Origin of the sequence: Leuconostoc mesenteroides subsp. mesenteroides ATCC 8293, assembly GCF_000014445.1 — a bacterium.
Taxonomy (GTDB): Bacteria; Bacillota; Bacilli; order Lactobacillales; family Lactobacillaceae; genus Leuconostoc; species Leuconostoc mesenteroides.
The window spans coordinates 1805001-1862671 of record NC_008531.1; the positions used below are offsets into that span (position 1 = coordinate 1805001).

General features: G+C 38.7%; 50 protein-coding genes, 4 tRNA genes, 2 rRNA genes and 1 riboswitch (2 of these 57 cut by a window edge). Of the genes, 15 read left to right on the plus strand and 41 right to left on the minus strand.

Features of this window, described 5'->3' with window-relative positions; translation table 11 throughout:
* The 7 genes from LEUM_RS08935 to LEUM_RS08965 all read right to left on the minus strand — a co-directional run.
* A 23S ribosomal RNA gene (locus LEUM_RS08935) occupies positions 1–753 on the minus strand (it extends 2163 nt beyond the left edge of the window).
* Between the two features lie 188 nt (positions 754–941).
* Positions 942–1014, minus strand: a tRNA-Ala gene (locus LEUM_RS08940).
* Positions 1015–1128: 114 nt separating this feature from the next.
* A 16S ribosomal RNA gene (locus tag LEUM_RS08945) occupies positions 1129–2679 on the minus strand.
* The 16S and 23S rRNA genes sit together here with 1 tRNA gene alongside, the layout of an rRNA operon.
* Positions 2680–3183: 504 nt before the next feature.
* Positions 3184–4242: a PTS sugar transporter subunit IIC gene (locus LEUM_RS08950; protein ID WP_011680409.1), complete on the minus strand. Its 1059-nt coding sequence runs from the start codon at positions 4240–4242 to the stop codon at positions 3184–3186.
* A gap of 34 nt (positions 4243–4276) precedes the next feature.
* Complete coding sequence (locus tag LEUM_RS08955; RefSeq protein ID WP_010282212.1) at positions 4277–5266, minus strand: D-2-hydroxyacid dehydrogenase; 990 nt, start codon at positions 5264–5266, stop codon at positions 4277–4279.
* Complete coding sequence (locus tag LEUM_RS08960) at positions 5263–6456, minus strand: aminotransferase class I/II-fold pyridoxal phosphate-dependent enzyme (RefSeq protein WP_010282209.1); 1194 nt, start codon at positions 6454–6456, stop codon at positions 5263–5265. The genes LEUM_RS08955 and LEUM_RS08960 overlap by 4 nt, the downstream gene beginning before the upstream one ends.
* A 275-nt stretch (positions 6457–6731) precedes the next feature.
* On the minus strand, positions 6732–7322 hold the full coding sequence (locus LEUM_RS08965; protein WP_011680410.1) for a nucleoside/nucleotide kinase family protein: 591 nt from the start codon (positions 7320–7322) through the stop codon (positions 6732–6734).
* A 116-nt stretch (positions 7323–7438) separates the two neighbouring features.
* On the opposite strand from LEUM_RS08965, the gene LEUM_RS08970 reads away from it, so the two are divergent.
* The gene (locus LEUM_RS08970; protein ID WP_011680411.1) at positions 7439–8839 is read left to right on the plus strand and encodes an APC family permease; all 1401 of its coding nucleotides are present in this window, start codon (positions 7439–7441) and stop codon (positions 8837–8839) included.
* Positions 8840–8890: 51 nt separating this feature from the next.
* Here the strand turns inward: LEUM_RS08970 and ezrA are convergent, their stop codons facing one another.
* On the minus strand, positions 8891–10606 hold the full coding sequence (gene ezrA / locus LEUM_RS08975) for a septation ring formation regulator EzrA (protein ID WP_011680412.1): 1716 nt from the start codon (positions 10604–10606) through the stop codon (positions 8891–8893).
* Between the two features lie 305 nt (positions 10607–10911).
* Between ezrA and rpsD the strand changes: the two genes are divergently transcribed.
* Positions 10912–11523 (plus strand): 30S ribosomal protein S4, encoded by a 612-nt coding sequence (gene rpsD, locus LEUM_RS08980; RefSeq protein ID WP_011680413.1) that lies wholly within the window; start codon positions 10912–10914, stop codon positions 11521–11523.
* A gap of 124 nt (positions 11524–11647) precedes the next feature.
* Here the strand turns inward: rpsD and LEUM_RS08985 are convergent, their stop codons facing one another.
* Positions 11648–13357, minus strand: coding sequence for an ABC transporter substrate-binding protein (locus tag LEUM_RS08985; protein WP_011680414.1), 1710 nt, complete (start codon positions 13355–13357; stop codon positions 11648–11650).
* Positions 13358–13467: 110 nt separating this feature from the next.
* Between LEUM_RS08985 and LEUM_RS08990 the strand changes: the two genes are divergently transcribed.
* The 4 genes from LEUM_RS08990 (at position 13468) to LEUM_RS09005 (ending at position 17294) form a co-directional block, all read left to right on the plus strand.
* Positions 13468–14697: an MDR family MFS transporter gene (locus LEUM_RS08990; protein WP_011680415.1), complete on the plus strand. Its 1230-nt coding sequence runs from the start codon at positions 13468–13470 to the stop codon at positions 14695–14697.
* A gap of 94 nt (positions 14698–14791) precedes the next feature.
* Complete coding sequence (locus LEUM_RS08995) at positions 14792–15166, plus strand: DUF1694 domain-containing protein (protein WP_011680416.1); 375 nt, start codon at positions 14792–14794, stop codon at positions 15164–15166.
* A gap of 6 nt (positions 15167–15172) precedes the next feature.
* Positions 15173–16459: a replication-associated recombination protein A gene (locus tag LEUM_RS09000; RefSeq protein ID WP_011680417.1), complete on the plus strand. Its 1287-nt coding sequence runs from the start codon at positions 15173–15175 to the stop codon at positions 16457–16459.
* A gap of 391 nt (positions 16460–16850) precedes the next feature.
* Positions 16851–17294, plus strand: coding sequence for a universal stress protein (locus tag LEUM_RS09005; RefSeq protein WP_011680419.1), 444 nt, complete (start codon positions 16851–16853; stop codon positions 17292–17294).
* 56 nt (positions 17295–17350) lie between these two features.
* Here LEUM_RS09005 and LEUM_RS09010 read toward each other — a convergent pair whose 3' ends face one another.
* Positions 17351–18790: an amino acid permease gene (locus LEUM_RS09010; RefSeq protein ID WP_011680420.1), complete on the minus strand. Its 1440-nt coding sequence runs from the start codon at positions 18788–18790 to the stop codon at positions 17351–17353.
* A 73-nt stretch (positions 18791–18863) separates the two neighbouring features.
* Positions 18864–19031, minus strand: a riboswitch (Lysine riboswitch).
* 17 nt (positions 19032–19048) lie between these two features.
* A complete protein-coding gene (locus tag LEUM_RS09015; RefSeq protein ID WP_011680421.1) occupies positions 19049–19702 on the minus strand; it encodes a hypothetical protein in 654 nt (217 codons plus the stop codon).
* Positions 19703–20201: 499 nt separating this feature from the next.
* Between LEUM_RS09015 and LEUM_RS09020 the strand changes: the two genes are divergently transcribed.
* Positions 20202–21380: an LCP family protein gene (locus LEUM_RS09020; RefSeq protein ID WP_011680422.1), complete on the plus strand. Its 1179-nt coding sequence runs from the start codon at positions 20202–20204 to the stop codon at positions 21378–21380.
* A 46-nt stretch (positions 21381–21426) separates the two neighbouring features.
* On the opposite strand, the gene LEUM_RS09025 is transcribed toward LEUM_RS09020, so the two are convergent.
* From LEUM_RS09025 to trpS, 4 genes are all read right to left on the minus strand, one after another.
* A complete protein-coding gene (locus LEUM_RS09025; protein ID WP_011680423.1) occupies positions 21427–22659 on the minus strand; it encodes a metal-dependent hydrolase family protein in 1233 nt (410 codons plus the stop codon).
* Between the two features lie 27 nt (positions 22660–22686).
* Entirely contained in the window at positions 22687–24303 is a 1617-nt protein-coding gene (locus LEUM_RS09030; protein WP_011680424.1) for a peptide ABC transporter substrate-binding protein, read from the minus strand.
* A 1201-nt stretch (positions 24304–25504) separates the two neighbouring features.
* Positions 25505–26836: an APC family permease gene (locus tag LEUM_RS09035; protein ID WP_011680426.1), complete on the minus strand. Its 1332-nt coding sequence runs from the start codon at positions 26834–26836 to the stop codon at positions 25505–25507.
* A gap of 85 nt (positions 26837–26921) precedes the next feature.
* A complete protein-coding gene (gene trpS, locus LEUM_RS09040) occupies positions 26922–27941 on the minus strand; it encodes a tryptophan--tRNA ligase (RefSeq protein WP_002815607.1) in 1020 nt (339 codons plus the stop codon).
* Positions 27942–28234: 293 nt separating this feature from the next.
* On the opposite strand from trpS, the gene hflX reads away from it, so the two are divergent.
* Complete coding sequence (gene hflX / locus LEUM_RS09045; RefSeq protein ID WP_010280121.1) at positions 28235–29536, plus strand: GTPase HflX; 1302 nt, start codon at positions 28235–28237, stop codon at positions 29534–29536.
* Positions 29537–29565: 29 nt separating this feature from the next.
* Here the strand turns inward: hflX and LEUM_RS09050 are convergent.
* From LEUM_RS09050 to mutY, 4 genes are all read right to left on the minus strand, one after another.
* Positions 29566–29638 (minus strand) — tRNA-Thr (locus tag LEUM_RS09050).
* 75 nt (positions 29639–29713) lie between these two features.
* A tRNA-Leu gene (locus LEUM_RS09055) sits at positions 29714–29795 on the minus strand.
* A gap of 90 nt (positions 29796–29885) precedes the next feature.
* On the minus strand, positions 29886–30995 hold the full coding sequence (locus LEUM_RS09060) for an AI-2E family transporter (protein WP_011680427.1): 1110 nt from the start codon (positions 30993–30995) through the stop codon (positions 29886–29888).
* Positions 30979–32007, minus strand: coding sequence for an A/G-specific adenine glycosylase (gene mutY / locus LEUM_RS09065; RefSeq protein ID WP_011680428.1), 1029 nt, complete (start codon positions 32005–32007; stop codon positions 30979–30981). Before mutY ends, LEUM_RS09060 begins: the two co-directional genes overlap by 17 nt.
* An 88-nt stretch (positions 32008–32095) precedes the next feature.
* On the opposite strand from mutY, the gene LEUM_RS10760 reads away from it, so the two are divergent.
* The 3 genes from LEUM_RS10760 to proC all read left to right on the plus strand — a co-directional run bounded on the left by LEUM_RS10760 (position 32096) and on the right by proC (position 34545).
* On the plus strand, positions 32096–32239 hold the full coding sequence (locus tag LEUM_RS10760; protein ID WP_002815612.1) for a hypothetical protein: 144 nt from the start codon (positions 32096–32098) through the stop codon (positions 32237–32239).
* 84 nt (positions 32240–32323) lie between these two features.
* On the plus strand, positions 32324–33721 hold the full coding sequence (locus LEUM_RS09070; protein WP_011680429.1) for an MDR family MFS transporter: 1398 nt from the start codon (positions 32324–32326) through the stop codon (positions 33719–33721).
* A gap of 56 nt (positions 33722–33777) precedes the next feature.
* Positions 33778–34545 (plus strand): pyrroline-5-carboxylate reductase, encoded by a 768-nt coding sequence (gene proC, locus LEUM_RS09075; protein ID WP_011680430.1) that lies wholly within the window; start codon positions 33778–33780, stop codon positions 34543–34545.
* A 72-nt stretch (positions 34546–34617) separates the two neighbouring features.
* Here the strand turns inward: proC and LEUM_RS09080 are convergent.
* The 18 genes from LEUM_RS09080 to helD all read right to left on the minus strand — a co-directional run bounded on the left by LEUM_RS09080 (position 34618) and on the right by helD (position 52059).
* Positions 34618–34689 (minus strand) — tRNA-Glu (locus tag LEUM_RS09080).
* A 55-nt stretch (positions 34690–34744) separates the two neighbouring features.
* The gene (locus tag LEUM_RS09085; protein WP_041775254.1) at positions 34745–35989 is read right to left on the minus strand and encodes an NADH-dependent flavin oxidoreductase; all 1245 of its coding nucleotides are present in this window, start codon (positions 35987–35989) and stop codon (positions 34745–34747) included.
* 60 nt (positions 35990–36049) lie between these two features.
* On the minus strand, positions 36050–36688 hold the full coding sequence (locus LEUM_RS09090; RefSeq protein WP_011680432.1) for a LysM peptidoglycan-binding domain-containing protein: 639 nt from the start codon (positions 36686–36688) through the stop codon (positions 36050–36052).
* A gap of 370 nt (positions 36689–37058) precedes the next feature.
* The gene (locus LEUM_RS09095) at positions 37059–37505 is read right to left on the minus strand and encodes a F0F1 ATP synthase subunit epsilon (RefSeq protein WP_011680433.1); all 447 of its coding nucleotides are present in this window, start codon (positions 37503–37505) and stop codon (positions 37059–37061) included.
* Between the two features lie 14 nt (positions 37506–37519).
* On the minus strand, positions 37520–38920 hold the full coding sequence (gene atpD / locus LEUM_RS09100) for a F0F1 ATP synthase subunit beta (RefSeq protein WP_002815624.1): 1401 nt from the start codon (positions 38918–38920) through the stop codon (positions 37520–37522).
* Between the two features lie 162 nt (positions 38921–39082).
* A complete protein-coding gene (locus tag LEUM_RS09105) occupies positions 39083–39991 on the minus strand; it encodes a F0F1 ATP synthase subunit gamma (protein ID WP_011680434.1) in 909 nt (302 codons plus the stop codon).
* A 14-nt stretch (positions 39992–40005) separates the two neighbouring features.
* Positions 40006–41523 (minus strand): F0F1 ATP synthase subunit alpha, encoded by a 1518-nt coding sequence (gene atpA / locus LEUM_RS09110; RefSeq protein WP_002815626.1) that lies wholly within the window; start codon positions 41521–41523, stop codon positions 40006–40008.
* Positions 41524–41535: 12 nt separating this feature from the next.
* The gene (gene atpH / locus LEUM_RS09115; protein ID WP_011680435.1) at positions 41536–42078 is read right to left on the minus strand and encodes an ATP synthase F1 subunit delta; all 543 of its coding nucleotides are present in this window, start codon (positions 42076–42078) and stop codon (positions 41536–41538) included.
* Positions 42079–42089: 11 nt separating this feature from the next.
* Positions 42090–42593 carry a F0F1 ATP synthase subunit B gene (gene atpF, locus LEUM_RS09120; RefSeq protein WP_011680436.1) on the minus strand — a complete coding sequence of 168 codons (504 nt, stop codon included), beginning with the start codon at positions 42591–42593 and terminating at the stop codon, positions 42090–42092.
* A 26-nt stretch (positions 42594–42619) separates the two neighbouring features.
* Positions 42620–42847 (minus strand): F0F1 ATP synthase subunit C, encoded by a 228-nt coding sequence (gene atpE / locus LEUM_RS09125; RefSeq protein WP_002815630.1) that lies wholly within the window; start codon positions 42845–42847, stop codon positions 42620–42622.
* A 172-nt stretch (positions 42848–43019) separates the two neighbouring features.
* The gene (gene atpB / locus LEUM_RS09130; RefSeq protein WP_002815631.1) at positions 43020–43745 is read right to left on the minus strand and encodes a F0F1 ATP synthase subunit A; all 726 of its coding nucleotides are present in this window, start codon (positions 43743–43745) and stop codon (positions 43020–43022) included.
* Positions 43746–44102: 357 nt separating this feature from the next.
* Positions 44103–45374, minus strand: coding sequence for a uracil-xanthine permease family protein (locus LEUM_RS09135; protein WP_011680437.1), 1272 nt, complete (start codon positions 45372–45374; stop codon positions 44103–44105).
* Between the two features lie 126 nt (positions 45375–45500).
* Positions 45501–46214 (minus strand): 2,3-diphosphoglycerate-dependent phosphoglycerate mutase, encoded by a 714-nt coding sequence (gene gpmA / locus LEUM_RS09140; RefSeq protein WP_011680438.1) that lies wholly within the window; start codon positions 46212–46214, stop codon positions 45501–45503.
* 107 nt (positions 46215–46321) lie between these two features.
* A complete protein-coding gene (locus LEUM_RS09145) occupies positions 46322–46522 on the minus strand; it encodes a cold-shock protein (protein ID WP_002815634.1) in 201 nt (66 codons plus the stop codon).
* Positions 46523–46700: 178 nt separating this feature from the next.
* The gene (locus LEUM_RS09150; RefSeq protein WP_011680439.1) at positions 46701–47378 is read right to left on the minus strand and encodes a DUF4811 domain-containing protein; all 678 of its coding nucleotides are present in this window, start codon (positions 47376–47378) and stop codon (positions 46701–46703) included.
* Positions 47375–48886, minus strand: coding sequence for an MDR family MFS transporter (locus tag LEUM_RS09155; protein WP_011680440.1), 1512 nt, complete (start codon positions 48884–48886; stop codon positions 47375–47377). The genes LEUM_RS09150 and LEUM_RS09155 overlap by 4 nt, the downstream gene beginning before the upstream one ends.
* 120 nt (positions 48887–49006) lie before the next feature.
* Entirely contained in the window at positions 49007–49696 is a 690-nt protein-coding gene (locus tag LEUM_RS09160) for a nucleoside/nucleotide kinase family protein (RefSeq protein WP_010284953.1), read from the minus strand.
* The gene (gene helD, locus LEUM_RS09165; protein WP_011680441.1) at positions 49696–52059 is read right to left on the minus strand and encodes an RNA polymerase recycling motor HelD; all 2364 of its coding nucleotides are present in this window, start codon (positions 52057–52059) and stop codon (positions 49696–49698) included. The genes LEUM_RS09160 and helD overlap by 1 nt, the downstream gene beginning before the upstream one ends.
* Before the next feature lie 233 nt (positions 52060–52292).
* On the opposite strand from helD, the gene LEUM_RS09170 reads away from it, so the two are divergent.
* The 3 genes from LEUM_RS09170 to LEUM_RS09180 all read left to right on the plus strand — a co-directional run bounded on the left by LEUM_RS09170 (position 52293) and on the right by LEUM_RS09180 (position 54746).
* Positions 52293–52712 carry a MarR family winged helix-turn-helix transcriptional regulator gene (locus LEUM_RS09170; protein WP_011680442.1) on the plus strand — a complete coding sequence of 140 codons (420 nt, stop codon included), beginning with the start codon at positions 52293–52295 and terminating at the stop codon, positions 52710–52712.
* Complete coding sequence (locus tag LEUM_RS09175; protein ID WP_011680443.1) at positions 52709–53632, plus strand: cation transporter; 924 nt, start codon at positions 52709–52711, stop codon at positions 53630–53632. The genes LEUM_RS09170 and LEUM_RS09175 overlap by 4 nt, the downstream gene beginning before the upstream one ends.
* Before the next feature lie 124 nt (positions 53633–53756).
* A complete protein-coding gene (locus LEUM_RS09180; RefSeq protein WP_010285341.1) occupies positions 53757–54746 on the plus strand; it encodes a phosphatase PAP2 family protein in 990 nt (329 codons plus the stop codon).
* Positions 54747–54820: 74 nt separating this feature from the next.
* Here the strand turns inward: LEUM_RS09180 and LEUM_RS09185 are convergent, their stop codons facing one another.
* Positions 54821–55441 (minus strand): GNAT family N-acetyltransferase, encoded by a 621-nt coding sequence (locus LEUM_RS09185; RefSeq protein WP_011680444.1) that lies wholly within the window; start codon positions 55439–55441, stop codon positions 54821–54823.
* 157 nt (positions 55442–55598) lie between these two features.
* Between LEUM_RS09185 and LEUM_RS09190 the strand changes: the two genes are divergently transcribed.
* Complete coding sequence (locus tag LEUM_RS09190; RefSeq protein WP_011680445.1) at positions 55599–55901, plus strand: bacteriocin immunity protein; 303 nt, start codon at positions 55599–55601, stop codon at positions 55899–55901.
* 203 nt (positions 55902–56104) lie between these two features.
* Here the strand turns inward: LEUM_RS09190 and LEUM_RS09195 are convergent, their stop codons facing one another.
* The 3 genes from LEUM_RS09195 to LEUM_RS09205 form a co-directional block, all read right to left on the minus strand.
* On the minus strand, positions 56105–56545 hold the full coding sequence (locus LEUM_RS09195; RefSeq protein ID WP_011680446.1) for a hypothetical protein: 441 nt from the start codon (positions 56543–56545) through the stop codon (positions 56105–56107).
* Positions 56546–56811: 266 nt separating this feature from the next.
* Positions 56812–57423 carry a helix-turn-helix domain-containing protein gene (locus tag LEUM_RS09200; protein ID WP_010277712.1) on the minus strand — a complete coding sequence of 204 codons (612 nt, stop codon included), beginning with the start codon at positions 57421–57423 and terminating at the stop codon, positions 56812–56814.
* Between the two features lie 150 nt (positions 57424–57573).
* Positions 57574–57671: the 3' portion of a M24 family metallopeptidase gene (locus LEUM_RS09205; protein WP_011680447.1), read on the minus strand. Its footprint extends 1027 nt past the window's final position; 98 of the gene's 1125 nt are visible here — the last part of the coding sequence; its start codon lies off the right edge, out of view — the gene reads right to left on this strand; its stop codon occupies positions 57574–57576.

Below are 57671 nucleotides of genomic sequence, written 5' to 3' on the forward strand. Positions count from 1 at the left end.
CTCACCTTCATCCTGACCATGGGTAGGTCACTTGGTTTCGGGTCTACAGCATCGTACTATTCGCGCTATTCACACTCGCTTTCGCTGCGGCTCCGGTCTTTCCACCTTAACCTCGCACGATACCGTAACTCGCCGGTTCATTCTACAAAAGGCACGCCATCACCCATTAACGGGCTCTGACTTCTTGTAGGCGTCGTGGTTTCAGGAACTATTTCACTCCCCTTCCGGGGTGCTTTTCACCTTTCCCTCACGGTACTGGTTCACTATCGGTCACTAGGGAGTATTTAGCCTTACGGGATGGTCCCCGCAGATTCCGACCGGATTTCACGTGTCCGGCCGTACTCAGGATCCTGAAAAGAGTGTGCTTCATTTCGCTTACGGGGCTATCACCCTCTATAGCCAAGTTTCCCAACTTGTTCTGCTATAAAACACTTTTGTAACTCTTATATATCAGTCCTACAACCCCAACATGCAAGCACGTTGGTTTGGGCTCTTCCCCGTTCGCTCGCCGCTACTTAGGGAATCGATTTTTCTTTCTGCTCCTGCTGCTAATGAGATGTTTCAGTTCACAGCGTATTCCGTCAAATATCCTATGTATTCAGATACAGACAACTCTTACGAGTTGGGTTTCCCCATTCGGAAATCTTTGGGTCATAGCGTACTTACCGCTCACCAAAGCTTATCGTAGTTAGTCACGTCCTTCATCGGCTCCTAGTGCCAAGGCATTCACCACGCGCCCTTATTAACTTAACCTATACAACCGAAGTTGTGGTTTAAGTTTATGAGTTGGTCATTTTTCAGACCTGCGATTAAACCGTTCTTTTTAAAGAACTTTTTGTGTTGTTTCTCGGTTCATTTTAGTGCAATCTTACGATTGCTTTTAAAAGAATTTGTTACTATTCAGTTTTCAATGTACAACATGCTAGCCTTTCGACTAGCTATGGAGAATAGCGGGATCGAACCGCTGACCCCCTGCTTGCAAAGCAGGTGCTCTCCCAGCTGAGCTAATTCCCCATAGGATCACTTTGAGACCATGATACCTATTAAAGTATCACACTCAAAACTAAACAAAACTTTGAAACAAACAAATTGACACTTAAGTCCCTGTCGCTTTCCGATTATCCTTAGAAAGGAGGTGATCCAGCCGCAGGTTCTCCTACGGCTACCTTGTTACGACTTCACCCCAGTCATCTGTCCTGCCTTAGACGGCTCCTTCCTAAAAGGTTAGGCCACCGGCTTTGGGCATTACAAACTCCCATGGTGTGACGGGCGGTGTGTACAAGACCCGGGAACGTATTCACCGCGGCGTGCTGATCCGCGATTACTAGCGATTCCGACTTCATGTAGTCGAGTTGCAGACTACAATCCGAACTGAGACGTACTTTAAGAGATTAGCTCACCCTCGCGGGTTGGCAACTCGTTGTATACGCCATTGTAGCACGTGTGTAGCCCAGGTCATAAGGGGCATGATGATCTGACGTCGTCCCCGCCTTCCTCCGGTTTGTCACCGGCAGTCTCGCTAGAGTGCCCATCTGAATGCTGGCAACTAACAATAAGGGTTGCGCTCGTTGCGGGACTTAACCCAACATCTCACGACACGAGCTGACGACGACCATGCACCACCTGTCACTTTGTCTCCGAAGAGAACACTTCTATCTCTAAAAGCTTCAAAGGATGTCAAGACCTGGTAAGGTTCTTCGCGTTGCTTCGAATTAAACCACATGCTCCACCGCTTGTGCGGGTCCCCGTCAATTCCTTTGAGTTTCAACCTTGCGGTCGTACTCCCCAGGCGGAACACTTAATGCGTTAGCTTCGGCACTAAGAGGCGGAAACCTCCTAACACCTAGTGTTCATCGTTTACGGTGTGGACTACCAGGGTATCTAATCCTGTTTGCTACCCACACTTTCGAGCCTCAACGTCAGTTGCAGTCCAGTAAGCCGCCTTCGCCACTGGTGTTCTTCCATATATCTACGCATTCCACCGCTACACATGGAGTTCCACTTACCTCTACTGCACTCAAGTTAACCAGTTTCCAATGCCATTCCGGAGTTGAGCTCCGGGCTTTCACATCAGACTTAATAAACCGTCTGCGCTCGCTTTACGCCCAATAAATCCGGATAACGCTCGGGACATACGTATTACCGCGGCTGCTGGCACGTATTTAGCCGTCCCTTTCTGGTATGGTACCGTCAAACTAAAATCATTTCCTATTCTAGCTGTTCTTCCCATACAACAGTGCTTTACGACCCGAAAGCCTTCATCACACACGCGGCGTTGCTCCATCAGGCTTTCGCCCATTGTGGAAGATTCCCTACTGCAGCCTCCCGTAGGAGTTTGGGCCGTGTCTCAGTCCCAATGTGGCCGATCAGTCTCTCAACTCGGCTATGCATCATTGTCTTGGTAGGCCTTTACCCCACCAACTAACTAATGCACCGCGGATCCATCTCTAGGTGACGCCGAAGCGCCTTTTAACTTTGTGTCATGCGACACTAAGTTTTATTCGGTATTAGCATCTGTTTCCAAATGTTATCCCCAGCCTTGAGGCAGGTTGTCCACGTGTTACTCACCCGTTCGCCACTCACTTGAAAGGTGCAAGCACCTTTCGCTGTGCGTTCGACTTGCATGTATTAGGCACGCCGCCAGCGTTCATCCTGAGCCAGGATCAAACTCTCAATTTGAAAATTTGAAGATTGCTCTTCGATTAAACTGACTATATTTCGCTATATCTCTATAACGTAATCCGTTTATTGTTTGTTACGAATTGACTTCGCAAATTTGTTTTTGTTACTTTACGTAACAGCTACAGATTCGTTTGTTCAAAGTTTTGTTCAGTTTTCAATGTGCTACTCGTTGTCGCTGAGACAACTATATTATCTTACCACGCTCGTTTCGCTTTGTCAACTACTTCTTTTAAGAAGTTTTCGTCGACCTCACTGCCCTTACGCTCTCGCTCCCCCTTGCCTCGCAACGCTTTGCGTCGCTTCGCTCCGTCGGAACATATACTAATATACCAACTTTATTCCCCCTCGTCAACTACTTTTTTTACTTGTTTTTTATCTCTTTCCTTCGTTCGCTTTTTATCCCTTTTTATCCCCTTACTTTACCTCCTCATTCGCTTTATCCGCCCCTTTTTTACCCCTTCCCTCCTTTTCGTTCTTTTGCCTTTACCTTTACTTAAGTAATTACTGCAACGTTAGCTTGAGATCTTCTGCTTTAATCATTTTTAACTTAGTCATGAATAACCATTTTAAAACTGTGGCGATAATAACAGGAAGTATGACAAATACCAGCAGAATGCTGAATATAGATACAAGACTTTTGTCTGATTCCGACCAAGCAGTCAACGGACCGACTAATCCAGAAAATCCAAATCCTGCGGAAAATGGCGTCCCTTTGATATTCAACATAGTTGCTACCGCCCCCATTATTGCCGCACCAATACTTGTTGGTATAAATAATTTGGGTTTCACTAACATATTTGCCATTTGAATTTTTGGCGAGCCAACAAAATGCGCCAACGTACCACCAATGGGATTCACACTAGCGCCCATTAACGCTAATGTAAAACTTGCCACTGTAATTCCTGCATTAGCAGCGCCTGATCCAACTCCTGCCAGGCTAATAGCCATCGCAATACCTACCGAAGATAACGGGGAAACAATAAGAAAAGCAAAAATCACCCCCAAGGCCGCGCCCATTACTAGTGGTGTTAATTCAGTAGCATAAGCGACGCCATCCCCTATCCATGTTTGCAAGACACTGATCGGCTGTAAAGTCATCAGCCCAATACCGCCGGCAATAACCGCTACAAATAATGGCTGTAATAATATTTTAAAATGTCCAAAAGATTTCTCAGTGAACTTCACCAATATAGATGCCAAAAACGCTACGAGCAAAATATTGAGCATCACACCGCTACCAGAAATGATTGCGCCATTGGCTGTGCTTTTCACAACACCAGCAGAAACAAACATCGAAAGCGCGATGGCCCCTGAATCAATTACTGTCAATTTTAAAATTTGACCCACAGCAAATCCTGCTACTAATGGCAATGTACTTTGAATCAGTGTCGTCATAAACGCAATCTGGGTAGCAATTTCGTTACCAGAAAACAATAGCAGTAATTGACTGACCAATGCACTAGGAATTAAAGTCAAAACTATACCCAAGCTCGTACCATTCAATATATCAATAATGAATTTTTTTATTGTTGCCGCGGAACTATGTTTAACTGATTTCATATTTCTTTCCTATGTATGCGCCGAAGCGCTTAATTTAAACTTCGTGTGGTGAAGATTGTCCGTTTAGTATCATTAAAGTATCATCTAACGAAATATCAACCATGTTCTTGACGGCTATGTTAGTAAAGAAGCCAACATGTGGCGTAATAATTACGTTTGACATTGATAATAGTTTTTGGATGCGTGCATCTTGCACCCCCTGACCATGTAAATCGTGATTGAAAACACCGGACTCATTTTCCACCGTATCCAGTGCCACGGCACCCACTTGACCATTCCCTAAAAAAGTAATTAAATCACTTGTGTTGATAACTGGGCCACGCGAAGCATTTATTAACAACACACCCTTTTTCATTTTTAGGAAATCCGCCTCAGAAAGCAAATGAATTGAAGTTTCATTTAAATCGACATGTAAACTGATTACGTCACTTTGTGCCAATAGCTCATCTTTTGTAACGTAGGTAATCACATCACAAAGTGAAGCATCGCGGTCTGTATCGTAACCTAAGACATTGACACCAATACTATTTAGTAGTTTTGCCAATGTCCCACCAATTCGTCCTACACCGACAATGCCGATAGTAACAGAGTGAATTTCTCTCGCTTGAAGACCTGTCCAGCGAAAATCATTGTTAGCAATCCGTTTGTCAAATTCTGGCGTATGACGCAATAATCTCAGGATCTGCATAAGCGCCATTTCGGCTACTGATCTTGGTGAATAGGCTGGTACATTTGTTATTTTCAAACCAGCTTTTTTAGCCAGATCAACTTCAATCATGTCATAACCAGCAGTCCGTGTCGCTATTTGAGTTATTTGTTTAGCAATATGATGATAAAATTGTTGATCCCCACCAATTTTTGCAGTTTGTTGTATGACTAATCCGTCAATTTCTGTTAAGTCAGGTAGTGTTTCAGGATGGAAATCATCACGAGAAATCACTATTTCCACATTATTCTTTTCAGCGTAGTGACGAATAGCCTGCTCTTCGTCACTACGCACACTTGTCATCAATATTTTATTCATTTACCATTTTCTTCCATATAAGCAGTCAAACGGTGCATAGCTTTTTGCAATGTTTCAATGGATGCCGCATAGCTTAGTCGAACATATCCTTCTCCTCCAGGACCAAATGACGAACCTGGAATCAAAGCTAGACCATTATTTTGAGCTAAATCACGAGCAAAAGCAAAATCATCCTGAATATAGCCAGCCGGTATTTTAGCAAATATATAGAATGCCCCATCTGGTTTAGCAACTTTAAAACCAAGTTGTGTCATTGTGTCATAAACATAATCACGTCGTTGAAGATACTCAGCCTTCATGACTAACGTATCTTGCCGCCCTGCCTCTGTCCCTAACGCCTCTGCAGCTGCAGCCATAGCTGGATTAGAGGCAGTTGTTGTTGCAAATTGGTGAATCATCGCTATTTTTTGAACCAATTGTGCTGGACCAGCCAAAATACCAATGCGATAACCCGTCATTGCATGTGATTTTGAAACACCATTCAGCAAAATTGTTTGTTCAGGCAAATATTTAGCCATTGATACATGACTATTTTCATATGATAGTTCAGAGTAAATTTCATCGGAAATAACAATAATGTCAGTACCACGCAAAACATCTGCAATCGCTTTTATTTGTTCATCATTGTAAGTAACCCCAGTTGGATTAGATGGAAAGTTTAATACAACAGCTTTGATATCATCCCCATGCTTGGCAATTGCAGCCTTGAGCATCTCTGGACTTAACACAAAATCATTTGAAGAAGTGTCGATAAATACTGGTTCAGCACCATCTACTAATCCCACTGCTATATATAATGGAAAAATCGGTGTAGGGAGTATTATTTTATCCCCCGGATTTAATATAGTTGTGAGCGTATCATAAATAGCTTCAGTTGCCCCTATAGTTACAATAATTTCGTTAGTAGGATCGTAATCGATATCATAACGGTCTGCCAAAAATCCAGCCGCAGCCTCACGTAAATGGATCGTACCATTTGATGCAGCATAGTGTGAATCATTTGCTTCAATCGACCGAATTGCCGCTTGTTTGATGTGATCGGGTACATTAAAATCCGGTTCCCCTAACGTCAGCTTAATAATATCTGGAATCTCACTCACCTCAATATCAAATGCTCGAATAGCAGATGGACCAACAAGTTTCAAATGTTGATTGAGATTATTCAATAACGAGGGTTTTACTTCTGGCATAATTTTCTCCCTAATTTAACACAAAACGCACATCCAGAAAAAATTCTGAATGTGCGTTTGCTCAAATGTAGATGAACTCACTAGGCATTCAGAGGGTTAATCCGAATACCTACGCAAAATGCCTTAAGTACTTGGATAGTTAGCCAAAATACTTAAAGTAAAAATTTGCTGTAGTTTTGTTCATTAAATGTGACATTGTGTTAAAACCTTTTTTATTTTTATGAGATTAATTTTAATATTAATTCCATCATTTGTCAAGTTTCTTATTAACAAAATCACATTTTACCTTTTTTGGGTAGACTACGGCCGCTCATAATATCATTGACAAGTAGATCGAGACGTACTTTAGTTTTTGCCCAATCATCGTTCGCTAGTTCGTAGGCAACATTCTTCAGTTCTTTTGGCAAAGTTACGTCGCGTAAAAATTCCGGCGAGGCTATTCGTTGTTCAACCACTAATGGATCATCTCCTCGAACTTGCACGCGGTCAATTAACATATCAGGATGCGTGACTGTAACGAAAATGATTACAGCTTGTTCACCTAGTTCCTGAGAATACGTAATAGCCCCCGCAGTGTCCAAGACAATTGTTGCATATGGATTTTTTCCCCAAGCGCGCTCTAATGCCTCGTATGATGAGCCGTACTTATACCCAGCATACTGCACCCGTTCCAAATAATGATTCTTTTCAAAACTATTATCAGTTTCAAAATAATAGGCTATGCCGTCCTCTTCCCGCTCCCGCGGGGGGCGCGTTGTATGCGTTAAAACTCGTGGCATCCGATATGTATCTTGCAAATAGCGGGCAATTGTTGTCTTACCGACACCTGTGGCACCAGTAATTACAAAAACTTTGTTATTTTTCATCATTCAAATTCCTTAGTTATTATTGTATCGTAAAACTATTTATAAAGTTCGACAAGTATACTTGAAATTGATAAAATAGCTGGTGTACAAAAACTATTAAAAATGGGAGAACTATTATGTCACTTCTTGCGCGAGCTTTTAAGCGGGAATCTGTTGATAATTACCTGAGTGCAGATTCACATATGTCGCGTGTTTTAACAACGCGCGACTTGATTAGTCTAGGAGTAGGCACAGTCATTGGTACAGGAATATTTATTTTACCCGGCCACGAAGCCGCTGATCATGCAGGTCCAGCAGTCGCTATTGCATTTCTAATTGCTGCAATTTTCTCTGGATTATCAGGTATGGCTTTTGCTGAGTTCTCAGCAGCCATGCCAGTTGCTGGCTCAGCTTACTCATACGGGGGTGCTATTTACGGAGAAATCATTGGTTGGCTATTGGGTTGGTCATTAATTGTTGAATATTTCTTAGCAGTATCAGCAATTGCAACCGGATTTTCAGCCTACCTTGGTAATTTATTAGCTATATTTGGCATTCACATCCCTAAATATCTATCTGCCGGTCCAATGGAGGGCGGAATTGTCAATTTATTTGCAGTATTAATTATTTTATTCGTCGCTGCTATACTATCACGAGGATTAAACACCTCAAAGAAAGTTGAAAATGGCGCAGTCGTTATCAAAATTGCCATTTTAATCTTGTTCATTGTTGGCGGATCATTTTTTATTAAAACAAGCAATTATGTACCATTTTACCCTAAAGAATTTCACAGTGGATTGGGCGGTTTGAACGGAATTTGGGCCGCAACCGCCAGCATTATTTTTGCTTTTCTAGGCTTTGATACCATCGCCGCCCACGCTGCTGAAGTTAAGAACCCACAAAAGACAATGGCCAAGGGTATTGTTGGTACGGTTATTATTTCAGCCCTATTATATACACTCTTCTCTATAGTGTTAACGGGAATTGTCAATTATAAAAAACTTGGTGTTGATGACCCAGCAGCATTTGCTCTGCAAGTTGTCCATCAAACACAGTTCTCTATCGTCATTACTATTGGTGCGTTAATCGGTATGTTCACAGCTGTATTAGCCTTGATCTATGCTTCATCCCGTTTAACTTATTCCTTCGGGCGTGACGGTTTGCTCCCCCGCAGCCTAGGTAAAATATCCCCAGGATCGCATTTACCAGTAAATGCACTAATTTTGGCAGTTGCCGTTGAGGTTATTTTTGCGGGCCTTATCCCCCTCAGCACATTGGCTAGTTTAATTAATGCAGGTACTTTAACAGCATTCGCCTTTATCAATTTTGGTATCTTAATCCTTCGTCGTCGTAAAGATTTAGCTCACGATGGTTTCAAAGTACCTGGCTATCCAATTGTACCGTTTATTGCGGGTATGATAAGTTTGTTCTTTATTACACAGCTATCTGCCGAGACACTCAAAATGTTTGGCCTCTGGTTACTACTTGGTGTTATCTGGTACTTCTCCTATGGCATTAAGCATTCTAAATTATCATAACCTAACATAAAAGGAGCCACCGCTCAATAGCGGTGGCTCCTTTTATTTTTACTATACTAATGGTGTTTTTCGACGCATGTATGAATCAACTAATCTTTCATAAACACCTGGTTCAGCACTGTCAAGAGCTGAGCCGAGGATATCCATTGCCTGCTTGAAATTATAATCCCTCTCGTAAAACATCCGTGCTTGCTCGCTTGCAGCAGCAACACGCTCATTCGAAGCACGATAACGATTAGCATATTGTAATAGCTGTTCCGTCAGTGCAGCCTGATCAACAATTTCTTCTGTCTTTTCTTTTAATGTATCAATGTCAGCTGATACAATGTTCAATTGACGTTGTACCTCATCCATATCAATCAAATTTGTATTTAATGACTTAGCGAGACGCTTTAATTCGTTTGATACAGCGTAAAAATATTCTAAATAAGCGACTGGTAAGCCAGGCAAATTCATCCGTTCAACAGCATGCTTAATGGCTTCAACTTCTTTTTGGTATTGCCCACCCAGCTGTCTAGCTGATCGGTCAGCTTTTTCTAGGCCAGAAATTTTATCCCAAATGTCTACCTGTTGTGTCTCAATTTCTTCAAACTGCTTCAGCAATTTTTCTTGCTGAATTTGCAATTCACTGTATGATATTTCTTTGGCCTCAAGCAAATCATCATTATGATTAATTTGCTCCTCTGCCATGTTGATTTGTTCAAGTAAAGTACGTCGTGTTTCCAACTCTTTATGATTAAATTGGAAGCTTTGACCTAATCTATCCAGCTCGATCGATAGTGTCTGATTCTGCTCACGCAGACGTAACAAATCAGAAGATAGACGATCGGCATTTTTAGTGACGTGCTTGCGCGCCGTTACTTCCGTTTCCATCGTTTCGTACATTGCATCAATGCGCTGTTCGATATATCCAGTTTGTTCCGTTACTTCCTTTAGCTTCAAATCTGCTAATAAATTCAAAACTTGCTGACGTTGTGAGTCAATTGCTTGAAGTTCTTGCTCCACGCTATCGTTTGGAAAAACATAACCGGCTTCTACAAGCTTAGTGTGCCCTTGGGCTAGTTCATTTAATTGATCAACATACTTAATGTTTAATTGATCAAACAAATCTGGAATATCAGCCATCATTTTTTCCATTTGAGTTGTTTCCATCGCTAATTGCTCATAAATATCAGAGGCCGTAGCGTGGTCACCATTCTCTGTTAACTCTGTAAACTCATCGTAGTCTGCTTCTAATTGACTCAAAAACTTATCTAGAGCAGGGTTAGCTGGTCCAAACTTAAAGTTTTCAGCAAGCAAACGCTTACGCAATCCTTCATACTTCTTCTTAAGATCGTTGATTGCCTCGCGATGCTCTTCATCAGTTTTCTTTAAATCAAGCAGACCAGCCCGCACATCTTTAATGGTAGTTTCCGTATCATCCACCATACCTTGCAAACGTTCTAATTCATTACGCGTTTTAATAAAGTTGATGCCTCGAGCCTCAAAAAGTACTAAATTAGCTTGTTGATCAATTTTCAAAAACTTATTATTTTGAACATCATTAAAAGAACTCTCAAATTTCTGATAGTTCTTTAAAGACTGACCTGTTAAAGGTAATTTTCGTCCCTCGACAAGCTCTTCGCGAACTTTCAAAGATTCAAGCTGATCTTTTCTTGCTCTGAGGTCACTAACTTTTTTGACCGTAGTTCTTTGCATCACAAATATTGCTAAATAAGCGATGACAACCAAAAGTAATATAATTGCTAAGACTGTAAAGTTAAACATATGGATAGTTTCCAACCTTTTAATTTTCACTTTCCATCTTAGCACTTATACGATTCAATTAAAGGAGATTTGCTAAATCTCAAATCGTTTACAATTTTCTTAACAATTTGCTATTCCTTAATGGTTCTGATATTATGTAATAAGTTGTTAAATTGAGTAGCAGTAAGTAAGGAAGCGCGTCAACAACGCCCCAAATCGTTAGTAAGGCCATAGCTACTGGCTCTGAGAAACGTCAAGATAGGCGCTGCACGCATCTGGTACTTACCCTCAAATGTACAGCATAATACATTTTGGAGGACATATACATGTCACGTTATACAGGTCCAAAGTGGCGTATCTCACGTCGCTTAGGTGTTTCATTGTCTGGTACTGGTAAAGAATTGTCACGCCGTGCTTACGCACCTGGTGATCACGGTGCCGGCCGTCGTGCTAAAATTTCTGAATACGGAATGCAATTGCGCGAAAAGCAAAAGTTGCGTTTTACTTACGGTTTGACTGAACGTCAATTCAAAGCTTTGTTTAACAAGGCTGGTAAGATTCGTAAGGGTACTCATGGTACTAACTTCATGATCTCATTGGAACAACGTTTAGATTCAGTTGTTTATCGTCTCGGTTTGGCAACAACACGCCAACAAGCACGTCAACTTGTTAATCATGGTCATATCTTAGTAGATGGTAAGCGCGTTGATATTCCTTCATACAGCGTTCAACCTGGACAAGTTGTATCAGTTCGCGAAAAGTCAAAGAACATCTTGCCTATTCAAGCTGCTATCGAATCAGTTGTGGCTCGCCCACAATTCGTATCATTAGACACTGAAAAGCTTGAAGGTTCACTCGTTCGTTTGCCAGAACGTGAAGAGCTAGATGCTGACATCAACGAAGCGTTGATCGTCGAATATTACAACCACTTGGGTTAATATTTTAATTCTTAGTTGGTTGAAACGTCACCATATTTGGGTGACGTTTTTTAATTTTTATTAGTAACGAGCAAAAAGGCAGCCTGATTTTGGGCTGCCTTTTTGTGCGAACTTTTTTATTCGTTTAATTATTTATTTCTGGCATTTTCCAAGCATTTTTATAATCATATTGATACCCTTCATTTACTAAAAACTGATGGACATATATTTCTCGAACAGCATGAGTCGTGTAAAATAAGATGTTTTGTTTTATTAGCCAATTATCAATTTTCAAATAAATAAGATGTCGGTCTTTTTCATTTTCAGTTTGTTTGAAAAGAAAAATTAAATACTGAAGTTGTTCTAATAACGACGGCGTTAGCATTCTTTGTACAAGCAATGTCGGACTACTAACAAATTCAATGTACGCAAATTCATCGAGGTTCATGGGAATGTCAGCCAACATGACTAAGTCTGCATTTTTTTCTAAAAATTCAGTATAGTAATCTGTAGCAAAATTATAGTAAATTATTTCCATGTTCAATCCGATTTTCTTAGCACGCCTTTGAATCCATTTTGAAAGTTCTTCAGCTTCTTTTGAATGTGATAACGTAGCTAGAACGATAGGCTCCCCTTGATAGTTCGCTTGATTTAATTTTTTTTGAGCCTGCGCTAATGTTTTATCCCTTCGTACTGCTGAATCACGAGAATCATAATGACTGGCAGGAATTCCGCCAATGCCATCGTAAACTCGTGTATCAATAACATGATATAAAGCTGATCGAACGAATGGTTGTTGAATTATTGTTGGGCGTTTTAAGTTGGAAATGATAAACTCTGCACCAGGAAATGTATGCTTCTTTTTCACATAATCATGATTGCCGTAATCCGCCGGATTAAGGAGACCTGACACAACTTTCCAGTCATCTACTAAATAATAAACTACTTCATCTATCATCGGACGCAACCCGTAATAATCATCAAAAGCCGCCAGTTTGAACGTCGTATCAGTACTTTCCGTCACCTGAAATGCACCTGTCCCCACCCAATGAATTTCATCAAATTCAACATCACAATCAACAATAACATATTTTGCATCAACAACATATCTCACGAATAAGGGTTCAGGTGCTGAAAATTTGAACTGGACAATATCATCTGCTAGCAAGATGATATCCACTAAATTAACAAGTTGCCAGTACGATTCCCCCACTTCATTTCGAACTCGTTCAAACGTGCGTTTCACATCAACCGCTGTCATCGTTTTCCCATTATGAAATCGTACCCCTTTGCGCAAATAAAACGTCCAAACGGTGGCATCGTTATTTGACTGCCAATGGTGAGCCAATCCAGCTTTCAATCCTTCATCGAATTGAACTAATGTATCTCCCAACTGCAAAACTAATTGATACTCACGTCGAATGGCCACTTGAACAGGATCTAAGGTAGTAATAGGACGTGTCGCCAGCTGTCTTAAAACACGCTTATTTTCACTATACGTTTGTATGCCTAAAAAATTAGTGAGATTTCCCCGAAAAGATGCCAGCCAGCTGGCAGGTACTGATAATTTTAGCAAGTAGAAAATCGTTATTGTGTCCTCAGTAACAATTGCTTGCTTCATCTCCATAATCACCTCATCTCTGAAGCTACTTTGAAAAATGATTTGCGTTAGATGTCCACGCCCCTGTCCAGGGTAATAATGCAAAAGTTTTTGCTCTTCATAAGCGCGTAAACGACGTTTAACCTGCTTTGTTGATATCGACCAAAACTTAGCTAATTCAGAAATACTGATAGTTAGTTTTTGCCCAATTTGTTGATATGTCATTCGTAAATCAAAGTATGTCTGGTCAATCATTAATTTCACTCACCTTTTAAAGTGGACATTTTTCTATATAGATGTCCATTTTAATATCTAGATGTCTATTTTATAATCTTAACATATCGTTTGAAAGTAGGATAAACAATATGTGGAAAAATTTACATCCAAACATCAGAAAAAGAATCCAAATTGAATTTTTAAGTCGCCTCGGAAGTTCTCTCATATTTCCTTTTATGTCGATTTACCTTTTTCATGCTTACAATGCACAAATCACCGGTGTGTTAATGATGATAAATATCATCATTTCTTTTCTAGCTGGCATTTATGGTGGATACTTAACGGATGTATTTGGGAGACGACGTTTACTTCTTTTTGGGGAGTTCATTAAGTTATTGGCTTCTATTGGTATTGTCTGTGCTAATCTACCCGTTTATCATTTTCCTTGGCTTACCTTCGTGATGATGTTTCTTGGAAATATTGCTAGTGGCTTGATTAGCCCAGCTAGTGAAGCAATGCTCATCGACGTCTCAACTGAAAAAACACGTGCCTTTATGTATGCCATCAATTATTGGGCGAATAACCTGGCATTGATGGTTGGGATGATCATTGGTGGCTGGTTATTTGAACGGCATTTCTTATTACTTACTACTATTCTAGTCATCATAAATATTAGTTCGTTACTTTTGACCAAATATTTAATTACTGAAACCCATGAACAAATGGTTAATATAAAATGTCACGTTGGGTTTCAGTCTGTATTTCATAGTTACCAGATTGTATTATGCGATGTTCGTTTTGTTATCTTCACATTAGGTGGCATCTTATTACTTAGTGTTGAGTTTCAACGCACTAACTTTATCGCCATTCATTTGGTACAAAGTTTTATCCATACAAAATGGTTAGGTATATCATTTGATGGTGTAAAAATGTTAAGTCTATTGACAAGCATTAATACAGCTATTATTGTTTTGTTTACTGCACCAATATCTCGTTGGATAACTAATCGCAACACGAAAAAAATATTTGTAATGGGTACTACATTATTTACGTTAGGCTACGCTCTGCAAGCATACGTCAACACGCTACCCTTATTAATTTTTTCAAGCTTCATATTATCTTTTGGTGAATTGATGTATGTCCCAACACGTCAATCAAAATTAGCCGATTTAATGCCAGAAAATAAACGTGGTGCCTACCTTGCTTTTAATGGTTCAATTTTTCAATTAGGAAAAGTCATTGCATCATCAATGCTGATTGGCGCACCATTTCTTGGTTCGTTTGGTATAGCTACCGCGATTATTTTTCTGGGATTAGGAGCGATTATCTTAACTCTTTGGGCATTACGTTTAATACCAGATAACCAAAGCAACATGTAGGTTTAGCATTGCGCCTCATTGACTGAGAGTTTAGGTACAAATTAACGACTAAGATAACGTATAATAGAAGTATCAAATATTAATGGAGAAAATCATGGACGTCAATGAACGCTTACAACAAGAACAGCTTGGTAATGGCAGCCCAAAAATTAACCCTGATGAGCAAAACCGCTATCTTGGCACGTTCCGAGAACGTGTCATTGTCGCAATTAAGGTATCTCAATTGGGCAATTCAAACATCCAATCACAATTTGCCGCATCACTTAAATCACATAGCATTGGCAAGGTTCTAATTGATCAGCAACTTGCCGGCGACTATTTTTCAACGTATGTTGGTTTAGCAACGCAGAGCAAACATAGTTTCACCTTGCTTTCCGACTCTACAAAATCCGCACATCAAGAAGATCCAATTGCAGTGGTACTAGCCGCTAATACTGCTGTCAACGTAGATAACATTTACTTAGGATAAACGTTTATGACACAAGAACCGCTAGCGTACCGTATGCGCCCCACAAAAATTGAAGAGATTGTTGGCCAACAACATTTAGTTGGTGAAGGCAAAATCATCTGGCGCATGGTCGCTGCTCATCGGCTGAGTTCGATGATTTTGTACGGGCCGCCTGGTACTGGTAAAACATCAATAGCTAGTGCCATTGCCGGTTCATCAAAATATGCGTTTCGCATGCTAAACGCTGCTACCGATAGCCAAAAAGATTTACAAATCGTTGTCGAAGAAGCAAAAATGTCAGGGACTGTCGTCTTGTTACTAGACGAAATTCATCGCTTAAACAAAATCAAACAAGACTTTTTACTACCACATTTGGAGTCCGGAGCAATTATATTAATCGGTGCGACCACAGAAAACCCTTATATTAATGTCACACCAGCTATTCGTTCTAGAACGCAAATATTTGAAGTTAACAGTCTAAGTGAAACAGATATCACAAGCGCTGTTAAAAGAGCCATTGCTGATAAAGAAAAAGGCCTTGGGCAATACAATATCGTTCTCGATGATAACGCTATGTTACAGTTATCGCGAGCAACAAATGGTGATTTACGCAGTGCTTTAAATGGTTTAGAATTAGCGGTTTTATCAACAAAAGCAGATAAAAAGGGTGTCGTTCATATCAGTTTGCCAATCATTGAAGAGACTGTGCAACGCAAAGCATTATCAGCAGATAAAGATGGGGATGCGCATTATGATGTGATTTCAGCACTACAAAAATCAATTCGCGGATCCGACACCGATGCGGCGTTACACTACGCTGCCCGCATTATCGAATCCGGTGATTTACCGATTTTAGCACGCCGACTTACCGTTATTGCATACGAAGATATTGGGTTGGCAAATCCACCGGCAGCTCAGCGGGCAGTAACTGCTATTCAAGCCGCGCAAACACTAGGATTTCCAGAAGCCAGAATTCCGATCGCCAATGCTATTATTGAACTTTCTCTCTCACCTAAATCTAATTCGGCCTACAAAGCAATTGACTTGGCTATTAGTGATGTTCGTCATGGCAAATCTTACGATATACCTGATCATTTAAAAGATGCACATTATAAGGGATCTTCGGAGTTGAATCACGGTGTAGATTACACATATCCGCATGACTATGATAATGATTGGGTAGCTCAACAATATTTACCAGATAAAATGACAAACACTCAGTATTTTCATCCTAAAGGTAATTCGAAAATTGAACAACAATTATTTGATGTCTATCAGACACTAAAATTGCGACAAGAAAACGGGCTAAACTAAAAAGTCAAGTCTTTCAGTTAACGAGTTTTCGCGTTATAATACTATATGAATTCCTCAGATATACGCATTGCTACATCATCAGCTTTTTCCTTACAACTTTTATTTTCGGTTGGGAATTCAGGACTTAGAAGATATGCCCTTTCATTCGGTAATCTGACAATCTTGATGAACCATCCACCTCGATAATTTCGAGGAAAATCTGCGTAGCGATTAACGGTATCAATTGAGTGTTCCGGGCTAAGCCCGTGCGTCCACATTTGTGGGCGTTTTTTTTGTATAAATTAAAATCAGTGTTTAATTAGGTTAAAGAACATACTATTAATTTTATTATGAAAGCGCTATACTAGAGGTATAGAAGAACGCATTGCATATTGCAAGAAGGGATGTTATTATGACAGCAAATTATCATAGGATTTTAGTACCAATGGATGGATCAAAAGAATCTGAAGCTGCATTAACGCGCGCGATTGAACTGACCTTGGATGCTGGTGATGAAGGCATCTTGTCAATTTTAAACGTTATCGATACCCGTGCATTTCAAAATGTGGCTAGTTTTGACGATACAATGGTTGAAGCAGTTTCAGATGAAACGCGTAAAAGCTTAGAAAAATACAAAGCACAGGCAATTGAAGCTGGTGTTAAAAATGTCGATTATCTAATCGAATATGGTTCACCCAAGTCGTTAATCGCTAAAGATGTACCTAACGAAGTCAATGCTGATTTGATTGTCATTGGTGCAACTGGATTAAATGCTGTAGAACGTTTAGTTATTGGTTCTGTTACTGAATTCGTAACGAGATCTGCTAAAGTTGACGTCCTAGTGGTTCGCGGTTAAGTTATTGCTCATATAAAAAAGACACTACAATGATGTAGTGTCTTTTTTATATGTCTTTATTTATATTGTTTTAGATCAACATCTTTTAGAGCAATTAGCTTCGTTTTGTGAGAAACCTTGTACCAAAAGTATAAGATTACAAACAAAGGAACTGATAAGTAGGTCACAAATATTTTTTCCCAATTTAGATGGGCAAAACTGTCCGGATCCTGACCAATAATAACACCAATAGAAATCACTAGCGCAAATAGTGGACCGAATGGGAACCACTTAGCCTTGTATTTCAAATCAGACAGACTCTTTCCTTGCGCCACATAAGCTCTTCGGAAGCGATAATGAGAGATAGCAATGCCGACCCAAGCGATGAATCCAGTTAACCCAGAAGCATTGACCAGCCAAGTATAAGCAACTGATCCCCCTTTGGTGTTAGCAATAAATGCTAATAACCCAATCGCAGTAGTTAATACTAAGGCTGCAACTGGAACCCCTCTAGTTGAAAGCTTGGCAAAAATTTTAGGGGCATCCCCTTTACGCGCCATAGCATACAACATACGTGTAGAAGCATATGAACCTGAATTTGCTGACGAAACAATTGATGTTAAGATAACTGCATTCATTAAACTAGCCGCAAAAGCAATTCCTGCGTTTTTAAATACGATTGTAAATGGTGAGACCGCAATGTTTTGTGTGGAAGAACTCAACAAGCGCGGATCTTTATAGTAAACCAGAGCGGAAATGACAAAAATTGCCAGAATATAAAACAATAAGATACGCCAAAACACTTGATTTATCGCCTTGGGAACTGACTTATCAGGATCCTCTGCTTCTCCAGCAGTAATACCAATTAACTCAGTTCCTTGAAAAGAAAATCCAGCAACAACGAATACTGATAAGATAGCTTGAGGTCCACCAACAAATCCGTGATTACCGACCGACAAGTTTTTCATGACATTGATGTCAGAATGAATTACACCAAAAATAGTAGCCAGACCAACAATCAAGAAGGCAATAATAGTTACTACCTTAATCATCGACAACCAGAACTCAGCTTCTCCAAAAGTTCCAACTGAAAAAATATTAATTAAGAAGATAAGTAATAAAGCAATCGCGGAAAATATCCACCCTGGTGTATTTGGAAACCAAAATTCAGCCACCAAGCCAACTGCCACAATGTCGACAGCTAATGTTATAGCCCAATTAAACCAGTAGTTCCATCCCATGGCAAATCCCAATGCTGGGTCAACATATTTACCAGCATAGTCGGAAAATGAACCTGAAGTTGGTGAATAAGTAGCCATTTCACCCAGCGAAGTCATTAAGAAATAAACCATCACACCAATAGCTAAATAAGCGACAATAGCACCCAGAGGACCTGCTTGCGCAACAGTGGCTCCCGAAGCTACGAATAAGCCCGTTCCAATTGAACCACCTAATGCAATCATTGACACATGGCGCGTTTTTAAATTACGCTGTATGTGCCCTTTATGTTCAGACATAAAATCTCCTTCTCAAAATAAAAAAACCTCTCCTTAGCAAACAGGAAGAGGTTTAAAAAGTCATTATATAATCACTTTTCAAAGCGCACCGCATTTCTGCGACAGTCTAGCAACTCTTAATCACTAGCCCAAAGGTTATCTTGCCTGTTAACCCTTTCGGCAACCTTCCCTTTTACATGATTTCAACATCCTGGCGGACTCATTCATGTGACTCATGTTGGCTGCAACCTCTTTGACAATATGAAAATAATAACACACTTACACGCGCCCGTCAATTTCAAGTACCTTTTGCCAATGTCGCGCCCGTTTATAATATTGTTGTGCACTAAACTGCCACCAAAAATAACCAAAGGTAATTGCTCCCAAGCCACTAGTCAATGCCATATGATGAGATTGAATACGGGCTAACATAATTGATAACCAAAATAAACCAATTAAAATATTGATCATCACTTGAATTTTTCTCGACTTAACCAAATGTGGCATAATAATGACTAGTAGTAAGAGCAATTGCAACCACCACACCAACAATAAGTTAGGAATAGTTTCACCTATTTTAGGACCATCCTGCCAATGGATGCGCAAAATAATTGTAATAACCCATGTCAGCAACATCGCAACCAATTGTGTAATGGCAAACCACCAGGCAGCGATTTTGTAATTTATTAAATAAAGAAATGCTACCATAACCGCTATCAATGGGATGACGACCCAATAATGGGAAAAAAGATTACCTAACCCTAAGTATAGGGGTATTTTCAACGATAAAATATTGTTTACTGCAAAATCTGTAGTCGCGTCCAGAACTTGCATAAATATCATATGAAATCTAACTTGAATACCTAAAAAAACAAAAATAATGCCAAAGGTAATGATTAAAATTTTTCTTAATTTATCCGGTGGAATTAACATTGTTTATAATTGTGATGATACGGATAAGCACATTCAAATTGTACTGACAAAAACATAGTTTTATGACGACAATGATATTCAATATGCTCAATTGACCCCGCTTACTCACATTCTCCCAAATATTAAATTTCTACAAACTCATTTGCTTATAGCTCTTAATAATTGTAGCATTATATGAGATATAATTATAAAAAAAAGCTGATATGGTTAAAATTTAATCTTGACTTTAACTTGGTCCGATATCATTACTATCAGTTGGTTTTTTGCCGATATTTTTAGTCGTGCCCTTAAATATCTATACATGGCAGATGAATTATTGCTAGATGAATAATCTCAAAATATGGTGAGAACACTGGTTACTATTTTTTGATTGATCGTTAGTTTCAAGCCTTTTGCCTTTGTTGCCCAAAAATGGCAGTATATCGATAAAATTCGGTAGCTGTCTTTATTATCTTACAAACCGCCATATTTCATTGGCCAAAACAATCGAGAGACCGTTATGAAAAAAAATAAACAAACTGCAGTTAAGTCCAGAATTGATCGCTATTCAAAAAGTAGTCACAGACTACGAAATATTATCTTGCTTATTGTCGGTCTCTTACTTATCGTGTCAGGCACATTTGCTTGGATGGCTATCCATAATACTAAATCAGCAATTGATAAAACATACAAGAGCAGTGGCGTCACTAAATCCCGAAACGTCTCAAGCGTTGTTCAAAGTGGAAAGCCCTTGTCTATTTTGTTATTTGGAACGGATACCGGTGAATTAGGACGTACATACAAAGGACGTACCGATTCAATGATGTTGCTTCTTGTTAACCCCAAGACAAAAAAAACAACAATGATTTCTATCCCTCGTGATGCAATGGTTTCTATTCCGGGGTACGAAAGTACTTTCCCTCAAAAAATAAATGCAGCCTACGCCTATGGTTCAACGGCAACTGCCATTAAAACTGTAGAATCTTACTTAAACATTCCTATTGATTTTTATGCCTTAGTTAATATGTCCGGCTTGGAAAAAATGGTTACTCAAGTTGGGGGAATTTCTGTTAAGTCCCCCATTGACTTCACTTATAGTCAGGAAACAGCCCATGCTTACGGTGCAAACCTATACCGTTTCCACAAGGGAAGCACAGGCTATGAACATTCTGATGATAATGGGGTCACTTGGTCGGCAACCAAGCACGTCATGACTGGTGATGCAGCCCTTGCATTCTCGCGCATGCGTTACGATGATCCAGATGGTGACTATGGGCGTCAAAAACGTCAACGATTGGTATTAGAAGGTTTGATCAAAAAGTCAGCTAATGTTTCAAGTTTGTTAAATACAAAGTTTATGAATACAATGAGTTCAAATGTTCAAACTGATTTGTCATTTGGAGATATAACGACAATTGCTAGCAAATACATTAATGCAGCAAAAAATATTGTCACCGAGCATATTCAGGGTGTCAGCACGAGTTATCCTGATTCTGAAGGGAACAACGTTTCATATGAAGTTGTTACTCAAAAAGAAAAGCAACGCGTTACTAACTTAGCTCGTAAAGCACTTGGCTTAAAGCACGCTTCCACCGGCTCAGCATATGGTGGTGACATACCAAGTTCTCTACAAACAATAGCTGATTCTCTCCGACCAGCAGATGATGAATCAACAGATTCTGATGATTCATCAAATTAAATAAAAAGACGCCTTTAAAGGCGTCTTTTTTACGTTTTTCATTTATCTATGAAATGATGTTCTCTTCTTGATGAAATACCACGGGTTGCCCATGTTGAAATACCCACTTATCTTTTTCCTGAATAGCTTTTATATTATCATTTGGGTTCTCTTGAATTACGATGAAGTCAGCATATTGCCCAACTGCTATCATCCCATAATTATCACTAATTCCCATCAATTTAGCTGCATTAATCGTAGCTGATTGTAAAACTTGTTGTGGTGTCATATGACCAAATTCAACCATCATATCCATTTCCACAGCGCTCTCATTTGCAAAACCATTGAAGGGTGTACCAGCATCTGTTCCCATGGCAATGTTAACTCCTGCCATGGCAGCTCGTGCAACGCTCTTCTGATGTGCTTGCCAATGCGTTGTCGCACGTTCAATCATCCATGCCGGAACTTCCTCAGGCCGATCAATAATACGCTTCATCGCAATCATTGTTGGAACTACAAAGGTCCCATTTACTTTCATCATATCAATTGCTTCATCATCAATGTGAAATGCGTGTTCAACGGAATCAACACCAGCACGAATTGCAATCTTAATTCCCTCAGCCCCTTGAGCATGTGCCGCAACTTTGATACCTTTTTTATGTGCTTCAATAACACCTGCTCGTACCTCGTCTTCATTTAATTGAACTTGATTGGGATTTTCAAAATCTCCAGCGCTCACCCCGCCAGTCACCATAAACTTAATGATTTGAGCGCCTTCTTTCATAGCTTGCCGTACTGCCTTGCGCACTTCATCAACACCATCTACCTCAATGCCTCCTCCACCACTACCGTGCCCACCAGTCATGGAAAAAGCTGCCCCACTAGCAATCATCATTGGTCCTTCTACACTGCCTTCACGCTGCATGCGTGCAATTTCAATATCTGTCATGCGTGCTGTTCCAACATTTCGTACAACTGTTACACCATGACGTAACATCGTTTTCATATTGTGGGTTGCCACAATCACTGCACGAACATGTTCGTTTTCATTATCCACACCAAATTTAGTTTTTCCAAATTCATAATTCACATCAGAGTCAACATGAATGTGCGTATTAATTATACCAGGCATCATATATTTTTCACCCACATCAACGCTCTGTCCCAATTTAGGACCTTCACCATGCCCGACTTCAGTATATCGTCCTGTTTCATCATCCACAATGGCATAACATTGTGGATCAAAATTACCTGTTTTTGAATTAAAACCATTAAAATTATAATATTTAGTTTCTGTCATTTGCTAATCCTGCCTTTATTTATTATCTTATTTCCAATACATATCCTGATATGCTGGCGAATGAAAACTATTACCTTTAAATCCACCAATTTTATCGGTAACAACGTTGGCTGTCACCGGTTGATATATCGGTACCATATATGCTTTTATTTTGGTGAAGTATTCATTGGCGACCTGTAATGTTTCATAGCGTTTTTTAGTATCACTTACTTGTGTCGCTGCCATTGTTAGATACCCATCGTATGTCTTATCACTGACCTTTGAAAAATTCAATCCATATCCGGTTTTTCCAATTGCCAATGGATATGCTGCATCCGGTACATTAACACTTAAACCAATATTTACCATATCAAAATCCTGTTTTAACACTTCTGAGACAACTTGTGAATGCGGAACATACTTTGTATTAATGCTAATGCCCTTAAAAGTGTGTTCAGCAGCATATTGAATGTACGCCCCAACCTTTCTACTGGTTGAATCATCGTCAAATGTCATTGTAAACGTAGCATTATTTTTTCCAATACTCTGCAAATATGCAGACCACTCAGATTGTGCTTTTTTCTTGTCCACCTTAAATTGTGTGCCAGCGTCTTTAGTAAAATCTGCGCCAGTTATAGGATTCGTCATAATTCCTTTTGGCACGGCGTTTGATTGTGGCATTGAACCATCATTCATTACGTTAGACGTAATAGCCTCACGATCGATTAAATATCCAAATGCTTGTCGCAAATGCTGATTATTCGTTTTATCGCTCGTCTCATTAAAGTATATCCCTCTAACAACAGCTTGTGGTGTAGCATGATAGTACTTTGTATTTTTATAAGTCTTGATATATTCATCAGACAACTGTGCAATATCTAAGTGCTTATTCTTAAATTCATTGGCAGCAGTCATTGGCGTTTTGATGACACGAACTTTGACCTTCTCAATTTGAACACGTTTAGCTGACCAATAATTTGAATTTTTAGTGAACATAAAACTTGAATTTGTTCCAGTCCAACCATTCATTTGATATGCGCCATTAGTCACCATGTATTCTGAAGCTGTACCATACTTATTCCCCCACTTAGCATAATTTTTAGTGTTAACCGGAATGATTGCAGTTGCCAATTTATCAAATGATGGTGTTGCTTGCGTTAAAGTAATTTGGACTGTGTGAGAATCAATCGCTTTAACGCCTAGTTTATCCGGTGTCATCGCACCCACATGCACCGAATCATAATTTTTCATAATTGAAATTGCATCAGCAGACGCTTGTGATTTTGTTTTTGGATCGGCAGTTGCACGAATTGCAGTCACAAAATCTTGTGCTGTAACTTTGTCGCCATTCGACCATTTAGCGTTATCACGTATTTTGAAAGTATAAACGGTGCCATTTTGTGAAGGTTTAACAATTTTTTCTGCCATAGCAGGGACAACTTTATTGCCCTTATATCGATAAAGTCCTTCATAAACTTGATCTTGTGCTTGACTTGAATAAATATCGGTAGTCATAATTGGATTCATCGTCATGACATCGTCTTTCATCATAACTTGCAGAGTTCGCACTTTGCTAACATCGCCATCATTATTCTTCGTAAACAAAACCCCTGATATAGCAGCGACAATGATCACTCCTGCTGCCCAACGTATATTCTTGTTCATATATTTTCCTCGTATTCGTGCAAATGTATCGTCACACGGTTAAAATCAAAAAGCCAATCCGTTAATGGATTGGCTTTTTGATAATGTCGTGTTATTTTCACGGAAAGCAAATCCAGTCGCACATATTGTAGCGACTGAAAATGCTCAACCGCTTTACTCAAGAATGAGGGCGTTGAGGAGTAATTGTGCTTGTTCAGCTTTCTTTTTCATTTTTGTTTTAATCATCATGTTGTTCTCCCGACATATTTGATGAAATTAATATTACATTATTATGGTATATTTTTCAACTATTTTTTAAAATTATAATAAATATCAATTTAGAGCATTTATTTAGGGGATTCAATGTGTTGACATCTTGATTAAAGAAAACATCTCGTAATTCCTTACCGGTTACTTTTGACCACCACTTGATTTTTTATATACTATCAACTGTTCTCTTAGGCATGCATTTTTATACGTTAACGATTATAAAATTTCCCATTTAATCAAATAATCATTTCCAGTTTCACCATAAAATTGTGTTGATAGAGTTGTTGATGGGTTATTAGTACGTTATCTGGTTTATTGTTTTACATCGACAGATAATCTAAATGATTGATAAATTTTTCAAACGATTCATATTCGCAATTGCTTCAGCTTGATATCTAGTCATTACTTTAGTAAATTCCCGTGTTACTGCTTTTTCGATGTCCTCAGCCCGAGACCATATTCTCGATACTAATTATCTTCATGCGTTACAGCGTGCAGCACTATCAGCCTATTCAAGCGAACAGGACTTCGAATCCCAATCGAAGCTAACCTTGAAAGAATCTCGTATCATATAGCTATCCATTTTGAGGACGCTATTCATCTCTCCTCCACTTCTATGCCTATTTTGACGTCCAGTATAGAGGTTTTCAAATCTCGTGACAGTATGAGATTAACAATTTTGTCTGGTGACCTTATTAATTACCGCCAATTTAAATCTCTCTTTGAAACAAAAAAGCCCATCCAAAAATGGATAGGCCATGTTGTTATTAGCTGTTCAAGACCGTCACATTGCGAACAACTAAAGGACTAAAACATCTCATTTGAAAATTAAGGGATTGAAGAGGAGCACATATGATACTATTGCTATGTCAGTTCTTCACTCAATCATATATATTTCTGTCCGATTTAATCAAACTAATAGCATTCTATTAGATCAATATTTACAAATACTTTACTCCTTATTCGTGCGGCGAGATAAGAATATATAAACAGGGTAACCAGCAGCGACAATTGCTATAGAAATTATTACACCAGACAAATCGTGCATAATCTCAGAGATTTCAACATAGAGTGAACCACAAATAGCGACGATTGGTATCCAAGGATACAGCGGCATAGAAAAGCTACGCTTCTCTCCAAAAGGATCCTTTTTGCGTAATTTAAAAACACCAGCAAAAACAAGTATATAAAATAAAAAGGTTGTAAAAATCGCAATATCGGTTAATCTATCTGGATTTGTAAAGACAATCATTAAAATGCCAAGAAAAATCATAAACCAAATGGACTTATTAGGTGTTCGAGAACGCATATTGATTTTGGCAAATTGTTTGGCAAACGGAAACAATCCATCGTTAGCCATTGCAAACAACACCCGAGGGAATGAAACGATTTTCCCGTTTAGTGTTCCAAGTAAAGAAATTAATACAGCGATACTCAATAACCTGCCACCAATAATACCAAATGCATTTGTAGCCATGTATAACGTTGTGTTTTGTCCCAACTTAACAATAGTATTAGCGGGCAAACTCTGATAAACGCCAAAACTCACACCAACATAGGCAACTAGAACAATCAAAATACCAAAAATAATAGCCTTGGGTAATACTTTTTGTGGATTTTTAATTTCACCACTTATATTAGCTAGAGTAACCCAACCATCGTAAGCAAATAAGGTGGCTAATACAGCCACTCCGAAGCCACCTTGGCCACTCTGCGAAACCTGAGCAACAGTCTGTCCAATCGCATCATGCTGTCCAAAAAAAAGGCCAAAAATGATTAATGCAATAATCGGCAACATTTTCACTGTAGTTGTTATTATTTGAAAACCGGCACTGAATCGGTTTGGAATTGAGTTAATAAGACCTACAAAAGATAATGCAATAATTGCGGATGGTATAGCTAAAGACTTAGATAATCCAAATAAATCAACAAATAAAATGCCAAAATATGCTGCAATAGATCCCATCATTGCTGGGCCGTAAAATACCACTTGCATCCACCCAGCTAAGAAACCCCAAACCTTACCATAAATTTTCTCGATATAAATATAAATGCCACCAGTTTTGTCCATTTGAGAGCCAATTTCAGCTACGCTGATTCCTGACGCTAGCGTTAAAAGACCTCCAGCAATCCACGCTAGCATCGCTGCGTTTGTACTACCTGCTGATTCTAAGACACTGCCTTGCTTAAAAAATATACCAGAACCAATGATTGTTCCAACAACTAAAGCTAATGATGCTGTTAATCCAAAACCACGATTCAATTTCTGTTCATTATTTCCCATCATATCTCCAAGATAAATAGATGATATCTTTATTATTCATCAATACCCATCACATCAAATAAAAAAGTTCGGAAAGTCCGAGCTTTTAATTACTAAAATAATCCAGTCCCATCACGTGACGGACATCTTTCATTGTTTCCTCGGCGACAACATTGGCTTTATTTGAGCCTTCTTGCAACATGTTCAAAACCGCTGGGATATCTTGGGCGTATTCTTCGCGTCGTTGACGAATTGGTGCCATTTCAGCTTCCATGACATCTATCAAATGCTTTTTTATTTTCATATCACCTAAGCCACCAGCAGTATACTGATCTTTTAGTTCTTGAACACGTTTTTTATCCGGATCAAAAATATCTAAGTAAGTAAACACCACATTACCTTCAACATGACCAGGATCAGTAATATTGATATGTAAGGGATCTGTATACATTGACTTAACTTTTTTCACCAATGTATCCGCATCATCACTCAAGAAAATGCCGTTATTTAATGACTTGGACATTTTTGCATTACCATCTAAACCTGGTAAACGCCCTTGCCCCTTGGGTGGAAAAACACCAACTGGTTCAACTAGGACATCAGACTTATAAGCATTATTGAACGAGCGTACTAATTCACGTGTCTGCTCAAGCATAGGCTCTTGATCATCCCCTACCGGCACCTTTGTTGCTCGGAAAATAGCGATATCAGCTGCTTGTGATACTGGATATGTCAAAAATCCTGCAGGGATTCCCTCATCAAAGCCTTTTTGTTTAATTTCTGACTTAACTGTTGGATTTCTTTGTAACCGAGCGACACTAACCAAGTTCATAAAGTATTCTGTAAGTTCGAATAACCCTTTGATTTGTGATTGTACAAAAATGGTTGTCTTAGCTGGGTCAATACCAACCGCCAAATAGTCCAAGGCTACCTCAGTTAATGATTGACGTATTTTTTCTGGATTACGAGCATTATCTGTAAATGCTTGTGTATCAGCAATCATAACAAATGGCAAGTAATCGCCAGAATTTTGCATGCTCACACGGTTTTTTAACGATCCAATATAATGACCAATATGTAGTTTACCAGTGGGACGATCACCAGTTAAATAAATTTCTTTTGACATGTTCAAAACCTTCTATTAATTAGTTAACTCATTCTATTATACGTTAAATCTAGGAGCAGCGTTGAAGAAATTATCACAAAACAAAGTACGTTATTATTGACATTTTCCTATAAAACTTATACACTATCACTATTAAGAAGAAAGAGGTACGAGAACTTGTTGAACAATTTTTAAGATGTGGTGAATAAAAGCAATAGATTGTTTTTATGCGCTTTTCTTGAGATTGGTCTGCCTTTTTCGTACTAAACACGTAAACTGCCACCAGTCTCGCAAGTTGATTGGAGGCATTTTTTATGCAAGAAAACCCTCGTAAAGTATTTTTAGTTGGCTTAACAACTAATCAGGGAAACCTAGACTACGAATTAGAAGAACTAGCGAACCTAGCAAAAGCAAATAATCTTGAACCCGTTGAAACTTTTACCCAAAAGCTAGAACGACCAAATCCTAGCACTTACTTTGGTAAAGGTAAGGTCGAAGAGTTAGGTGAAGCTGTAAAAACTTATGACGTTGATATGATTGTTGTCAATGATGAATTGACACCTTCTCAAATTCGTAACCTAGAAAAAACAACAGATGCTACTGTTGTCGATCGTACTGGTTTAATTCTCGAAATTTTCGCACAACGAGCCCAGACTAAAGTTGCAAAACTCCAAGTTCAGTTAGCACGTTTACAATATCAATTACCACGCTTACGTAAAAGCATGTCAATTTCATTAGATCAACAAACAGGTACAGGTGGCGCAGGTTTCACCTCACGTGGTTCTGGTGAAACAAAGCTAGAACAATCTCGCCAACGTATTACGTCTCAAATGGTTCATGTTCGTCAAGAACTGGCTGATTTAGATAAAAGTGAAAATACGCGTTCAATGCAACGACACGCTAACAACTTACCAAACGTAGCACTGGTTGGCTACACAAACGCTGGAAAGTCTACCTTGATGAATCGTTTGTTGATGCGTTTTGGTGTTGGTGCAGACAATGATGATAGTAAGCAAGTGTTTGAAAAAGATATGCTATTTGCTACGCTAAACACCACAGTTAGACAACTGACTCTTCCTGATAAAAGACAGTTTTTATTAAGTGATACGGTTGGTTTCGTATCCAAGCTACCTCATAACTTAGTTGCTGCTTTCAAATCAACATTACAAGAAGCGGCAAATGCAGATCTAATACTGCACGTGGTGGATGTTTCAGACGAGCATTATAAAGCTATGATGGAAACAACTGAGAAAACATTAACTGAGATTGGTGTTACTGGTAAACCCGTTATTACAGTATATAACAAAGCTGATCGCACTGAGTTGCACTATCCGGACATCTCTGGCGATAACGTGATTACTTTGTCAGCACTAGATACCAATTCTCAAGATGCACTGATTGATCTCATTGTTAAACATATTTTTAACGACAGCGAAGTCGTAACTTTGCATATACCCTTTGATAAAGGAAATGTTGTTGCCCAATTAGCGGCAAAACATAAATTTATAGAAGAACAATATGACGAAACCGGTAGTTGGTTAACCATTGAGCTATCTGAAGTTGAGCGAAACTTATTTCAACAATATATTACGAAAGAAAAAAGCATGAATTCATAGGAATTCATGCTTTTTCTTGAAAGTAATTATGCCGACCGCCGGGCTCAAACCGGCGACCCCCTCATTACTAGTGAGGTGCTCTATCAACTGAGCTAGGTCGGCAAATTAAAGTACTCAGGTACTACAAGTGAATAATACCAGATACCTCAATATATAAATATGGCGGCGGCCATATTATACGGGTGACAGGAATCGAACCTGCACGGATTACTCCACTGGAACCTAAATCCAGCGCGTCTGCCAGTTCCGCCACACCCGCATGTATCACACAACCCTTTAATTCTACTGGAAAAACCTAAATCAGTCAAGAGGGTAATACAACTTAAATCAAAAAAATGTTAAAAAACTGCTATTCTAACGATTCCTTAGTCAATTGACGCATTTCAATGGCAAATTTAACAACAGTTCGAGCAACTGCATACATTGGCACAATCAATATCATGCCAAAAATACCCCAAAGATTACCGGCTACCATCAAAAGAATCATAATTGTTAATGGGTGAATTTGTAATGATTTTCCAATAACATTTGGATAAATAAAGTTTCCATCCAATTGCTGAACAACCATCATCACAATCATTACCAACAACATTTGTTTCCATGATTGTGTACTGGCAACAATCAACGCTGGTATAACCCCAATCCAAGGGCCAATATATGGCACAATGTTAGTAATACCAGCAATCACACCCAGTAACCATGCGTATGGTTCACCAATAATTAAATAACCCACAGCCATGGTCATCCCGACAAACAACATTTCAAGAGCTTGCCCCGATATATATCTTTCAATAGTTTTATCCATTTTAAGTGTCAATTCTTTGACATTATCAGCAAAACGAACCGGAAAAAGCTTCTGGATTGCTGGTAGCAAGCGATCACCATCACTTAGCATATAAAATAAAACGACTGGAATAGTCACGACATTAATCGTGACCGATGTAACCATCGAGACAGCACTGCCTAATGTACCTGCCGTAATAGTTAAAAAAGAAGCCGAGTACTTGCCAACAGCACTCTTTACTTCATCTATATCAATTGACAAATTTAAATTTGATAACCACTTACTTTGTAGTGAATCTGTTACAAAGCGCTGTACGTTTTGTGCAAATTCAGGTAATGCAGTAATTAAATTAGTAATTTCCGCCACTAGAGTTGGTATCAATAAAATCAAGGAACCAGCTATCACGGCTAGGAACAACACAAAAGTAATTATAACAGCCAGTTGATGCGGCATTTTATGCCCTTTAACTGTAATTTTCTTTAAAAGTGTCAAAACAGGTTTCAAAACATAGTACAAAGATCCGGCGACAATCAATGGTACAAAAACCGTGGAAATAAATACTGAAATTGGTTTCATTAGAAAATCAAATCGGGAAACAATCAAAATTAAGAGCGATAGCGCTAATAATTCAATGGTCCAAAAAAATATATTTTTGTATTTAGAATTCGGTATCATATAATTTCTCCAATAATTTATGTTGTACCTTTGGTAAGCTTAATGCCGACCACTCATCAGAACTAAAATATTGTTGATTATCATTCAACATAGCTGTTTCTTGCTTCACTAACCAAATTTCCCATCGACGATGTGTAAAAATATGTGTCACGGGCTTAATATTTAACTGTTGACCCGTAATTGATTCTATACTTTCAATTTGTGTTAGTGGAAATGTCCAAAATCCAGCCAACAAACCGCTATCCGGTCGTTTTTCAAATAATAATTTACCATCTTTTTCAAAAACTGAAGCCATAAACAACTGTTTTACTGGTCGTTGTTTCGTGGTTTTAACAGGGTATTGATCCTCAACACCATCTCGAAAAGCCGCATTAAATTCACGCACCGGTGAATACAAGCTATCGGGATTTTTGGTTGTCATATAACTTGATCCCAAATCCATAATTGCTTGGTTAAAGTCCCCTGGTCTTTCCGGATCAACAATTGGCGCAATAATATCATAAAATATCTTACGTGATTTTGTATCAGCAATGTCAGCGTCAATTTTAAGTAATCTACTAAAAACACGATATTGGTTGCCATCAACTGCTGGGACTACCTCATTGAAACTTATTGACGCAATAGCTGCCGCTGTATATGGACCCACTCCTGGCAAGCTTTGCAGATCATCACTACTCTCTGGCCATTGCCCATGCAATTCATTGACAACAAACTGCGCCGCCTTTTGTAAGTTTCGCGCTCTCGAGTAGTAGCCTAAACCCTCCCATAATTTGAGCACAACATCCTCTGGTGCGGTCGCTAAATCACCAACCGTTGGTAACGATGTCATAAAGCGATCAAAATACGGAATAACTGTATCTACGCGTGTCTGTTGCAGCATAATTTCCGAAACTAAAACGCGATAAGGATCATGATTGACACGCCATGGCAAGTGCGCTCGCCCTTCTTTATCATACCAATTGAGCAATGTTTTACGAAATTCTTTAATTGTTTGTTCATTCCAAGTTTCCATAATATATATTGTAACACTTGTAATCGTATAGATTTTGCCGTATAATTATTATTTGTATGAAATCATTGAATAAAAAAGGAGCACAATCATGGTATTAAAGAAGCCACTTAACTCATTTGCACGTGCCCGCAAAGTTAGTCATAGCGCTGCTAAGAAACAACGTCAAGCTGCTATCGCAAAATTGCAACAATGGGCAAAAGGTAAGTCAGAAGAATTACCTTCTACAAAGTAATTTTATTGACTACTTAAAACCAGTATTTATACTGGTTTTTTGTTTGCATTTTTATGAATAAAAACCATGAAAGGTAGGATACTGTTGAATATAACACAAAAGCAAAAAACAATCTTAATCATATTAGTTATCGGCACCTTTTTAGGCTTTTTGAATCAAACATTAATGAATGTTGCCTTGCCAGATATCATGCGTGAATTTCATATTTCCACAGACTTGGGTCAATGGATGACAAATGGCTACATGTTAGTCAATGGTGTGATGGTTCCGTTAACAGCTTTTCTGATTCAACGCCTAACAACACGTACACTATACTTGACCGCCGCTGGACTATTCGCCGTCGGAACAGTAACTGCTGGATTTGCGCCAACATTTGATGTCCTCATTATCGGGCGTATGATTCAAGCAATGGGCGCCGGTGTATTCGGCCCTTTAATGAACGTCGTTGTCATGAACTTGTTTTCGCCCAATGAACGCGGATCTGCAATGGGAACAATCGGTTTGGCGCTTAATTTCGCCCCTGCTTTGGGTCCCAGCTTGTCGGGATTAGTCGTTACTAATTTAAGTTGGCGCTTCCTATTTTATCTTGTCGCACCATTAATTATTGCGAACTTCATCTTGGCTTATTTCTTACTACAAAATATTGGGCAACAAAAGAGGTTAAAATTCGATTTTATCGGCGTTGTTTTGTCAAGTATTGGTCTTGGATCATTACTTTACGGATTTTCTAACGCAGGTGCAACCCCTTGGAATGAGTTTACTGTATGGGGATTTGTATTAATAGGTATTATTGTTACAAGTTTATTCATTTGGCACCAGTATACAACTAAAACACCATTGTTAAATATGTCCGTATTTAAATATAGACAATTTAACGTTGCTGTTTTAATCAACGTTGTTTTGATGATTGCTATGTACGGTGGTGCACTGATGTTACCCCTCTATATGCAAAATGTGCGTGGTACCACGGCTTTTCAATCAGGTCTAGTGTTGTTTCCTGGTGCCTTAGTAACCGCATTTTTATCACCGTGGAGTGGTCGTTTATATGATCGCTACGGTGCTAAATACTTAACATTAGTTGGTATTATGATTACAGCGTTTGGCACTTTTATTTTAGCTTCTCTGACATTAACAACTTCACTTTGGCTCGCTGTTCTCGGACAGTTTGTCCGTCAACTTGGACTAGTCTTGGTCCTGATGCCAATTCAAACAGAGGCCTTCAATGCGTTACCTTTAACACTCATTCCTGATGGATCTGCCATGTTTACTACAATCAGACAACTTGCAGCATCATTTGGTACAGCCGCTTTGGTAACAATTATGACGAAAAGTGCACTTAACTATGGTCATAAACACGCACACCTCAGTGCTGAAATAGTTGATTTGCATGGTGTACAAGTAACTTTTTTAACTGCTGCATTCTTAATGTTGGTTGCAGCAAGTTTAACTAGCCTACTAAAACTTAAAACACGCGCCACATAAAATAAACAGATATTGTTTGCTATAATGTAACTATAAAACACAAAGGAGTCTCGACTATGAATTATGGTTTCATTGGTGCTGGCAACATGGCTACTGCGATGATTAAAGGCTTGATTTACGCAGGTATTGATAGCAAAAATATTTATGTTTCCTCTCCACACAGTGCGGCTAAATTGGCAGCAAATTTACATATCCAAGCAGCCGACTCAGAAACAATCGCAAAAAAGTGTGATATTGTCATTATCGCTTTCTTGCCTAACCAACTACGTACGCTGGGTAATTCTTTAAACCTAGACGGTAAAATTGTTATTTCAGTACTTGCGCAAGTGACGATTGCGGATCTTGATGAAGTGTTCCCAACAGCTTTTAATGTTCGTTCATTACCCAATATTAACTCAGCAATCGGTAAAGGTAGTACCGCTTTAGCATTTTCAAAGCGTTTAAACGAGGGTCAAATTGAAGTAGTGCAAAATTACTGGCATTTGTTAGGTACTACTAGTGTCCTTGATGAACAACATTTCGCTATTTTTTCAGCAATCGCGGGTTCAGGTCCTGCATTTGTCCTCAAATTTATCGATGCATTAACTCAGGCTGGCATCAACAACGGATTAGATGGAGAGAGTGCAGCCGCCATTGCTGCTTCAACTGTGGCTGGTACAACTGAAACCCTACAAAAATCAAATAGCGATGCAGTAACATTAATGAACAACGTTGCTTCTCCAGGCGGGTCCACTCGTGCTGGATTGGATAATTTTGAACAGAATGATTTTGATACTATTGTGAACTCAGCCATCAATGCTACCGTTAATCATAAACATACTTAAGCGTTCTTAGAACGCTTTTTATTTGCATTTTTTATACACAAAAAAAGCCACAACCTAAGTTGTGACTTTTGATAGCTCGTGAGAGAATCGAACTCTCGATTCTGCCGTGAAAGGGCGGCGTCTTAACCACTTGACCAACGAGCCATGATCAATATGTCATTTGTTTCAATCAAACAACTATATTAGTATATCAAGAATACTAATTATCGTCAACCCTTTTCTTCAAAGTCATTAATTTTGTCGGATCAATCTGTTGTCTGGGCTGAGTTGGCATACTTTTATAGTATTTCCAAGGTGTCTTTGGATCGAATTCTATGTCAGTTGTTACTGGGAACCCATTTTTAAAACGAGTTAATAACCACTTTTTTAGTGGCTTAGGTACTCCCAATAGATCAAAATCGGCTGGAGAAACAGCGTACCTAATAGACTTTTCATCATTTAATTTTACTTTCTGAACCCAATTTGGGTCAGCAATCAGCGCTCTACCCATGGCTGCAAAGGTCACTCCTTCATCGAGTAATGACTCAACTTGCATCGGTTGCTTAATGAGTCCTGCTACCATTAGTGGCACATTATCTGGTAAAACTTCCGTATAATAAGTCGTTATTTGTTTGACGGCTTTTGCGTCACGAAAAGGCTTTTGAAAAGCATCCTTTAGTGATAGATGTAAATAATCTATCTGTAGAGTAACCAACCTTTGTACAAAAGCTAATGAGTCTGCCAATGTAATCCCTGGGGTAGTTGATTCCTCTGGAGACTGCCTATAGCCCAGTAAAAATGGACGCTCTGCATACTTATCGATGGTATCACCGACCTTAGCGGTAACCGCTAACCCAAAACGCATTCTTTTTTCTAAAGTCCCACCCCAAATGTCTTGGCGTCGGTTACTTTCTGGTGAAAAAAACTGTTGTAATAAATACAAATTGGCACCATGCAACTCAACACCATCGAATCCAGCTAATATGGCCCGTTTTGTTGCTGCTGCAAAATCCTCAATTGTTTGCGAAATTTCCTCATGTTTAAGCTCACGAGGCGTTTCATGGCTACCGTGAGGGTAAGGCTGAGCAGAAGCTGAAACAATTTGTTCACCACGCAAAATTGTTTGGTTTGATTGACGACCAGATGCAAATAACTGCAAAATAGCCTTAGCACCACCAGAATGAATTGCACTAGCTAACCTTGACAGTCCCTCAATCTTATCGTCATCAGCAGCTGAAAGGCCACCTTCCCAGCCTTTTCCGAGTTCATTAACGTATGCTGCCTCAACAATAATCATTCCCGGACCATTTGAACGCATTTGATAATATTTCAGTTCATTATCTGACACACTGCCATCTTCCAGAGAGCTTTTTAGCGTAGTTGGTGCCATAACTATATGGTTTCGAACTGTTATTGGTTTATTTTTAAATGTATATGAGTCTAAAAAATCGTAATTTATTTGCATAAATTTATTATAACGAAAAAAAACGCCAAATGGCGACTTTCTTTTTTATAAAACTAAATTTTAATACCAACCAGTAGAATTTGAATGTGCCAAAGCGTTAACAGCAGTACCATAACGGGCTGCAATATATGCCTTCATAGCATTCAATTGATCATTGTAGTCGGCAGTGTTACCACCGTAAATAGAACGTGCTTGTGCAGATAATTGACCCAAGCCATAGTATTGACCGTTAGTAGCATTAACATTTCCACTTGATTCACGTGCAATCAGTGCATTCAAAGCAGCTGTTTCTGATGATGAAGATGATGACGTTGTTGTTGAGCTAGTAGCAGCTGTTGTTGTTGAAGCTGTTTGTGTTGAAGTTGAAGCTGTGTTATCAGTTGAAGATGTTGTTGAGGCTGCTTGTGTTGTTGATGAAGTATCAGCAGCAGCTGTTGTTGTTGAAGCTGTTTGTGTTGAAGTTGTGTCATCTGTGGCAAAACTCAAATGTTGTCCTGTAACGATCCAGTTAACATTTGAAATATTGTTTTGAGCAGCAATTTTGTCAACTGAAACGTTGTACTTTGCTGAAATTTTATTTAATGTGTCACCTGATTGAACAACATAATCTGTTGTATCGGCACTTGCATGGGCTCCTCCGAACGCTAAGGCACCGGCAACACCGGCAGCGATTGTCAAAGTCTTCTTAATATTAAACATATATATTTGTACTCCTAAAGTTGTCTGTTCTGATTTAGATACACCAGAATTGGCACATCCATGTAATTAACTTACGAGTATTAGTTTAGTCGTTGAATATAATAGACAAACGTCTGGAACATATCAAGAATATTACATACTATTATTTACTATACACTCTACTATCACCTTGTCTTATAACAATCTTAATATTTGGTTATCTGCTTAATATAGATGTTTTCTGTCTTTTTTAATTGCACTAAAATGTAGTTTTTAGCCTAAAAATGTCATTATATCTTACTTTGAACTAGGACTTATTATCGATATTCAATCATTTTTTCATTATAAAAACCCTCGAAACAATTATTTCGAGGGTTTAAATTCTTTTTATTTAGCGACCAGATTTCAGAGCCGCAACGTGAATACGGTTCACCGCACGCATTAAAGCAATTCGTGCGCGACGTAATTCAGCGTCATTATGATCATCTTGTGCATGTGCCAAACGTGCTTCCGCACGCTCCTTGGCGCTTTCAGCACGCGACACATCAATCACATCCGAAGTTTCAGCACTATCGGCTACAACTGTCAAAGTATCATTTGAAAACTCAGCAATACCACCATTAACAGCCAATGATTCCTTATCATCACCGCGCTTGACGATTAACTCATCAATTGTTAGAGCTGCTAATATCGGTACGTGCTTTGCCATGATACCCACTTGACCACCTTGAGTGTTTACAACAGCGATATCAATACCACTTTCATTGTAAACTTCACCCGCTGGTGTCACGATTTGAACAGTAATGCCTTTTGTTGCAGTTGTTGTTTCATCTGCCATATGTCAATACCCCCTTATTGGGCCATTGTCTTGGCTTTTTCAACAACCTGTTCAATAGCACCAACGTTACGGAATGCATCTTCTGGCAAATCATCATATTTACCATCCAAAATTTCCTTGAATGAACGTACAGTTTCAGCAACTGGTACATATTCACCATTGATACCAGTAAACGTTTCGGCAACTGAAAATGGTTGTGACAAGAAGAATTGAATACGACGTGCACGGTTAACAGTCGTCTTCTCTTCATCTGACAATTCATCCATACCCAGAATTGAAATGATATCTTGCAATTCACGATAACGTTGCAGTGTACGTTGTACTTCAGTAGCAACTTCATAATGTTCTTGACCAACAATTTGTGGATCCAAAGCAGAAGAAGTTGATGCCAAAGGATCAACGGCTGGGTAGATACCTTGTTGTGTCAATGCACGTTCCAAGTTAGTTGTTGCATCCAAATGCGCGAATGTTGTAGCAGGCGCTGGATCAGTATAATCATCGGCAGGCACATAAACGGCTTGAATTGAAGTAACTGAACCCTTCTTAGTTGAAGTAATTCGTTCCTGCAATTGGCCCATTTCTGTTGCCAATGTTGGCTGATAACCAACGGCTGATGGAATACGTCCCAACAAAGCTGACACTTCAGAACCAGCCTGAGTGAAACGGAAAATGTTATCGATAAACAACAACACATCCTTACCTTCATTATCACGGAAGTTTTCAGCCATTGTCAAACCTGTTAAGGCAACACGCATACGTGCACCTGGTGGTTCGTTCATTTGACCATAAACCATGGCAGTTTGTTTCAAAACGCCTGATTCTTCCATTTCATGGTACATGTCATTACCTTCACGGGTACGTTCCCCGACACCAGTAAAGACCGAAATACCGTTGTGGCCTTGCGCAATGTTGTGAATTAATTCTTGAATCAGAACTGTCTTACCAACACCGGCACCACCAAACAAACCAATTTTTCCACCACGAACATATGGAGCAAGCAAATCAATAACTTTAATACCTGTTTCCAATATCTCTGTCGAGCTTGTCAACTCATCATACTTTGGTGCATCACGATGAATTGAGCTACGACGAACATCAGAAGCAATTGCACCATTATTATCTACAGGTTCACCCAATACGTTGAAGACACGACCAAGTGTAGCTTCACCAACTGGAACCTCAATAGGATTACCAGTGTCAACTACTCCCATGCCTCGTTGGAGCCCGTCTGTTGAGTCCATGGCAATCGTGCGGACAACGCCGTCACCCAAAGCCAAAGATACTTCAACTGTCAATGATTGCCCATTACCCTTATCAATTACAAGGGCATTGTTGATATCAGGAACTTGTTGCCCTGCTTCAAACGCAATATCGACGACCGGACCAATCACTTGTACGACTTTTCCAGTACTCATTGTCGTTTCCTTTCAGTTTTTAAGTATAAGGCTATACATGAACTGAACCGACCAATGCCAAAGTAGCCATTGGTTTTGATTCCTTTATTATGTTATACCAAATACATTCCTACACAAATAAATGTGCGTATTTTTAATATAGATTGAATGGCATTAATTAGCTTATTCCAAAGCCGCCATACCACCAGTAATTTCAGTAATTTCAGTCGTAATTGCTGCTTGACGTGCACGGTTGAACTGTAATTCTAAACGACCAATAAGATCTTTCGCATTATCAGTTGCACCCTTCATCGCTGTAGATGAAGCAGCGTGTTCAGCCGTTTTTGCATCAAGCACTGCTTCATACACTAAACTTTGCGCAAACTGTGGCAAAACAACGTTCAATACTGCTGTTGTATCTGGTTCGATTTCATAAGTTGCTTGAACATTAAGTTCAGCTTTTTGTTCTTCCGTTCCACCCATTGCATTCAGAGTGTCCCCAGTTAGTGGCAATAATTGCACGTCCCTGTATTCACTAGTCAAACGGTTCACGAAATGGTTATAAACCACATGAAGTGCGTCAAACACTTCATTTTCATATAGACTTGTCACCGTTTTAACAACCGAACGAATTTCATTAAATGTTGGAACATCTGACACACCGCGGTGTTCTAAAATAACCTCAAACCCACGTTTCTTATAAAAATCAGCTCCATTACCACCGACAGCCAAAATCGTTGTATTGCTTGTATCCAAATTCAGATTTTGCATTAAAACATTGGTTTGTTTAATAACATTTGCATTGTATGATCCAACTAACCCACGATCTGATGTGACCACCAGAATACCAGTTTTTTTAATTGGACGTTGTGCAATCAATGGAATATGATCAGCATCTGCATTATCAAAGAGGTGAGCTGAAACTAAATGTTCAACAACTGCCTCTAAACGAGCTGCATAAGATCCATACCCTGCACTGTATTTTTGAATTTGACTTAATTTTGCCGTTGAGACCATTTGCATGGCACTCGTAATTTGACGTGTTTTTTTAGTGGATGAAATACGACGCTGAATATCTTGCAAAGAAGCCATAACAGCGCCTCCTTTTATTCTGCTGATTCAGATCCAGCAAATCCAGCCTTAAAGGCTTCGATTGCTGCATTCAAATCAGCCTCTTCAGGTAAGTTCTTTGTTTCAACAATTGCTTTGAATAATTCTGAAGCATTTGCATCAACATATGCAATCAATTCATCTTGGAAACGTTGAATATCTGCTACTTCAACATCATCCAAGTAACCATGTGTCAATGCATATAATACAACAACTTGATGTTGTACGGGCATTGGTTTGTTCAATGGCTGCTTCAAAATTTCAACAGTACGACGTCCACGAGCAAGCTTTGCTTGGGTTGCTGAATCCAAGTCAGAACCAAACTGCGCGAAACTTTCTAACTCACGGAAAGACGCCAGATCCAAACGCAATGTACCAGCAACCTTCTTCATAGCCTTAATCTGCGCATCACCACCAACACGTGAAACAGAAGTTCCAGCGTCAATGGCAGGACGGACACCAGCATAGAATTGATCAGCATCTAAGAACACTTGACCATCAGTAATAGAAATTACGTTTGTTGGAATATACGCAGAAACATCACCGGCCTGCGTTTCGATAAATGGCAAAGCAGTCATTGAACCGCCACCTAATTCATCGCTCAACTTAGCCGCACGCTCTAGTAAACGTGAGTGCAAGTAGAAAACGTCACCAGGATAAGCTTCACGTCCTGGTGGACGACGAAGAATCAATGACAGCTCACGATAAGCCGTGGCTTGCTTTGATAAATCATCATACACGATCAAAACGTGCTTGCCATTATACATGAATTCTTCACCCATGGCTGCACCAACATAAGGCGCCAAATACAACATTGGTGCTGGTTCGGAAGGACCAGCATTAACAACAATTGTATAGTCCATAGCGCCCATTTGACGTAAGGTTTCAACTTGTGCACGCACAGTTGAATTCTTTTGGCCAATGGCAACATAGATAACGATCATGTTTTGATCTTTTTGATTCAAAATTGTATCGATGGCCAAAGAAGTTTTACCTGTCTTACGGTCACCAATGATTAACTCACGTTGTCCACGTCCAATTGGAACAAGGGCATCGATTGCTTTAATACCTGTCTGTAATGGTTCGGAAACGGATTTACGTTCCATAACACCAGGTGCTTTTACTTCTACAGGGCGTGTCTTATCTGTCTTGATTTCACCCAATCCATCAATTGGTTGACCCAAGGCGTTAACAACGCGTCCGATTAATTGTTCGCCAACTGGCACTTCCATGATGCGGCCAGTACGCTTTACTGTGTCACCTTCGCGAATATCGTCAAAACCACCAAGAATGATAATTCCAACTTCGCTCGATTCGAGGTTTTGGGCCATGCCGTAAGTGCCATTAGCAAATTCGACAAGTTCACCAGCTAAGGCATTTGCCAAGCCAGTTGCACGGGCCACACCATCACCAACATAAGTGACAGTTCCCACTTCTTCTACAGTTAGCGTTGTGTCGAACTTTTCGAGCTGTTGCTTAATTAAAGCAGAAATTTCTTCAGCTTGAATAGCCATTATTCTTCCTCACTAACCTAATAATTGTGCCTTCATTTTGGCAATTTTTGTTTGCAAGCTACCATCAATTAAAGTTGATTGTGACTGCAAGATAACACCACCAAGGATGCTTTCATCAACTACGTTTTCAATATTAACTTGCTGTGCACCTGTTTTTGATGCAAAGACAGAAGCTAATTTATCTAAACGTCCATCGTCTAGTGCAACAGCCGTAGTTGCTTGCACATCCACGATGCCATTTACTTCATTATATTGGCTGACAAATTCATCAACTACAATTGATAAAATGTTCAAACGATTGTTAACCTGTAACAGCTTAACCAAATTTTTAACTGAGTCAGTGCTGTTACCTGTTAATGTTTTTAACAGATCATCACGTGAAGCAATAGCAACGTCCGCTGATGAGGCAATAGTTATGAAATTTTGGTTTTCATCAAGCACTGTTTTAATTGTGCGTAAATCCGTCAAAACCTCATCAACATTATCTTGTTCGCCAGCAAGTTCAAAAATTGCTTTGGCGTATTGGTTAGCAATATCTTTAATATTCTTTGCCATCCCAATACTCCTTATTTAGTTTCTAAATCTGAAATGTAAGCATCAATTAATGCTTGTTGATCATTTAACGATAGTTCTTTTTGCATTAACTTTGAAGCGATTGCCACCGAAAGGGCTGCAACATCGTTTTTTGCACCAGAAATTGCGTCTTCCTTGAGCTTTTGTGCATCTGTCTGCGCTTGTTGGCTGACAGAAGCTGCGCGATCGTTAGCTGCAGAGACGATTAGGTCACTTTGCTTTTGAGCGCTAGCTTTTGCATCATTAACCACTTTTGTGGCATTTTGACGTGTTTCAGCCAATTCAGCTTGACGTTGTGATGCTAATTTCTCTGCCTCTTGACGAGCTACTTCAGCACCGTCAATGTCAGAAGAAATTTTATCAGCACGTTCATCAAGAACTTTTGTCAATGGTCCGTAGGCCACCTTCTTCAAAATGAGCATCAACAAGAGGAAGGCGATGATAATAAACAGCATATTTCCAAGTGGAAGTGCTGCCAATGTTGTTATTCCCAACATGATTTTCCTCCGCTACTATTGTGTGATTACTTGCCCATCAACATGAAGGCGAAGACAATTGACAAAATTGGCATAACTTCGACCAACGCAACACCCAAGAACATACGTGACAACAAACGACCTTCAAGTTCTGGTTGACGGCTCATGCCTGCCAAGAACTGTGAAATCAAAACACCGTTACCAATACCACCACCAACGGCGGCTCCAGCAGCTGCAAGACCTGCTGCGATTACACCAAGATTGTGCAAATCCATTAGATTTCTCCTTATTCGTAGCGCACACACAAGAACTATTTCAAGCGTGCGCATTTATACTATTTTAGATGATACGCTCTCGCGTTTTATAAGCAAACCAACTCGTGTTATAGAATCATTATTTACACAGTGCCTCTGTAACACAAATCTCATTTGCTTTGCAATAACACTCTTACTCGTTACCCGACAACTGTGAGATGAATACACCTGTCAAAATGACAAACACATATGCCTGAATACCACCGATGAAGAGTGAAAAGCCTTGCCAGACCATTTCAATCGGCAATGCCAGCACTGACCAGAGCCCATTAAAGTGCCCAGGCCAGGCCAAACTGTTAGCCACGAGCGTTAGTAACATTTCACCAGCGAAGATGTTACCAAACAAACGCAGTGACAACGTCAAGAAATTGGCTAATTGTTCAATAATATTCAACGGAAGCATCCATGAATATGGGGTGAAGAACATGTTCTTAATATAGCCCTTAAAACCAAGTTCTTGAACGCCCATACCGTGAGCAACCATCAACGACATAATTGCAAGCGTCATTGTTACAATCGGATCAGCAGTTGGTGACTTAATATAAGTCACACCATCGCCAAGCTTAAACTGTATTAGCAAGCCCATTTCGTTTGACACAATTACAAAGAAAAACAATGTAAATGCGAACAAACCAAACTGGCGCGCTTGCTTCTTTGTTAGCTGTCCATTCACGATACCGTTGGTGAAATCTAACAAATATTCGATTGCGTTTTGCCGTTTGTTAGGCTTTACACTAAGTTTGCGGGTTAACACAATTGAGACAATGATAACAATTGCCATAGCCAGCAACGTTGAAATAATCGTTGTCCAATCAAAGGTTAGACCAAGAAACTTAAACGTTGCCGTTGGGTCATCCATGCGCCTTCTCCTTTCTCATATAATTTGGCGAAATGGTCGAAATCGGCTATTCGTCATAACATAAAATATATGATACGCCTTTCATTTTGAAATTCAACTGTTTACCGCGATGTTTTTCACAAACTTTTTGTTTTCCTTAAGAGAAACGTTGTTAGTTAAGTTCTTCCGACCTAAATATAAGAATAATAACGTTTATCAGGATTTTTACATTATTTTAAATGTATACGTTTACAATTTCTGTTCGTATCACAAACTTTAACATTTTTATAGAATAGTAAATTTCAGACCAATGTTTATTGACTGTCTAATCATTAATAAAAAAGAACCGAATTTTTAACAAATTCCGCTCTCTATGATTTACTTTTCACTTGCAGCCACTTTTGGCAACACCAAATTCAATACAATGCCCAAAATAGTAGCAATGGCAACACCAGAAAAATCAACTTGTGTGCTTAATTGTAAATGAAAGTTTCCAATACCGACAACCATAATAGGTGCTGCAATCATTAAATTACGTTTCTTACTATAATCAACCTTATTGTCAACGATAACTTGCAACCCTGCAGCCGCAATGACACCATACAACATAAAGCCAACACCACCCGTAACAGCGCCAGGGATCGTCGAAATCAAAGCTGATAGCTTACCAACAAAACTAAAAACGACCGCAAAAAAGGCTGCTCCACCAATGACCCAAACTGAATAAACACGGCTCAATTGCATAACGCCAATGTTTTCACCGTAAGATGTTACCGCTGGTCCACCAATCAATCCAGCAACAACAGAAGCCGTACCATCCCCCGTTAAGGTACGTTTCAAACCTGGATTTTCAAAAAAATCAGTCCCAGTGATTTTTGACAAAACCATCAAATGTCCTAGATGCTCAGACAGCGTAACTAAAGCTAATGGTGCCATGCTCAGTACAGCCGCTGGATAAAAGACGAAACCATCTTTACCAATGAACGTCTCAAAATTAGGTAATTGGAACCAATGGGCAGAAGCCACAGGGCTTAAATCTACTAGACCAGTGATTAAAGCCACAATATAACCAAAGATAATTCCAAGTAGCACTGGCAATAGTCCTAAAAATCCCCTTAAAAACATATTAAAAGCAATCGTTGCCAGCAACGTAACCAACGCGACCGTAAACACACGAATATCATAATGTCCATTCATGGTAGTCGCTGAGGAAGCAGCAGAACCAGCTAGACTCAAGCCAATTACCATGATGATAGGTCCCACGACCTCAGCTGGGAAAATATGCTCAATCCAAGCAGTGCCAGTAAAAGTTACAATGAAAGCAACAACCAAATATACTAGCCCAACAGAGATAATTCCTTGCGCTACGGCTGGATAACCAACTGTCTTCAGCAAGGACGTCATGGGAATAATGAAAGCAAAGCTCGAACCCATGTAAGCTGGTACTTTACCACGTGTAATCAGTAAATGAAGCAGTGTACCGACTCCTGATGTAAACAGGGCTACTCCAGGATTGAGGCCAACGAGTAATGGCACTAAAACAGTAGCGCCGAACATAGAAAACAGATGTTGCAATGATAAACCTAACCATGTAAAAAAGGGTGGCTTATCATGTAAATCATAAATCGCATTATTTTGATTTTTTGACATAAGGGGGTCTCTCCTGCAGAATATACTTATTTTATTATAAACAAAATTCCAAAATAATGTCGAAAGATTGCATAAAAAAAGACACACTACTCAATCTATGAAACAGCATATCTTTTATGAATTAAATTACTTAGTTAATGTCTTTTTTGATACGACTGACAAATCATCAGCCAAATCATATACCAATGGTTGTCCGTTAGCAATTTCAACATTCAAAATGTCGTCATCTGAGATGTTTTCCAAGTGCTTAACCAAGGCACGCAATGAGTTACCGTGAGCGGCAATAACCACGTTTTTACCAGCTTTTAAATCTTTTGAAATGTCTGATTCCCAGAAAGGCAATACACGTTCCAAAGTAATTTTCAAGTTTTCACCCAATGGCAATTCACCTTCAGGTACATCGGCGTAGCGACGATCAAATGCTGGGTAAGTATTACCTTGTACTGTCATTGTTTCATCATATGAGTCCAACAATGGTGGCAAAACGTCGTATGAACGACGCCAGATGTGAACTTGCTCGTCACCCCACTTTTCAGCAGCTTCGGCTTTGTTTTGACCTTGCAATGCGCCATAATGACGTTCATTCAAACGCCATGACTTTGCTTCTGGAATAAACAATTGTCCTGCTTCTTCTAAAGCCAAGTGCAATGTTTGGATTGCACGCGTCAAAACTGACGTATATGCTTGGTCAAATTGAATACCTTCAGCAGCCAAAAGATCGCCAGCTTCTTTGGCTTGGGCAATACCTTTTTCAGACAACTTTGTGTCAATCCAACCATTAAACAAGTTTAATGCATTCCATTCACTTTGACCGTGACGGATTAATACTAACTTAGCCATGTGTGCTAAACTCCTTAGTTTGTGTTTAATTTAACGACTATATTATACCACGTTTTGGTGACACAAAAAAACACACAACTTATATAAGTTGTGTGTTCCAAAAGAAATTAACCCTTTGTGATGTTTGTTGCTTGCAAACCGCGGTCTGAAGTTTCAACGTCAAATGTAACTGCTTGACCTTCGTCAAGAGTCTTGAAGCCGTCGCCTTGGATTGCTGAGAAGTGTGCAAATACATCTTCGCCGCTTTCGCGTGTGATGAATCCGTAACCCTTTTCTCCGTTAAACCACTTTACTGTGCCTTTTTCCATGATATGTTTCTCCTTTGGTGTGCTCACCAAGTTTTATTGTTCGTAATTTAAATAATTGGTACTGAGCGCCTTCCGAGAAAAACAAATCAAAATCAAAAACTTTTATTACTCTTACAGTGTAACACATCCATAAAAATTAGCAAGTATTACGCATATTAATTTAAATCCTATGATGAAATCATTTACTATCTAGAGCTGCCTTAACTGCCTTAACCTGCATTTGCGCTGCTTTGTCAGGATCTTTTTGAGCTAATTCTGCTAATTGCTTTTGTTGTTCAGCAGCAGCAGCTTTTTCAGCATCTGTTTTAGGCGTCATTTTAGCAGATAGTGATTTTGCCTGAGTAGTTGTCAAGGCAATCCAGGTACTTGGTACTTGATAAATAGTACGTCGATGCTTCAAACTCTTATTATTATCAGCAATTCCAAACAATAATTTGTAAGTATTGTTTTTATAAACCCAACGTGTCGTTTTTGTGACCTTGTATGCTTTGTTTCCAGCGATACTTTCTCGTCTAGAAGTTGTTTTCAAATCTGGCTTTGCCACGAAAGTTTTCTTAGCATCGGAACTTGTTTTATAAATATAAACATTTTCTTTACCATTAGTTCCAACACCTTGATACAACAGCATACCAAATCCTTGATTAGCATCACCCGCTGTATAAATTTGCTGTTTTTTGGTCGTCGTAACTGCTTTCATACCATAATGATCGTGCATGTTTGCAACAATGCCAATCACAGAAATAATTAAACCGATAAACATAATCAGAGCGGTTAGCAAACGAATAACACGGTTTTCTAACATCATATTTGCTAAAAAGCCTAGCAGCGCAAATACTGCCATAATTAAAATAATCATTTTGACGCCTCCATCTTTGATGGTGTGTTTACCTTACCGCTGTGCAATGTAAATGCAATAATAACAGCTACAATGGCAAAGGATGCTGCCAGAAGAAATGAAGCATGAAAACCTTTCAACGTCGCATCAATCATTTTTTGTGCCCATTCTAACGGATCTTGCCCTTTTAAGGCAGATGATGGCTTATTATTATCTGTTACTGATTGCATCATTGAAGCCAAAATAGCTGTTCCTAGGGATGAAGCAATTTGACGCATTGTGTTGTTAGCTGCCGTTCCTTGTGCAGCAGTCTCTGGAGACAAAGCACCCATAGCTGATGCTGTTAGCGGCATCATAACCATGGCAATACCAAACATACGCAATGTGTAAAGTGCTGTGATATATATAGACGGCGTATCAGCGGTCATATAAAACAATGGTAGTGTGCCAATAATTAAAATAGTAAAACCAGTAATAGCTAAACGCTTAGCGCCATGCTTGTCATAGAATGCACCGGCTAATGGTGAAATAAGTCCCATCATTAATGCACCCGGTAATAATGTTAATCCTGAGTGCAAAGGCGTCATGCCACGAATATTTTGTAAGAAGATTGGCAGAATCATTTCAACCCCAATCATGGACATCATAGCTAAAGAAACCAAAATTGTCGTAATCGTGAACTGCCTATTTTTGAATACTGACATATCTAAGAATGGCTTATCCATTCTTGATTGATGCCACATAAATTCTGCAATAATTAAAATACCTGCTATTAATGGTAAGATAACCCAACCAAGGTCGCCCCAACCATGTGTTGATACCATGGCAAAACCGAATAGTAACAATCCAAACCCAAATGTCGATTCGATTAGTGAACGCACATTAAGAGAAATATTCCTAGTAGGTAAAACATCGTGGAATACAAAGAATGAGGCAATAATAACAATAATGACGACTGGTAAGTCAATTAGAAATATAGAGCGCCAAGAATTTTGTAACGTGAAACCCAGAAAAGTATGATCTTTCTCCAAAATCCACCCTGATAGTGTTGGTCCGATGGCAGGTGCCATACCAACAACTAGACCACCCAAGCCCATGGCTTTTCCACGTGACTCTGCATCAAACAGCGTCAAGGATACGACCTGCATCAGAGGCATCAAGACACCAACTGCCATTGCTTGTAATACACGTGCAACCATTAGTAACCAGAATGCATTTGTTGGTGTCATAAAGGCCAAAAAAGTTCCGGCTGTAAATAAGCTCAACGCTGATAAATAAAGCGTTTTTGTGGGAATTCTTGTCGTTAAGAAGGCTGAAACCGGCACCATAATACCGTTAGCCATTAAGAATATGGTCGTCAACCATTGTACGGTAGAGGCATTAACATCAAAAGCCTTCATCAGTGCTGGTTGTGCTGTTCCAAGTGAGGTCTGCATCAGCATCACCGAGAAGACACCAACCAATAAGACGAGCATCATAGCTAAGCGATTGACGCTTTTACCATGTGTATCTGTAATTGTATCTGACATGTGTAAATCCTTTCATTCGATTCCTGCTTTTTACAGAAAACACTTTGATACTATTTAACTTCAAATGCTTATTTTACGCTTTAACAAAAAATTGTCAACATAGTTGACAATAAATAACAGTTATTTTAATTCGATGTCAAAAATACGGTGTTGTTTATCAAAATGAACAATCATGTCAGCAAGTGATTTCGTGGGTAAAATATACTGATCCAGATTTTTTTGATTAGTGTTTTCCCAAACTTGCATAACTAACTGAGTAAATTCGTCGATCGGCATTTTGGCGTAATCATAACGCCAACTAGAGGGATCATCCTTGGCTAAAGCTGTGACCTCAAGCGTTCGGGATAGATACCATTCTTTGATATCTGCCAAATCAGCATCTATATATATTTTCAAATCAAAATGTTTGGGTGGTAACTGCAAAGCAACAACACCCTCAACGATTAGGATATTAGGTAATTCAATAATTTGTGTCTCGTTTGGATGAATATCCGCAAGTTCCTGTGTATAAACTGGAATATTGAGTGACTTTTCCCCCGCACGAAAGCGCGTGATAACTTTTTCCAACAGATCAAGATTGTATGTCTGTGGAAAACCTTTTTGATCAAATAGACCACGCTCATGGAGTTCATCATTAGACATTAAAAAGTCATCAGTGCTGATGACTGTTGTTTTGATATTCTGTTGGCTAAGCTTATCAGCCAAATCATGTGCAAATGTGCTTTTACCGACGGCCACAGAACCTGTAATACCAATAACCATAAATGGCGCAACGTACTTGCTTTTAATCAAATTATCTAGATCAATCATTATCGAACCTCATAGAGGTTTTTTGACACATTATTTAGTAGCGGTGTCGTAGCCCTTTCTGCAATAATTGTCAGGCGATGCATAGCTCGCGATGAAACAGTATACAATAGACGGCGTTCACTATCTTCCTTATACCGTGTTTTATCTGCATGCCATATGATAACGGCATCGAATTCTAGTCCCTTAGCAAGGTATGATGGCACGATAATAACACCTGGAGCTAGCCGCTGGTTTTCTGATTGAATCAAAGTAACTGTTTTGTCATTAAGCGTTTGTGACAAAGCTTTTGCATCGGCCAATGTTTTTGTAATGATTGCTGTTGATTCTTGTTCTTCAGTGTTTTCACGCAATTGATTTTCTAGCAATTTCAGTAGTTCGTTCTCATCTTGCCCAATATAGACTACCGGTTTCTCACCATCTCGATTAAACGCGTCAATGTTTTGACCGTCTATCAAAATTTCTTTTGTAAAATCTGTAATTTGCTGTGTAGAACGATAGGTTTGCGTTAGTTGAACATTTTCAACACGCTCTGGCGCAAATAAAGTTGCAAAGTCTTCCCGTAAATGGCCAGCATTATCCTTTGTAAATATAGCTTGGTTCAAATCTCCTAAGACCGTGAACTTAGCCAGTGGAAAACTAAACTTCAAGAAGGCAAGTTGGAATGGTGTATAATCTTGAATCTCATCAATAAACAAAAAGCGAATATCACGTTCACCATGCTTCCCTGTGATTAAGTCATAAAGATATAAATAAATCGTTGTATCAGCGAGGGACATTTGATGATTCTTTAAATTGCTAATCACTTGTTCAACATGTTCACGCCACTCATCATTTGAGATGCCATACGCAGATAAATCAATATATTTGTGAGCTTCACGTAGAAAATCCACAAATTGCGCATTAATATTTAAAAAGCGACTACGTCTAATTTGTTGTGCCAAAGGTTTTAAGGCACGCGTTACGATTTGTTTAGCCAAGAACTTCCTTTCAGCTTTTTCACTAGAAAACTCACGTTCTTGCTCACCTTGACCAAGTTGCGTACGTCGTGTAACAGCCGCAGCATCAACCTCTTCATTATCCCCCATGCGCACACGACCGGCACCCACTAGTTCATCATATTCCTGCTTTGACAGATTTTCAATTTCAAGATCAACCCAATCTTTACGCATTTCTGTGCCAAGACGACTGCTCAATATTCGCATCAACGTATCTCGCGTTGCTTCCAAACGTTGGCTGAGTTTGTAGTTCTCATTGTATTGATAATAAATTTCAGCAATACGCTCTTTGGGAATCAATGGTTCATCACGAAACACAATACTACGTAACTTCATTCCACCACGATTTAAACTGTCAGCATATGCTGCGACAGCTTTGAACATCATTAAGCTACCTTTAGCAAGAGCAATTTTACTATCGGTTTTGTCAATTTCAAAGCGTTCTTGCAATGTTTCAACAGCAATTTTTGGTAAACGACGTGAAGCATATTGATAAAATGTCATCTGTACCATGTTTTGCTCGCCTAATTCGGGTAAAACTTGATCAATGTAGTCATTAAACAGTTGGTTTGGGCTAAACAAAATAACTTGTCCACTAGTTAGTTTTCCGCGGTAACGGTATAGCAAATAGGCAATACGTTGCAAAACAGCAGCTGTCTTACCTGATCCAGCTGCTCCTTGGACAAATAATAAATCGGCGCTTGTATTACGAATGATTTTATTTTGTTCTTTTTGGATGGTAGTGACGATTGATTTCATCTTCGTTGACGACTCACCATTCAGCGCGTTCATCAACATTGCATCACCAATCGCCTCTTCCGTATCAAACAAGGTTACAATGATACCATCTTCAATTTGAAATTGGCGTTTCAGCGTTACATGCGCCTTTTGCGAGCCATCAGGTGTCAAATATTCAACATCCCCAATACCACCATCATAATAAATTGATGCTACTGGTGCGCGCCAATCATAGACATAATAGTTGTTCTCATTATCGCTAAAAGAGCCAAGCCCAATATAAATTGTCTCTGCTTCGCCACTTTCACTGACTGATTCACTAAAATCTATACGCGCAAAATAAGGTTTTTTAATTTGCTTGGTTAATGTTTCAAATCTTGCTTCTGCTCGTGTTTTTGAACTTTCACGTTCAGCAAGCATTTGTTGCTGCTGACGTACTGACATGGCTGTTTCGACAATGCCAGAATAGGTGTCTGTTTTTAAACGTACATCTCCCCAGCTTTTTGATACATCATTAATATTCCGATTAGAACGCTTTATCTCAGCTTCGGTATCAATCAACGATTTTTTCATTTTCTTGAGGGTTTTGTTTAAATACTGCGTTTCAACTTGTTTAATTTTATCGTTCAAAATGCGTCTCACTCTCTTGATTTCAATGTAATAATTATACGCTTAGTAATTTCAAATGAACAGTAAAATGAATAATGAAAGTACGATACCATTCGAATAAAATAAAATATCGCATATAACTTCCGATAAAATAAAGTATAATTCAGTTGACAAACTAAATAATTAAGGATATGATTAACAAAAGTAATTACCTTTGATAACTACTTTTGTTAATCATATATTGGAGGAAGTATATGAAACCTATAAGCCACATCTTCTCAGAATTGTACGATAAAGTATTGTTGCAATACCAGCAACAGTCTGATAGCAACGAACGCTTTCCTAATCTGTCTTCAAATGATGAATATTACATTGATCTCCTATATACATTGGAAAATCCAACTGTAACTAGCTTTGCGGATAAGGCAAAAATATCCAAACCCGCTGCTACTCGAATCATTCATCGCTTTGTTGCAGAGAAATATTTAGTTAAACGACCATCAACAGTCGACAAACGGACATCATACTTAGAATTAAGTGCAGAAATGAAAATAAATTGCGAAAAAAATCGTCAATTATTTGATCAGGTTTTTCTAGATTCAATTTCTGTATTAACTCCTGAAGAACAAACAGTGTTACACAAGATTATGTTCAAGATTAACGAGAAAATATGAATCAAAAAAATATTGAACAGCGTAGTCTAGTCATTGGTTGTATATGGCTTTTTGCAATGGGGGTTGCAGCGCTTACAGCATATTTTTCAACACGACTAGAAGCATTATTTGTTGATGCATACTTTACTTTAATCACACTAACCACTGGTCTTTTATCTATTGTCATCTCAAAAATAAGTACACAAGTTAGCAAACGTTTTCCAAATGGTCTGTTCGTTTTGGAACCGCTATATGCATTTTTTCAGTCATTATTGACAATTGTACTATTGTTGATTTCATTAATGACTGTCAGCTCAAAAGCCTATCAATACTTTGTCTACGGCCACAGGCAACTTTTAAATATTGCCCCTGTCATACCGTATGAGATTGTGATGGTTATTCTATCATTAACACTCTCATGGTTCTATCAATTACAAAACAAAAAAATCCACAATATCAGTACACTTCTATCAGCTGAAACAAAAGGAGCGATGATTGATGGTGTCATGTCAGCCGGAATTGGGGTCGCTGCATTTTTCATCCTATTCATTGATAAAAAGTCCCCATTAAGCTTTCTTTTATATACTGGAGATTCCTTTATTACAGTGATTATTGTTTTATTTATTATTAGAATCCCGTTGCGTATAATGAAAAATGCTTTGATTGAGATTAGCGGCGGCCTAACACAAGATCAAGGGATAAAATCATTCATTGAAAGAGCCATTCAAAGTCACCTAACAACCGATTTTTCAATTGATGATTGCAAAATCTATAAGGTTGGTATGTCTTTTAAAGCTTGTATATCTGTTAGCAGTCGAACAGATATGGTCGATACCAAAAAATTGACAACCTATAAAAAGAACATCTTAAATGACCTCTCTCGTAAAATTTCTTTCATAAATATTATCTTTATCTATTCAAACATTGGGGAAAAAAGTTAATTTTTATTTCTAAAAAGCTGCGGTTACGCAGTTTTTTGCATTCTATAAGAACCCTTTACATAACTTTGACGATATAACAATATCTATCAAATATACTAAAGTTATTAATTTGGAGGACAACATTATGCAATGGGCTGCTAGAACTACTAACGTGAAACTACCGAGTGAAAATCAAAGTACATTTGAGACCACAGACAGTGAAAAAAAAGTACTTACACTGCTTCTAAGCATTGGATTCGTGACTTTATTGTTCGCTACATTTTTTGATAAAAATGTCACCTCTGCAGTAATGGACCAGAATTCTATATTTGGTAATATTTTCCAAAATTACGCTGATCAAGGCGCAGGAATTGTTTTATTCACTGCCTTTGAGATCATTGCCTGGACAATATGGCGACGCGTTCAGGGAAACATTTTGAAATATGTTATGACAGGTGGCGCTTTGATATTTGCCTTTAATCAAATGCTAGCGATATTGCAAGATATGTTGAGTTACACGTATTCCATGCTCAATAATTTATCGAAAGGAATTCCCATGGGCGTTGCAAACAATACTTCGGCAGTGGCAAACTATCCTGAACCGCTTCGTTGGAGTGCAGCCATTATCTTAACAATATTACTGTCATTTGTATTCTTTAATTGGCTTAAAGATAAAAACAACGCCGCTATTAGCTATCTACTCAATGCTGCTTTAATCGGAATTGCCGTTGTTTTCATCGCACAAACAACAATCGGCGATATGAAAGCATTGTGGGGACGCTTTCGACCCTACGAAATGACAACCATTTCCGGAAACACAATGAGTGAATTTACACCTTGGTATCATTTGAACGGTGTGAATGGTCATAACTCTTTTCCTTCTGGTCACACAATGTCCGGCTGGTTATTTTTATACTTAACTTTCTTTGTTCCTCGAGGAAATATTAGTTTGCAAAAGAAAATGACAATTTTTGGGATTGCAATGGGTATTCTTACCGGTCTTAGTCGCGTACGGATTGGTGCACATTGGCTAAGTGATGTTACTGTGTCAAGCATGTTAGTCGGTCTCATCATCTTCATGGCGAGTCGTTTATTAACAGCACATTTTGTTGAAACCCGCTCCTCGCTGAATTAAGATAATCGCTATTAAGAATCGCTATGAAAATAAATCACAGCAGTTCTTTTTATTTTCGCTCAAATAAAATTTTGTTATCCAATTGTGTACTCGTACTTAAATACCCAAGTATCATTGACTTGTCCGAATGAAGTAAAAGACGACCTAGTGACCTCATTAAAGCCATTTTTCTGATAAAAAACACTGTTGATTGCTGTATTAGTAATCAAACATAGATCTTTACCACCTCTTTTTTCAACCATATCAATAATTTGTGATATCGTTCTTGAGCCTATTTTCTGGCCTTGATATTTTGGTGAAACAACCAATGTATCTATGTACCAAAAATTTTCAAATTCTTCAGGCATGACATCATCTGATTGAGATAGATTTTGCATGATACGTCCGGCTATTTTAGGAGAACATTTAAAAGGTAGTTGCCATCCACCGACCTTAACATACGTCCAAAAACTAATCTGGTGCTGTTGTGGTGCTTTCAAAATAAAGGAAGCAACTATCTCTGACCCTTCAACACAAACGAAACAATCTTCACGCCTAATATTCGCTAGCGTATTTAAATACAATAAAAAATATAGTGCTTGCTGTAATTGAGACTTGTCAGTTGAGACATTAAATAGAGGATAATCATGGAAAGCATCATATGTCAATTTAGTAACATGATCCAAGTCTTCCAGCGTAGCTGTTCTAATAATCATTCTATTCTCCAATATTTTTAAAGTAAACTGTAGTTTATTATCTCATAAACCCAACAAAGTGTCGTCTTTAAAAATGAGATTATTGACAGAAAAACACTTTAGCGTAATAATAGCATTAATTAAACAACGTTTATTAATTGAGGGGAATTTTAAAACTATGCAAAAAGATGAAAAAGTTGAAACCATGTTGGATCAAATGAGCGTCGCCTTTTCTGATGAGGATGTTAAAAATCAACCAGAACTACGAGAAATGATTTTCAATTACGCACAGGAGTTGACTAAAACGCAAAATACCGGCTTAGTGGCTACTAAAATGGTTAAATCTCTTGTTCAATACTATTGGATAACAAAAACTCAATTACCCGAAGCAGCAATCGAACTTCATCATCAAATCAAAAGAGATGCCACCGTGTACGACGGCATCGCGATGTCTGCCATGCTGTTACCTGTATGGTTCTAATTGCTTGGGTCATTTATCGTTAGCTTAAAATACAAAAAGCTTCTATATAAATACTGACTGCTTGATCAGTTATGCATTTATACAGAGGCTTTTTTACGTTTTTAATTTTTTCACCCAAATAGCTTACCTACACAAAAACAGATAGGCTAATTTACTGCTCATTATCAAATTGCATCTTTGAAATCAAAAGGCAATCGAGTTGTTCACTTTTTTAATATTTTTGCCCAAAAGCCTTTCGATTTCTCTTTTTGCAATTCATTTTTTAAGTTATCAATTTCTGATACAAACTCAGAAGTGTCTGAAACTTCAAGATACTGCTGTTCCTTTGCATCAATTTTATGTTGTAAATCAAGAGAGAGCGTTTGTTGCTGGTCGAGTAATTTATGAAGTTGTTTAATTTGTTCATCTTTTGTCTTGAGTTGTTCTGACAAAGTCTTGACACTTTCTGAAACAGCATCAGAATGATTATTATCAACATTTTCAGGCATTGACTCGAGATTTTTTAGTTCTTCCTGTGTAAATTCACGCTGACTAGGATTGATGTTCCAAGCCTTTGCTCTCCTATAATACGTAGCTTTACTAATATCAAGTTTCTTAAGAATACTTGTTAATGTTTTGAATTCTACTTTTTCACTCTCAGCCATTGTCTGATACCTTTCTGATAAACATTGAATACTAACAGTATACCTTTATCTTGAAAAATAGGAAACAGAAAACAAAAAAGTCCCTTTAATAAAAAGCTTTAAAAAACTATCTACTTAAAAGTTCTAAATGCCGTTGTTCGAAAATGGATTAATTGAGTTGCGCGGTCCAAAATTTTTCTTGTCATACTTTAAATACTGATCCTCACTACCTATATTACTGCGATACAAAGTTGGTACTTGGTCCTTTGTAATTAATCGAGCACGTTTCACGTAGGATCCTTTATGCAACACAACAGCATATTATATCCCTTAGGAATAGTTCCAACTTGAAACTTCAACCACTCTCCCGCACCAAAAATGTCACTATATACATAAGCATCTACTGGTTGGGGCATATCCAAGACCACTTTTTTAGTCGTGGTTTTTCCATTCGCATCTGTGCTTTGTTGTGTTCCCCTAACTTTCTTAGTGGCAACTTTTTCAGGTAGCAGTGCGTAGCCATACGTTTCTTTTAGAAAGGGATTAAACCGGTCAATTAATTGATTTTGTGTCGCCCGCCCATAAGTTAATATAGCGATAAAAAATAAAAACGCACTTGCTAAAATAGCTAGTTGCCACACAATTTTCTTGTATCTTTTTCCCGCTGTCAGTTCCTTATTAATGCTATCAATCATATCTGTCCCCTCTTCTTTTAACGTTGTATCCAAAGAAAAACCTAAGTAATCACTCAACGTAACCAACATATCCAAACTCGGATAAGTATCATTATTCTCCCAATGTGACACCGTTTGCCGCGTAACATGCAATTCTGTGGCCATTTGTTGTTGTGTTTTATTTAATGCTAATCTACATTCTTTTAATTTTTGACCGAGCTCCATGTCGCTTCCCCTTTCATAACAAACTTAAGTATACGAAATTGTCACGTAAAGATCGAGCAAGTATTCTTTAACATGTTGATATGAGGGCATTTCAATACAATGATAGATAAAAAGAATGTTCAACTCATATTGAGTTGAACACTCTTTAAATTAATTCTCGACGGTTAATTCTTCCAAAGTAACCGGTGCGTTAGTTAGTAATTTATAACCATCTTTAGTTATCAACACCGTGTCTGAATGTCGATAAC

Excerpts from the sequence above, each read along its gene's own strand:
- LEUM_RS08950 (WP_011680409.1), bottom strand. The coding sequence starts at position 4,242 with ATGAAATCAGTTAAACATAGTTCCGCGGCAACAATAAAAAAATTCATT.
- LEUM_RS08955 (WP_010282212.1), bottom strand. The coding sequence starts at position 5,266 with ATGAATAAAATATTGATGACAAGTGTGCGTAGTGACGAAGAGCAGGCT.
- LEUM_RS08960 (WP_010282209.1), bottom strand. The coding sequence starts at position 6,456 with ATGCCAGAAGTAAAACCCTCGTTATTGAATAATCTCAATCAACATTTG.
- LEUM_RS08965 (WP_011680410.1), bottom strand. The coding sequence starts at position 7,322 with ATGAAAAATAACAAAGTTTTTGTAATTACTGGTGCCACAGGTGTCGGT.
- LEUM_RS08970 (WP_011680411.1), top strand. The coding sequence starts at position 7,439 with ATGTCACTTCTTGCGCGAGCTTTTAAGCGGGAATCTGTTGATAATTAC.
- ezrA (WP_011680412.1), bottom strand. The coding sequence starts at position 10,606 with ATGTTTAACTTTACAGTCTTAGCAATTATATTACTTTTGGTTGTCATC.
- rpsD (WP_011680413.1), top strand. The coding sequence starts at position 10,912 with ATGTCACGTTATACAGGTCCAAAGTGGCGTATCTCACGTCGCTTAGGT.
- LEUM_RS08985 (WP_011680414.1), bottom strand. The coding sequence starts at position 13,357 with ATGATTGACCAGACATACTTTGATTTACGAATGACATATCAACAAATT.
- LEUM_RS08990 (WP_011680415.1), top strand. The coding sequence starts at position 13,468 with ATGTGGAAAAATTTACATCCAAACATCAGAAAAAGAATCCAAATTGAA.
- LEUM_RS08995 (WP_011680416.1), top strand. The coding sequence starts at position 14,792 with ATGGACGTCAATGAACGCTTACAACAAGAACAGCTTGGTAATGGCAGC.
- LEUM_RS09000 (WP_011680417.1), top strand. The coding sequence starts at position 15,173 with ATGACACAAGAACCGCTAGCGTACCGTATGCGCCCCACAAAAATTGAA.
- LEUM_RS09005 (WP_011680419.1), top strand. The coding sequence starts at position 16,851 with ATGACAGCAAATTATCATAGGATTTTAGTACCAATGGATGGATCAAAA.
- LEUM_RS09010 (WP_011680420.1), bottom strand. The coding sequence starts at position 18,790 with ATGTCTGAACATAAAGGGCACATACAGCGTAATTTAAAAACGCGCCAT.
- LEUM_RS09015 (WP_011680421.1), bottom strand. The coding sequence starts at position 19,702 with ATGTTAATTCCACCGGATAAATTAAGAAAAATTTTAATCATTACCTTT.
- LEUM_RS09020 (WP_011680422.1), top strand. The coding sequence starts at position 20,202 with ATGAAAAAAAATAAACAAACTGCAGTTAAGTCCAGAATTGATCGCTAT.
- LEUM_RS09025 (WP_011680423.1), bottom strand. The coding sequence starts at position 22,659 with ATGACAGAAACTAAATATTATAATTTTAATGGTTTTAATTCAAAAACA.
- LEUM_RS09030 (WP_011680424.1), bottom strand. The coding sequence starts at position 24,303 with ATGAACAAGAATATACGTTGGGCAGCAGGAGTGATCATTGTCGCTGCT.
- LEUM_RS09035 (WP_011680426.1), bottom strand. The coding sequence starts at position 26,836 with ATGGGAAATAATGAACAGAAATTGAATCGTGGTTTTGGATTAACAGCA.
- trpS (WP_002815607.1), bottom strand. The coding sequence starts at position 27,941 with ATGTCAAAAGAAATTTATTTAACTGGTGATCGTCCCACTGGTAAACTA.
- hflX (WP_010280121.1), top strand. The coding sequence starts at position 28,235 with ATGCAAGAAAACCCTCGTAAAGTATTTTTAGTTGGCTTAACAACTAAT.
- LEUM_RS09060 (WP_011680427.1), bottom strand. The coding sequence starts at position 30,995 with ATGATACCGAATTCTAAATACAAAAATATATTTTTTTGGACCATTGAA.
- mutY (WP_011680428.1), bottom strand. The coding sequence starts at position 32,007 with ATGGAAACTTGGAATGAACAAACAATTAAAGAATTTCGTAAAACATTG.
- LEUM_RS10760 (WP_002815612.1), top strand. The coding sequence starts at position 32,096 with ATGGTATTAAAGAAGCCACTTAACTCATTTGCACGTGCCCGCAAAGTT.
- proC (WP_011680430.1), top strand. The coding sequence starts at position 33,778 with ATGAATTATGGTTTCATTGGTGCTGGCAACATGGCTACTGCGATGATT.
- LEUM_RS09085 (WP_041775254.1), bottom strand. The coding sequence starts at position 35,989 with ATGCAAATAAATTACGATTTTTTAGACTCATATACATTTAAAAATAAA.
- LEUM_RS09090 (WP_011680432.1), bottom strand. The coding sequence starts at position 36,688 with ATGTTTAATATTAAGAAGACTTTGACAATCGCTGCCGGTGTTGCCGGT.
- LEUM_RS09095 (WP_011680433.1), bottom strand. The coding sequence starts at position 37,505 with ATGGCAGATGAAACAACAACTGCAACAAAAGGCATTACTGTTCAAATC.
- atpD (WP_002815624.1), bottom strand. The coding sequence starts at position 38,920 with ATGAGTACTGGAAAAGTCGTACAAGTGATTGGTCCGGTCGTCGATATT.
- LEUM_RS09105 (WP_011680434.1), bottom strand. The coding sequence starts at position 39,991 with ATGGCTTCTTTGCAAGATATTCAGCGTCGTATTTCATCCACTAAAAAA.
- atpA (WP_002815626.1), bottom strand. The coding sequence starts at position 41,523 with ATGGCTATTCAAGCTGAAGAAATTTCTGCTTTAATTAAGCAACAGCTC.
- atpH (WP_011680435.1), bottom strand. The coding sequence starts at position 42,078 with ATGGCAAAGAATATTAAAGATATTGCTAACCAATACGCCAAAGCAATT.
- atpF (WP_011680436.1), bottom strand. The coding sequence starts at position 42,593 with ATGTTGGGAATAACAACATTGGCAGCACTTCCACTTGGAAATATGCTG.
- atpE (WP_002815630.1), bottom strand. The coding sequence starts at position 42,847 with ATGGATTTGCACAATCTTGGTGTAATCGCAGCAGGTCTTGCAGCTGCT.
- atpB (WP_002815631.1), bottom strand. The coding sequence starts at position 43,745 with ATGGATGACCCAACGGCAACGTTTAAGTTTCTTGGTCTAACCTTTGAT.
- LEUM_RS09135 (WP_011680437.1), bottom strand. The coding sequence starts at position 45,374 with ATGTCAAAAAATCAAAATAATGCGATTTATGATTTACATGATAAGCCA.
- gpmA (WP_011680438.1), bottom strand. The coding sequence starts at position 46,214 with ATGGCTAAGTTAGTATTAATCCGTCACGGTCAAAGTGAATGGAATGCA.
- LEUM_RS09145 (WP_002815634.1), bottom strand. The coding sequence starts at position 46,522 with ATGGAAAAAGGCACAGTAAAGTGGTTTAACGGAGAAAAGGGTTACGGA.
- LEUM_RS09150 (WP_011680439.1), bottom strand. The coding sequence starts at position 47,378 with ATGATTATTTTAATTATGGCAGTATTTGCGCTGCTAGGCTTTTTAGCA.
- LEUM_RS09155 (WP_011680440.1), bottom strand. The coding sequence starts at position 48,886 with ATGTCAGATACAATTACAGATACACATGGTAAAAGCGTCAATCGCTTA.
- LEUM_RS09160 (WP_010284953.1), bottom strand. The coding sequence starts at position 49,696 with ATGATTGATCTAGATAATTTGATTAAAAGCAAGTACGTTGCGCCATTT.
- LEUM_RS09170 (WP_011680442.1), top strand. The coding sequence starts at position 52,293 with ATGAAACCTATAAGCCACATCTTCTCAGAATTGTACGATAAAGTATTG.
- LEUM_RS09175 (WP_011680443.1), top strand. The coding sequence starts at position 52,709 with ATGAATCAAAAAAATATTGAACAGCGTAGTCTAGTCATTGGTTGTATA.
- LEUM_RS09180 (WP_010285341.1), top strand. The coding sequence starts at position 53,757 with ATGCAATGGGCTGCTAGAACTACTAACGTGAAACTACCGAGTGAAAAT.
- LEUM_RS09185 (WP_011680444.1), bottom strand. The coding sequence starts at position 55,441 with ATGATTATTAGAACAGCTACGCTGGAAGACTTGGATCATGTTACTAAA.
- LEUM_RS09190 (WP_011680445.1), top strand. The coding sequence starts at position 55,599 with ATGCAAAAAGATGAAAAAGTTGAAACCATGTTGGATCAAATGAGCGTC.
- LEUM_RS09195 (WP_011680446.1), bottom strand. The coding sequence starts at position 56,545 with ATGGCTGAGAGTGAAAAAGTAGAATTCAAAACATTAACAAGTATTCTT.
- LEUM_RS09200 (WP_010277712.1), bottom strand. The coding sequence starts at position 57,423 with ATGGAGCTCGGTCAAAAATTAAAAGAATGTAGATTAGCATTAAATAAA.